This is a genomic window from Marinomonas sp., assembly GCF_965225885.1.
Lineage (GTDB): Bacteria > Pseudomonadota > Gammaproteobacteria > Pseudomonadales > Marinomonadaceae > Marinomonas.
The window spans coordinates 865,070-922,740 of record NZ_OZ245329.1; the positions used below are offsets into that span (position 1 = coordinate 865,070).

Annotated in this window: 54 protein-coding genes and 1 pseudogene (2 of these 55 running past the window's edge); 23 read left to right on the forward strand and 32 right to left on the reverse strand. The window is 43.7% G+C overall.

The window, feature by feature from the left end:
- The 5 genes from ACO05V_RS03870 to ACO05V_RS03890 all read left to right on the forward strand — a co-directional run.
- Positions 1–105 carry the 3' portion of a response regulator gene (locus ACO05V_RS03870; RefSeq protein ID WP_421847696.1) on the forward strand. 636 nt of this gene lie to the left of the window's left edge, so only the last 105 of its 741 coding nucleotides appear in the window; its start codon lies off the left edge, out of view; its stop codon occupies positions 103–105.
- A complete protein-coding gene (locus ACO05V_RS03875) occupies positions 90–947 on the forward strand; it encodes a substrate-binding periplasmic protein (protein WP_421847698.1) in 858 nt (285 codons plus the stop codon). The genes ACO05V_RS03870 and ACO05V_RS03875 overlap by 16 nt, the downstream gene beginning before the upstream one ends.
- A 2-nt stretch (positions 948–949) precedes the next feature.
- On the forward strand, positions 950–3,295 hold the full coding sequence (locus ACO05V_RS03880) for an ATP-binding protein (protein WP_421847700.1): 2,346 nt from the start codon (positions 950–952) through the stop codon (positions 3,293–3,295).
- Positions 3,296–3,786: 491 nt separating this feature from the next.
- Positions 3,787–4,182, forward strand: a complete 396-nt coding sequence (locus ACO05V_RS03885; RefSeq protein WP_421856864.1) for a carbohydrate porin — start codon at positions 3,787–3,789, stop codon at positions 4,180–4,182.
- Positions 4,166–4,636, forward strand: coding sequence for a hypothetical protein (locus ACO05V_RS03890; protein ID WP_421847702.1), 471 nt, complete (start codon positions 4,166–4,168; stop codon positions 4,634–4,636). Before ACO05V_RS03885 ends, ACO05V_RS03890 begins: the two co-directional genes overlap by 17 nt.
- Before the next feature lie 274 nt (positions 4,637–4,910).
- On the opposite strand, the gene ACO05V_RS03895 is transcribed toward ACO05V_RS03890, so the two are convergent.
- From ACO05V_RS03895 to gss, 3 genes are all read right to left on the reverse strand, one after another.
- Complete coding sequence (locus ACO05V_RS03895) at positions 4,911–7,313, reverse strand: glycoside hydrolase family 3 C-terminal domain-containing protein (RefSeq protein ID WP_421847705.1); 2,403 nt, start codon at positions 7,311–7,313, stop codon at positions 4,911–4,913.
- Between the two features lie 13 nt (positions 7,314–7,326).
- Positions 7,327–7,980, reverse strand: a complete 654-nt coding sequence (locus ACO05V_RS03900) for a TetR/AcrR family transcriptional regulator (protein WP_421847707.1) — start codon at positions 7,978–7,980, stop codon at positions 7,327–7,329.
- Positions 7,981–8,128: 148 nt separating this feature from the next.
- Complete coding sequence (gene gss, locus ACO05V_RS03905; RefSeq protein ID WP_421847709.1) at positions 8,129–10,006, reverse strand: bifunctional glutathionylspermidine amidase/synthase; 1,878 nt, start codon at positions 10,004–10,006, stop codon at positions 8,129–8,131.
- Between the two features lie 254 nt (positions 10,007–10,260).
- Between gss and ACO05V_RS03910 the strand changes: the two genes are divergently transcribed.
- Together ACO05V_RS03910 and ACO05V_RS03915 are read left to right on the forward strand one after the other, a co-directional pair.
- On the forward strand, positions 10,261–11,337 hold the full coding sequence (locus ACO05V_RS03910) for an alkene reductase (RefSeq protein WP_421847711.1): 1,077 nt from the start codon (positions 10,261–10,263) through the stop codon (positions 11,335–11,337).
- A 178-nt stretch (positions 11,338–11,515) separates the two neighbouring features.
- Positions 11,516–12,673 (forward strand): methionine aminotransferase, encoded by a 1,158-nt coding sequence (locus ACO05V_RS03915; protein WP_421847713.1) that lies wholly within the window; start codon positions 11,516–11,518, stop codon positions 12,671–12,673.
- Between the two features lie 90 nt (positions 12,674–12,763).
- Here the strand turns inward: ACO05V_RS03915 and ACO05V_RS03920 are convergent, their stop codons facing one another.
- The 3 genes from ACO05V_RS03920 to ACO05V_RS03930 all read right to left on the reverse strand — a co-directional run bounded on the left by ACO05V_RS03920 (position 12,764) and on the right by ACO05V_RS03930 (position 14,257).
- Entirely contained in the window at positions 12,764–13,171 is a 408-nt protein-coding gene (locus tag ACO05V_RS03920; protein WP_421847715.1) for a GFA family protein, read from the reverse strand.
- Positions 13,172–13,190: 19 nt separating this feature from the next.
- Entirely contained in the window at positions 13,191–13,466 is a 276-nt protein-coding gene (locus ACO05V_RS03925; RefSeq protein ID WP_111637212.1) for an Lrp/AsnC family transcriptional regulator, read from the reverse strand.
- Positions 13,467–13,705: 239 nt separating this feature from the next.
- Positions 13,706–14,257 (reverse strand): flavodoxin family protein, encoded by a 552-nt coding sequence (locus tag ACO05V_RS03930; RefSeq protein ID WP_421847717.1) that lies wholly within the window; start codon positions 14,255–14,257, stop codon positions 13,706–13,708.
- A 142-nt stretch (positions 14,258–14,399) separates the two neighbouring features.
- Here ACO05V_RS03930 and ACO05V_RS03935 point away from each other — a divergent pair.
- Positions 14,400–14,780, forward strand: a pseudogene (locus ACO05V_RS03935) (winged helix-turn-helix transcriptional regulator).
- A gap of 16 nt (positions 14,781–14,796) precedes the next feature.
- On the opposite strand, the gene ACO05V_RS03940 reads toward ACO05V_RS03935, so the two are convergent.
- Together ACO05V_RS03940 and ACO05V_RS03945 are read right to left on the reverse strand one after the other, a co-directional pair.
- Positions 14,797–16,137 (reverse strand): ATP-binding protein, encoded by a 1,341-nt coding sequence (locus tag ACO05V_RS03940; protein WP_421847719.1) that lies wholly within the window; start codon positions 16,135–16,137, stop codon positions 14,797–14,799.
- Entirely contained in the window at positions 16,124–16,792 is a 669-nt protein-coding gene (locus tag ACO05V_RS03945; protein ID WP_421847721.1) for a response regulator transcription factor, read from the reverse strand. The genes ACO05V_RS03940 and ACO05V_RS03945 overlap by 14 nt, the downstream gene beginning before the upstream one ends.
- Positions 16,793–17,019: 227 nt before the next feature.
- On the opposite strand from ACO05V_RS03945, the gene ACO05V_RS03950 reads away from it, so the two are divergent.
- The 3 genes from ACO05V_RS03950 (at position 17,020) to ACO05V_RS03960 (ending at position 21,293) form a co-directional block, all read left to right on the forward strand.
- Positions 17,020–17,493, forward strand: a complete 474-nt coding sequence (locus ACO05V_RS03950; RefSeq protein WP_421847723.1) for a DUF2271 domain-containing protein — start codon at positions 17,020–17,022, stop codon at positions 17,491–17,493.
- A gap of 18 nt (positions 17,494–17,511) precedes the next feature.
- Positions 17,512–19,734, forward strand: a complete 2,223-nt coding sequence (locus tag ACO05V_RS03955) for a PepSY domain-containing protein (RefSeq protein WP_421847725.1) — start codon at positions 17,512–17,514, stop codon at positions 19,732–19,734.
- Positions 19,735–20,003: 269 nt separating this feature from the next.
- Positions 20,004–21,293 (forward strand): sensor domain-containing phosphodiesterase, encoded by a 1,290-nt coding sequence (locus ACO05V_RS03960; protein WP_421847727.1) that lies wholly within the window; start codon positions 20,004–20,006, stop codon positions 21,291–21,293.
- Between the two features lie 125 nt (positions 21,294–21,418).
- Here ACO05V_RS03960 and ykgO read toward each other — a convergent pair whose 3' ends face one another.
- From ykgO to ACO05V_RS03995, 7 genes are all read right to left on the reverse strand, one after another.
- Positions 21,419–21,562 carry a type B 50S ribosomal protein L36 gene (ykgO, locus tag ACO05V_RS03965; RefSeq protein WP_421847729.1) on the reverse strand — a complete coding sequence of 48 codons (144 nt, stop codon included), beginning with the start codon at positions 21,560–21,562 and terminating at the stop codon, positions 21,419–21,421.
- A complete protein-coding gene (locus ACO05V_RS03970) occupies positions 21,562–21,825 on the reverse strand; it encodes a type B 50S ribosomal protein L31 (protein WP_421847731.1) in 264 nt (87 codons plus the stop codon). The genes ykgO and ACO05V_RS03970 overlap by 1 nt, the downstream gene beginning before the upstream one ends.
- Before the next feature lie 163 nt (positions 21,826–21,988).
- Positions 21,989–22,678, reverse strand: coding sequence for an aspartate/glutamate racemase family protein (locus ACO05V_RS03975; RefSeq protein ID WP_421847733.1), 690 nt, complete (start codon positions 22,676–22,678; stop codon positions 21,989–21,991).
- A complete protein-coding gene (locus tag ACO05V_RS03980) occupies positions 22,668–23,357 on the reverse strand; it encodes a 3-hydroxyacyl-CoA dehydrogenase NAD-binding domain-containing protein (protein ID WP_421847735.1) in 690 nt (229 codons plus the stop codon). The genes ACO05V_RS03975 and ACO05V_RS03980 overlap by 11 nt, the downstream gene beginning before the upstream one ends.
- Positions 23,287–23,610 (reverse strand): 3-hydroxyacyl-CoA dehydrogenase NAD-binding domain-containing protein, encoded by a 324-nt coding sequence (locus tag ACO05V_RS03985; RefSeq protein ID WP_421847737.1) that lies wholly within the window; start codon positions 23,608–23,610, stop codon positions 23,287–23,289. The genes ACO05V_RS03980 and ACO05V_RS03985 overlap by 71 nt, the downstream gene beginning before the upstream one ends.
- 162 nt (positions 23,611–23,772) lie before the next feature.
- Positions 23,773–25,776, reverse strand: coding sequence for an oleate hydratase (locus ACO05V_RS03990; protein WP_421847739.1), 2,004 nt, complete (start codon positions 25,774–25,776; stop codon positions 23,773–23,775).
- Positions 25,777–25,931: 155 nt separating this feature from the next.
- Positions 25,932–26,639 (reverse strand): DUF1223 domain-containing protein, encoded by a 708-nt coding sequence (locus ACO05V_RS03995; protein ID WP_421847741.1) that lies wholly within the window; start codon positions 26,637–26,639, stop codon positions 25,932–25,934.
- 320 nt (positions 26,640–26,959) lie between these two features.
- On the opposite strand from ACO05V_RS03995, the gene ACO05V_RS04000 reads away from it, so the two are divergent.
- Genes ACO05V_RS04000 through ACO05V_RS04010 form a run of 3 tightly spaced genes read left to right on the forward strand, consistent with a single transcriptional unit; the run spans position 26,960 to position 28,378 of the window.
- Positions 26,960–27,259, forward strand: a complete 300-nt coding sequence (locus tag ACO05V_RS04000; RefSeq protein WP_421847743.1) for an antibiotic biosynthesis monooxygenase family protein — start codon at positions 26,960–26,962, stop codon at positions 27,257–27,259.
- A 19-nt stretch (positions 27,260–27,278) separates the two neighbouring features.
- Positions 27,279–27,668, forward strand: a complete 390-nt coding sequence (locus ACO05V_RS04005) for an amino acid-binding protein (protein ID WP_421847745.1) — start codon at positions 27,279–27,281, stop codon at positions 27,666–27,668.
- Positions 27,650–28,378: an ArsR/SmtB family transcription factor gene (locus ACO05V_RS04010; protein ID WP_421847747.1), complete on the forward strand. Its 729-nt coding sequence runs from the start codon at positions 27,650–27,652 to the stop codon at positions 28,376–28,378. The genes ACO05V_RS04005 and ACO05V_RS04010 overlap by 19 nt, the downstream gene beginning before the upstream one ends.
- A gap of 89 nt (positions 28,379–28,467) precedes the next feature.
- On the opposite strand, the gene ACO05V_RS04015 is transcribed toward ACO05V_RS04010, so the two are convergent.
- Complete coding sequence (locus ACO05V_RS04015; protein WP_421847749.1) at positions 28,468–29,610, reverse strand: hypothetical protein; 1,143 nt, start codon at positions 29,608–29,610, stop codon at positions 28,468–28,470.
- A 279-nt stretch (positions 29,611–29,889) separates the two neighbouring features.
- Here ACO05V_RS04015 and ACO05V_RS04020 point away from each other — a divergent pair, with 279 nt between their 5' ends.
- Entirely contained in the window at positions 29,890–30,342 is a 453-nt protein-coding gene (locus ACO05V_RS04020) for a PA2169 family four-helix-bundle protein (protein WP_421847751.1), read from the forward strand.
- 260 nt (positions 30,343–30,602) lie between these two features.
- Positions 30,603–32,591: a BCCT family transporter gene (locus ACO05V_RS04025; protein WP_421847753.1), complete on the forward strand. Its 1,989-nt coding sequence runs from the start codon at positions 30,603–30,605 to the stop codon at positions 32,589–32,591.
- Positions 32,592–32,853: 262 nt separating this feature from the next.
- Here ACO05V_RS04025 and ACO05V_RS04030 read toward each other — a convergent pair whose 3' ends face one another.
- From ACO05V_RS04030 to ACO05V_RS04070, 9 genes are all read right to left on the reverse strand, one after another.
- Positions 32,854–33,501: a hypothetical protein gene (locus tag ACO05V_RS04030; RefSeq protein WP_421847755.1), complete on the reverse strand. Its 648-nt coding sequence runs from the start codon at positions 33,499–33,501 to the stop codon at positions 32,854–32,856.
- A gap of 109 nt (positions 33,502–33,610) precedes the next feature.
- Positions 33,611–34,189 carry a hypothetical protein gene (locus ACO05V_RS04035; protein ID WP_421847757.1) on the reverse strand — a complete coding sequence of 193 codons (579 nt, stop codon included), beginning with the start codon at positions 34,187–34,189 and terminating at the stop codon, positions 33,611–33,613.
- 45 nt (positions 34,190–34,234) lie between these two features.
- Positions 34,235–35,896 (reverse strand): diacylglycerol kinase family protein, encoded by a 1,662-nt coding sequence (locus ACO05V_RS04040; protein ID WP_421847759.1) that lies wholly within the window; start codon positions 35,894–35,896, stop codon positions 34,235–34,237.
- A gap of 136 nt (positions 35,897–36,032) precedes the next feature.
- Positions 36,033–37,961 (reverse strand): B12-binding domain-containing radical SAM protein, encoded by a 1,929-nt coding sequence (locus tag ACO05V_RS04045; protein WP_421847761.1) that lies wholly within the window; start codon positions 37,959–37,961, stop codon positions 36,033–36,035.
- Between the two features lie 95 nt (positions 37,962–38,056).
- A complete protein-coding gene (mtgA, locus tag ACO05V_RS04050; RefSeq protein WP_421847763.1) occupies positions 38,057–38,734 on the reverse strand; it encodes a monofunctional biosynthetic peptidoglycan transglycosylase in 678 nt (225 codons plus the stop codon).
- Positions 38,735–39,031, reverse strand: coding sequence for a helix-turn-helix transcriptional regulator (locus tag ACO05V_RS04055; protein ID WP_421847765.1), 297 nt, complete (start codon positions 39,029–39,031; stop codon positions 38,735–38,737). It abuts the gene before it with no gap.
- A complete protein-coding gene (locus tag ACO05V_RS04060) occupies positions 39,028–40,353 on the reverse strand; it encodes a type II toxin-antitoxin system HipA family toxin (protein WP_421847767.1) in 1,326 nt (441 codons plus the stop codon). Before ACO05V_RS04060 ends, ACO05V_RS04055 begins: the two co-directional genes overlap by 4 nt.
- A 158-nt stretch (positions 40,354–40,511) precedes the next feature.
- A complete protein-coding gene (locus tag ACO05V_RS04065) occupies positions 40,512–40,667 on the reverse strand; it encodes a DUF2256 domain-containing protein (protein ID WP_421847769.1) in 156 nt (51 codons plus the stop codon).
- Between the two features lie 55 nt (positions 40,668–40,722).
- Positions 40,723–41,319, reverse strand: a complete 597-nt coding sequence (locus ACO05V_RS04070) for a hypothetical protein (protein WP_421847771.1) — start codon at positions 41,317–41,319, stop codon at positions 40,723–40,725.
- A 269-nt stretch (positions 41,320–41,588) separates the two neighbouring features.
- Between ACO05V_RS04070 and ACO05V_RS04075 the strand changes: the two genes are divergently transcribed.
- A complete protein-coding gene (locus ACO05V_RS04075) occupies positions 41,589–42,476 on the forward strand; it encodes a DMT family transporter (RefSeq protein ID WP_421847773.1) in 888 nt (295 codons plus the stop codon).
- 272 nt (positions 42,477–42,748) lie between these two features.
- Entirely contained in the window at positions 42,749–43,105 is a 357-nt protein-coding gene (locus tag ACO05V_RS04080) for an NYN domain-containing protein (RefSeq protein ID WP_421847775.1), read from the forward strand.
- Positions 43,106–43,111: 6 nt separating this feature from the next.
- Here the strand turns inward: ACO05V_RS04080 and ACO05V_RS04085 are convergent, their stop codons facing one another.
- Positions 43,112–43,972, reverse strand: coding sequence for a DUF6624 domain-containing protein (locus ACO05V_RS04085; protein ID WP_421847777.1), 861 nt, complete (start codon positions 43,970–43,972; stop codon positions 43,112–43,114).
- A 487-nt stretch (positions 43,973–44,459) separates the two neighbouring features.
- Complete coding sequence (locus tag ACO05V_RS04090) at positions 44,460–45,959, reverse strand: Fic family protein (RefSeq protein ID WP_421847779.1); 1,500 nt, start codon at positions 45,957–45,959, stop codon at positions 44,460–44,462.
- Positions 45,960–46,232: 273 nt separating this feature from the next.
- Between ACO05V_RS04090 and ACO05V_RS04095 the strand changes: the two genes are divergently transcribed.
- Entirely contained in the window at positions 46,233–46,433 is a 201-nt protein-coding gene (locus ACO05V_RS04095) for a hypothetical protein (RefSeq protein ID WP_421847781.1), read from the forward strand.
- 308 nt (positions 46,434–46,741) lie between these two features.
- The gene (locus tag ACO05V_RS04100) at positions 46,742–47,854 is read left to right on the forward strand and encodes an ISAs1 family transposase (RefSeq protein ID WP_421847783.1); all 1,113 of its coding nucleotides are present in this window, start codon (positions 46,742–46,744) and stop codon (positions 47,852–47,854) included.
- A 182-nt stretch (positions 47,855–48,036) separates the two neighbouring features.
- Here the strand turns inward: ACO05V_RS04100 and ACO05V_RS04105 are convergent, their stop codons facing one another.
- The 5 genes from ACO05V_RS04105 to ACO05V_RS04125 all read right to left on the reverse strand — a co-directional run bounded on the left by ACO05V_RS04105 (position 48,037) and on the right by ACO05V_RS04125 (position 55,163).
- A complete protein-coding gene (locus tag ACO05V_RS04105) occupies positions 48,037–48,885 on the reverse strand; it encodes a Txe/YoeB family addiction module toxin (RefSeq protein ID WP_421847785.1) in 849 nt (282 codons plus the stop codon).
- Between the two features lie 12 nt (positions 48,886–48,897).
- Positions 48,898–50,013: an AAA family ATPase gene (locus ACO05V_RS04110; RefSeq protein WP_421847787.1), complete on the reverse strand. Its 1,116-nt coding sequence runs from the start codon at positions 50,011–50,013 to the stop codon at positions 48,898–48,900.
- On the reverse strand, positions 50,010–51,128 hold the full coding sequence (locus ACO05V_RS04115; protein WP_421847789.1) for a DUF262 domain-containing protein: 1,119 nt from the start codon (positions 51,126–51,128) through the stop codon (positions 50,010–50,012). Before ACO05V_RS04115 ends, ACO05V_RS04110 begins: the two co-directional genes overlap by 4 nt.
- Before the next feature lie 62 nt (positions 51,129–51,190).
- Positions 51,191–53,926 (reverse strand): DNA polymerase I, encoded by a 2,736-nt coding sequence (polA, locus tag ACO05V_RS04120; RefSeq protein WP_421856867.1) that lies wholly within the window; start codon positions 53,924–53,926, stop codon positions 51,191–51,193.
- A 139-nt stretch (positions 53,927–54,065) separates the two neighbouring features.
- Positions 54,066–55,163 (reverse strand): GGDEF domain-containing protein, encoded by a 1,098-nt coding sequence (locus ACO05V_RS04125; protein ID WP_421847791.1) that lies wholly within the window; start codon positions 55,161–55,163, stop codon positions 54,066–54,068.
- Between the two features lie 252 nt (positions 55,164–55,415).
- Here ACO05V_RS04125 and ACO05V_RS04130 point away from each other — a divergent pair, with 252 nt between their 5' ends.
- The 3 genes in view from ACO05V_RS04130 to ACO05V_RS04140 are tightly spaced (at most 57 nt apart) and all read left to right on the forward strand, a layout consistent with a single transcriptional unit that may run on beyond the window.
- Positions 55,416–56,378, forward strand: coding sequence for a homoserine kinase (locus ACO05V_RS04130; RefSeq protein ID WP_421847793.1), 963 nt, complete (start codon positions 55,416–55,418; stop codon positions 56,376–56,378).
- Positions 56,379–56,435: 57 nt separating this feature from the next.
- Positions 56,436–56,999: a DUF1007 family protein gene (locus ACO05V_RS04135; protein ID WP_421847795.1), complete on the forward strand. Its 564-nt coding sequence runs from the start codon at positions 56,436–56,438 to the stop codon at positions 56,997–56,999.
- Between the two features lie 40 nt (positions 57,000–57,039).
- Positions 57,040–57,671: the 5' portion of a LysE family translocator gene (locus tag ACO05V_RS04140; RefSeq protein ID WP_421847797.1), read on the forward strand. Its footprint extends 4 nt past the window's final position; the window shows 632 of its 636 coding nt (coding positions 1–632); it begins with the start codon at positions 57,040–57,042; the stop codon falls past the right edge of the window.

A 57,671-nucleotide genomic window follows, 5' to 3' on the forward strand; every position in this document is an offset into this window, starting at 1 on the left:
TTAAGTGAAGATCCTAGTTGCCCTCAAATGATTATTACCGTCCATGGCGTGGGCTACCTTCTTAGTGAAAATCCGCAAGTTGACTCCTTATGCGAGCCTTCATAAACCTCTTTATATGGCTGAGTGCTTTTAATGCTCTGCAAGCCTTTGCCGAGGCGACGGCTCCTGAAGTAGAACTCTCATCCTTAACTGTACGAGTGTGTGGTAATAGCGCTTATCCTCCCGCCTCTTGGGTGAACAGCAACGAAGAGGTAGATGGCGTCAATGTTGCCGTTATTAAAATGTTGCTGGAGCCGCTTGGTGTCACCGTTGATATTCGGCAAAATAGCAATTGGCGTCGTTGCTTAAAAGAAGTCGAACTGGGCAACGTGGACATGCTCTCAGGCTTTAAAACAGACCGCCGCGAGCAGTTTCTTACCTTCTTAGACACGCCTATTATCCGCGAGCAGTTTCTTACCTTCTTAGACACGCCTATTATCCGCGAAAGCATCTACTTGTATTATCCCATTAAGCATCCCTTGGAGTTTAAAGATTGGCGCTCATTGGCTGGCTTGCGAGTTGGGGTATTAATGGGTGACAGCTTTGGCAATGAGGTGGACGCCGCGTTGCGTGAATATCCCAGCTTGGAGTTTGTATCAAATCAGGATCAAAACTTATTAAAACTCGCGGATAACCGCTTGGATGTGGTGCCAATGGGAAAGCTTTCAGGGCAACTTGATCTTAATCGACTGGGCTTGGAAGGAAAAATAGGTAAAACCGCATCGGATGTGAGCGACTTCTGGTATCTCGGTGTTTCCAAAAAATCGCCACTAATAAAATGGCTACCGCTGTTAAATCAACGTTTGCATGTTCTCTTGAAAGATCCTAAAACCAGATCTGACTTGGTAAAACAATATCAACAGGTTTACAACGACGACATGGGATTAAAAATGGAGTTAGAGAACTAATCATGGCTCGTTTAATAAAATTTCCCTTAATTTCGTGTTTGCTCAGTTACAAACAAATGCATCCGTTGGCTTATCGGATTTTTATTAAGCTGCTTTCCTTGAGTCTATTATTGGCTCTCATTTCTACTAGCATTCAAGTGTTTAATGAATATCGACGCGAGCGAGTGTCGATGCAGCAGCAGACAGATTACATCACTTCATCGCACATTGAAGGCGTGCGCAAAGGCTTGTGGGATCTGGACAGTGAGCAGTTGGAATTACAGTTAAAAGGCATCATGAATTTTTCTAACGTGAACGCCGTGACTTTGCATTCCGCCGACTGGCAAGACGATATTGTAGTAGGAGACAAAAACTCAATTAAAAATAATGAAAATGGTATTACCTTGCCGATCTATTATGTTGACCGAGATGGTAATCGAACAGATCGCATGCTGGGCGAGTTAACCGTTTATCATGATATGGCCGCAATACAGAAAAAGTTGCTCCGCTCAGCGTTCGAAATCGCGCTTTTTCAAAGTCTGTTAGTGTTAATTAATGGGGTGTTGTTACTGTTGATTGTGCATTTTATGGTCACTCGACACCTTGAATATATGGCCCACTACACGCGTTCTATTGGTGCGGGTAACCTGAAGCAAAAGCTTGTGCTTCCACATAAAACACAACGCTCGGAAAGTGATGAGATTGATTCGGTCGTGAACGCTATGAACGACATGCGCGAAGCTATTTTGGCTGATATTAAACAAAAAGATGTCATCGAGGCGGAGCTGCGTTATCACCGAGATCAATTGCAAGAGCAAGTGAGCCGTCGGACTCGGCGTTTACAAGATGCTAAAGAGAGCGCCGAAAAGGCCAATTTAGCCAAAAGTCAGTTTTTGGCGACAATGAGTCATGAAATCAAAACACCGCTAAATGGTATTTTGGGCATGGTTGAATTACTGCAGAGTCAGCCACATTTGCCGCAAAATGCAGACAAGCTCGCGGCGATTTATCAATCCGGTGAAGCGCTTTTGGAAATTTTGAATGGCCTGTTGGATTATGCTCGGCTTGAAGAAGGTATGTTCAGCCCAGAAATCCAGCCTTTTTCGATTAGTCAGCTCGTCAACTCCACCAGTTTATTATTTGTGGCCCAAGCCCAACAACAAAACACTCAGCTTAAGGTAACGATCAGTGATCAACTGCCTGATCGTTACCAAGGTGCAGCAGGAGCATTGCGTCAGATACTCTCTAACCTCGTGTCGAATGCCATCAAGTTCACTCGTGATGGTTCTGTGACGATTTCCGTCATGCCTTCTAATGAAAAACCAGAACTATCTGGTGGTGTCTTAATTGACGTGGAAGACACTGGCATGGGCATTCCAGATAGTTATCTTGGTCATATTTTTGAACGTTTTAGTCAAGCCGATGACAGTGTGACTCGCCGATTTGGTGGAACAGGTTTAGGTTTGGCTATTACGGCACAGTTGGTGCGTTTGCTGGAAGGGGAAATCGGCGTTGAAAGTGAGGAAGGGTGTGGCAGTGTGTTTTGGTTTTATGTACCACTTCTGCCGATAGATGAAACTTTAATGACGCCAGAAGAAACAGCAGCGCCGACTCCGAGGCTAGAGCCAATGTCGATTTTATTGGTGGAAGATACGCCGATAAACCAAGCAGTCACAACCGAATTGCTAGAGCAAGATGGGCATCAAGTAACGCTGGCGGTGGATGGGCAAGAAGCGCTACATAAAGCCAGCGAACAGCATTTTGATTTGATTTTAATGGATATCCACTTGCCATCTTTGAGCGGCTTAGACGTGGCCGATCAGATTCGCAATGGCGGCCAAGTAAACGCTCAAACGCCCATCGTTGCACTCACTGCCAATGTTTTACCCAGTAATGTGAAGCAGTGCCATGATATTGGCATTCGTGCGGTTATTCCCAAGCCGTTTAAACGAGAGCTACTTTATCAGGTCATGGGGGAGCAGTTAAATCATGGTCGCCAAGTGATCATGGAGCAGCAAACCAGTAATGGCTTATTGAATACGAGTTTAATTTATTCTCACTTAACCGCGTTGGGTAAACAGCGATTACAGAAGCTTGTGTCTCTGTTTGCATCAGCCATAGAGCGGGGATTAGATGAGTTAACGGAGATGAATACACAGAAAGATTTGTACGAACTGGCAGACATTGCTCATCGCTTGGCGGGAGATGCTGATGCGGTTGGCGCTCAGATATTAGCGGCTGCGTTTCGAGAGCTAGAAAACCATTGTAATGCCAATCATGACATTAATTTGTGTGCGGAAATAACAGCATTAAAGCCTCTCTACGAAGAGACACTGGCGCGGCTGACCGAAACAGTGGCAAGTTATTAAAGCGTCTTCCTGTTCGGGAAAGTCCATTACGCCGAAAATTTTTCCTCAGATTGTGAGTGATGGCTAAAACCTATAAAAGCAAAATTTCATAACCGTGTTATAAAAAAGCATAAAACCGAATGTTAAGTTTTATTAAGTGTTTTCTTGCTTTTTTCATGCATATTGAGTCTATTTTAAGTCTATATTTGTATTTATTTTTTTAATAAAAAACAAACGCTTAGGTTTTATATACATAAAAGGTAAGGAAATTAAGTAAAAAATAAGAAAGATTCTTGTTGTTGTCTTGTTGTAATAAAGTAACCAAAATGTATTATTAAGTACGAAAACACACGTTTTTCTTAAGCTCTATTTATTATAAAAACAACATTCAGGTCTGAAAATTATGAAAAAAAACTATTCTACATACTGCTATTGTTGGAAGTCTTCTATCTATCAGTGCAGTTCAAGCCGCTCCTGCCTTTGACGCGAACTTCGAGTTAAATACCGATGCTATCTCTAAATCTGTAGGCGACTCTACTTATAAGCAAGATGGTCGTGTCGAGCTAAATGTTAACGGTAAGCACACATCTGGTGATAACTTCTTCGCAGGTAAAGGGACTCTTCTTATAAAAACTAATGGCAAGGCTGCCGTTGACGATGCGTTTATCCAGTTGGGTAACAGCGCTTGGGATCTTCAAGCGGGTCGTTTTGAAGGCGTGAACTTATTCCCTAAAGGTAAGGATACAGTAATTGAGAATGTAGGCGGTGTCGATGTTTATGAAGCGAACCTTGTTCGTGGTCGCGCTGATGATAATGCTGGTCAATTTGCTTTGCACTTCAATGCTAGTGAAAGCGTTAAATTCGAACTTGACACTATTTATGGCAGTGTAGATGGTGACGATAGCTAAAGCTATTTCTGGCTTCCGTCCTTCTGTCACCTTTGCTGCTGGTAGCGCTTCTATTACAGCTGGTTTTGAAAGTGTTAACTATGACCAAACTGCAACGACTAAGGTTAAGCAAACTGGTTATGCACTCGCTGCGAACTTTGACGTTGCTGCCGCAAATGTGAACCTTGCAGCTGCCTTCAAAAAAGATGATGAAACCGATTACAAAGTAACGTCTGTTACTGCAAACATGACATACGGTAACTTTGGTTTGGGTGTTATTTCATCAACTAATGATAAGAAAACAGGTGATGATCCATCATTGCTAACTACTTATGTGGCTTACACTATGCCAGTGATGGATATTGAGAATGCAACTGTAACATTTGCAGGTTCATATTCTAAAGCCAAAAACTTAGCTGCAGGCGACAATGATAAAGTCACTGCGGCACGTGTTCGCTTTAACTATGGTTTCTAATAAATAGTTATAAAAAGAGTAATGTCGTTAGTTAACCCCTTTTCTGGCGACATTGCTTTTTAAACTATTGATAGATAAAACATGGTTGAAAACAAGAGCGATATCGTTAGTTACTCCCTTTTCTGGCGGTATTGTTCTTAACTTGCCTCTCTTCCTTTCCGATTTTAATTTTTTCTATTTCTTCAATTAAAGCCTTAAGGCTTTTTTGTTTAGATGGTTCCATATGAATAAAAACAGTAGAAACACCAAGGTATTTCTACTGCCTGCATAGGTTTTACATTTTTATGTCGTTATTCATAGAATTGATCAATAACAGAATATCTTCTTCACAATACTGCTGACTATTGAACACAGGTAAATTGCGCAACGGCATATCCGCCACCATGGATTCTGCCATCAGACGATCTGCCTCTGCTGCAGAATCGTTTTGATCTCCTCCCATCATCTTGGTAAATATTGACAGCATGCTCTCGAAAAGAGGCTTGCCTAATGGCTCTTTGGCAATGTCGCCCAAGGTTGAATTCACCGTGTAAGGTGTAATTGGTGTCGGTGTTGGGATGTCGTAACCCAATAAAGCTCTAAAAGCTGCGTCGTTGAAGTCGCGTTTAGCTGGATCAAAATACGTAGCCAAAGCGGAATTTGGTTGCTCGGCTACGATGCCTGTTTCTAAGGCGATAGTGACTGTATCTCGTATGTCTGCCACAGAAGAGCCAATATGAATCTGATATTCATCGCTTTCAGCCACCCAAGAGGATTGCGCTTCATCCCAATAGGCAAAAGCACGATAGTCCAGTTCAAAGGTGATTTCTTTGCTTTCACCGGGTTCTAAAAAGACTTTCTTAAACGCTTTTAATTCTTTCGCTGGGCGCGGTTGAGAAGGTGACTTTTGCCCTACGTAACACTGCACCACTTCCGCGCCTGCTTTATCTCCAGTGTTGGTAATAGTGATTTGTAGCTTGATGGAATCGCTTTCATTAAATTGCGCTTTATCGCCGCTGAGTAATTTCAAATGATAATAGGTGAAATTGGTGTACGACAAGCCATGACCAAATGGGAAAAGCGTCTCAGTGCTGGTGGTATCAAAATAGCGATAGCCAACCCAAATTGCTTCACGATACTGCACTTGCTTAGTGGAGCCTGGGAAATACGGCTGACTGGGGACATCGTCTAAACTCGCAGGGAAGGTTTCGGCTAATTTACCGCTTGGGTTTACCTCACCAGAAAGGACTTTGGCGATAGCAGAAGCGCCTGCTTGGCCGCCTAAATAGGCTTCCAGTATGGCGGCGGTTTTATCTACGAAAGGTAATAGTACGGGCGCGCCATTTTGTAAAACAACCACGGTTTTGCTGAGCTGTTCGCCAAGTGCATCAATAAGATCAAGTTGAACTTGTGGCAGATTTAAGTGCTGTCTATCAAAGCCTTCGGACTCATATTTTGGCGTCAGACCTGCAAACAAAAAGACCACATCGGCTTGTTTTGCGAGTTCAACCGCCTTGGCGATTTCAGCACTATCTTCCGCATCATTTAGGTGATAGCCCGCAGTGTAAGTAACGTTATCAGCACCAAATTGTTGTTTGATTTGATTAAGAGGCTGTTCCAATTTGAATGGATTAATCTTAGAGCTGCCAGCACCTTGGTAACGAGTGCTGTTGGCTAAAGCACCAATGACGGCGATTTTCTTTCCTGTGGTAACAGGTAATAAGCCATCATTTTTCAACAATACGCAGGTTTCTTCTGCGATTCTGGCTGCGAGTTCATGATGAGCATTTAAGTCGGCGTGAACCGCATCGGCTTCTAAAGATGCTTGGGATTTCAGAATCAGTTCCAATACGCGAGCGACGGACTTGTCTAACGCCTCAATCGTAAGTTGGCCGTTCTCGACAGCTGTAATGATCTTCTTGGTATTCATGTCACCAGAGCTTGGCATTTCAAGATGCTGGCCGTTTTTAACGCCTTCAACACGGTCGTTATTTGCGCCCCAATCGGTAACAATAATGCCTTCAAAGCCCCATTCTTTCACGAGAATATCGTCTAGCAGTTGTTTGTGCTCTGCGGCGTAGGTGCCATTAACCTTGTTGTAAGAACACATGACCGTCCAAGGTTGGGTTTGCTTAACCGCTCTCTCGAAAGCCGGTAGGTAAATCTCGCGTAGGGTTCTTTGATCGACAACCGCATCGACTGTCATTCGGCAGTGTTCGTGATTGTTCACTGCGAAATGTTTTAAGCTTGTACCCACGCCTTGGCTTTGTACGCCTTTGATCCAAGCCGCTGACATATCACCAGCAAGTAATGGGTCTTCGGAAAAGTATTCGAAGTTACGACCACCTAGTGGATTGCGCTTAATATTGGTACCCGGGCCGAGTAAAACAGACACATCTTCGGCGCGGCATTCTTTGCCCAGCGCCACACCCATTTCTTCAATGAGTTTGGTATTCCAAGAGGAGGCAAGTCCTGAAGCTGTTGGAAAACAAGTGGCTTTTACCGCAGCATTTAGACCAACGTGATCGCCTTCGCCTGCTTGTTTGCGTAAACCATGAGGTCCGTCTGTCACCATGATGGAAGGTAAATTTAAACGCTCAATGCCGTGAAGATTCCAAAAGTCCCTGCCAGTACAGAGCATGGCTTTTTCTTCTAGAGTTAGTTCGGCTAAGAGTTGTTTTATTTTTGTATTATTCATCGTTTCATCCTTTCTAGAGTTGTGGGGACGGTTTCATACCATCGAGTAGTAATTGAATTAACACAGGAGTGAGTCGTGGAATCGCCTCGCTTTCAATTTCCATTAAGGCGTCACGGCGTAACAGCATACGACGGAAAAATATGGGAACGGCATTGAATAATGTCACCGCCAAATAAGCGGCAGGAACATCGTTACGAATGCTGCCTTCGGCTTGGCCTAGCGCGACAATGTTAGTGAGGGATTGGCTAACTGTGTCTGGTAATAATTGTGTCAGTTTGTCTCGGAATTCGGTTGGTATGCGCGATCCAGCATAGTAACCATCAAATTCGGCAATGAAGCGATCATCGCTTTCGTATTGAATGTCCGAATAGGCCTGCATTAACACGCCAAGGCCTTCGCGAATACTAGAATAATGTCGAGCTTTGATTTTCTCTATGATGCCTTCATAAACCTCAATCTTGCGCTTAATGACGACTACAAGAATAGAAAACCCTAAATCGTACTTGTCTTGGTAGTAGCGATATAAGGTATTACGGCTCATGCCTGTGGCCGCCGCAATGTCTTTCATTTGAGTATCAGCAAAGCCATTTTCGATAAAAAGTGCTTCGGCAATGTTGATGATTTTTCCCCGGGTTGCTTCGGTTTGGTGAATCATTCGTTCAGACATAATAAATGTTACACGTGTTATATTTTCTATGTAATCTAAGAGTTGATGGTTTTATAGTCAATAGTTAAATGTCAAAAAAAAGCCTTTGCTTCATCGTCTGAGGCAAAGGCTTTGATATAACTGCAAGTGAATTCAATGGTTTGGCGTGTTATTCAATCACTCGTAAGGTCATGAGGTCACTGTCTTTAGTGATGACCAAGCTTGGGTCAACGCGCAAACAACTGCCAGCGTAATGTCCGGCTACTGAGAAAGTACAGACTTGTGAACGATAGCTCTCAATGTCCGGTAGTTTCCATAAAGCTTGAAAGATTTGATCTTGATGAGAAAAACGTCCAGCGGTTTCTTCCATTAAGGCGTCTTCGCCATCGTACAGGCTGATGTTAAAACCACAGCGACCAGCGATAGGTTTGCTCACGTAACCGTTATTTTTTAGCGCGTCGCTTAATTCAAAGGACGATTCCAACAAGTACGGATGATCGGGAAAAAGCATCCATAAAACCGGTAAAATCGCCTTATTACTAGGAATAAGCGTCCAAAGTGGCTCATAGACCATCACGTCTTTACGCAATAAAACATCGACTAAACGTGGCGCTTCACTGCGAGGTACATCGGTTTGGTAATTGCGAAGACGTTGTTCGTCGTCATCGCATTCCGCACGGATTTGATCCAATGCGGTTTCCCATGCCCAGGTTTTCCATACCCAACGAATTTTAACGCCGTCAGCATCGACAACGTCACCGTCTTTATCCCAACTTAGGCTGCTGACACCTTTGATCACTTTGCAATCTAGTCCGGCTTTTTCCATGGTGCGTTTCATAAAAAGCGCGTGATAGTTTTCTTCTAGATCCGTGTCTTGCATGATGTGAATCACACCTTTCACATCACTGTTTTTCCAGGCTTCGATCAATTCATCGACCAATTCTGTCGCTGAACCTTCGCCTTCTGTCGCGCCATAATGTTTGGCCCATTTCTCCTGAATAATGCCCGCTTCCATGTAGCAAGAAGCCGAGTCGCAGTTGTATTCATAGACCTTGATGCCCTGAGCGGAAAGGCTGAAATCAAAGCGACCAGTGATCATCTGATTACGGCGGTTGTCCCAAGATTGATGAATTTTAGGCCATAAAGCAGAGGGAATGTTAAAGCTGGACAGCAATTCTTCGTTTTGTAACACATAGTCGGTGGCGTGCATAAACAAGGCGTGTAATTCGTTGGTGGCGCGTTTTAACTCACGTTCGGCGGTTTCCGTCATCACCATGTATTTGTAGTCGTCTTCCGGTCGGCTGGCGAGTTTGTGTCCGCCCATCATATCGACAAAGGCTTCTTCAGCTGGATTCGCTACATTTAACCAAGCACGAGAAGCTTGGCCTTTGTTGGCTACATGGCGTATTTGTAAATCAAATAACGCTGGATCTTCAGGCGCAATATTTTCAGCATGTAGATCATCGTCAGTTTGTATTACCCAGCCCATAACCGAAGCATCGCCATAAGAACAACGTAACCAATAGCCGCCGTCTTCGCTAATACGAGCATCGAGCACTCGAGAGTAATCCTGCCCATCAGGCCAGACTTGATGTCCAACGTTTTGCTCAACCAAGTACAAACGATCTGGCAAGACTTTGGTTACAATCGCCACATGGCCAGTGACTTCAAACTCACCGCCTTCGTTCCAAATGAGCAAGGCACCGACTTCAGGATGACGTAACGAGCCATTGCGAAATGATTTTAGCGGCAAGCGGCTTTCGTCGACAATTAAGCGCGCTGAGGTAAGGCGAAAAATATCGTAAGCCATGGCGACATCATCAAAGATATAACCTTTGTTGAAATACAACCAACGCCGAGCAAACTCCACGCATTGCCATTTGTACCCCATGAAAATACCGTCCACATAGCTACGATAAGCATGACGGTTAGGCAGTTCATTATCATCGGCGGAATCGTAATCGGAAGAATAAACTGGCACATTGCCCGGCGCAACGCCTAACAAGGTGCCAAAAGGAGCCATTGGCCTGCTGGAATCAGATGTCATTACAGTGGTTTCCCTCACACAGAACGTGTTTTAGCGGGTAAAAGAAAGGCGACATAACCATCGTCTGGTGCTCGCAATATAGTCCTTGAAAAGTTGCTCTGCAAGTACTCATCGCGCTTATTTTTTGAGCTACTATTTAATGCATCTGGAACTATCATTCAGGAAAAAAAGTGCACGAGATTGTTTTTTCAAATAACTGCCATATGTAGAGTTTATCCTTGATTTCAAGATTGAAACTTATTCTGGAGTTCATCATGACAAACACAGCAACAAACCTTTTTAGCCCTGTTAAATTAGGCGATCTAGAACTGCCAAACCGTTTTATTATGGCGCCTTTGACCCGCACTCGTGCGCCAGGTCATCTGCCGAATGCTTTGATGGCCGAATATTATTCACAACGTGCTAGCGGCGGTCTTTTGATTACTGAATGCACCATGGTTAAAGAAGGCACCTCTGCGTTCGGTGACGATCCAGGTATTTACTCTCAAGAGCAAATTGAAGGCTGGAAGCTAACAACAAACGCAGTTCATGAAAAAGGAGGCCGTATTTTTATGCAAATTTGGCACGCCGGCCGTGCTTGTCATCCGTTATTAAATGGTGGCAAAGAAGCGGTTTCTGCCAGCGCGATTGCTATCGATGGTGAAACTCATACGCCAGAAGGCAAGCAAGCTTACACTGTGCCACGTGCATTAACAGTTGATGAAATCAAAGAGATTGTCGGTGATTTCCGCCAAGCGGCGATCAATGCAAAAGAAGCCGGTTTTGATGGCGTCGAAATTCACGGTGCAAATGGTTATTTGATTGATCAATTTTTGCGTGAAAGCGCTAATCAACGTACTGACGAATACGGCGGTTCTTTGGAAAATCGCTCTCGTTTCTTGATGGAAATACTCGAAGCGGTAACGGAAGTCATGGGCAGCGGCCGTGTTGGTTTGCGTTTATCGCCACTGAATAGCTTTAATAGCATGAAAGAAGGCGATGCCGCCGCTTGGACTCGCTACCTTTGTGAGCAGCTTAACCGCTTTGATCTGGCGTACCTGCATTTGATGCGTACGGATTTCTTCGGCACTCATGATGTGGAACCAGTGAAAATCGCTCGCGAAGCATACAAGGGTCATCTTATGGTGAACATGGGGTATACGGCGGAAGAAGCGAACGAAGCGATTTCCGGTGGTCAAGCTGACAGCGTGGCTTTCGGTAAAGCCTTTATCGCAAACCCAGATTTAGTAGAACGCGTGAAAGCCGATGCCGAACTGAATGAGCCTAACCCAAATACTTTCTACTCAGCAGGCAAAGAAGGTTACACAGACTATCCTTTTATGACTGCGTAAAAAATACCGTCATAGCTTGTATGAAAAACGCCAAGGCTTTTTGCCTTGGCGTTTTTGTTTTTGAGCTATTCATATGGCGCGTTTTTGTTGCGATACGATTATTGGTTAAAGATGATTGACGTCTTATGGGGAAGTCTTTTAACTTAGCTGAATTTCTTTTCTTTTAAGGTCGATTATCGTGACTATTGTTTCCGCACTTATGTCCAAGCTGCCGTCTGTCGGCACAACTATTTTTACCAGAATGTCGGCGTTAGCCGCTGAAAAAGGCGCGATCAATTTATCGCAAGGCTTTCCCGATTTTCCGCCTGATGCTCGATTATTAGAGCGCGCATCACAGGCAATTTTAATCGGTAATAATCAATACTCGCCCATGACTGGCTTGCCGATGTTAAGAGACGCCATTGCCAGTTTGATCGAACGTCATTATGGCCGAAAAGTCAGCGCTCTGGATGAGATTACGGTGACGAGCGGTGCGTCTGAAGCCATTTTTGATGCGATTGCGGCGTTAGTACATAACGGCGATGAAGTGATTTTGTTTGATCCCGCTTATGATTTATATGAGCCAGCGGTGACCTTAGCCGGTGGTATTTGTCGTCGAGTGACATTAACGGCACCGGATTTTCGTCCAGATTGGCAGGCGTTTGCTGATTTGCTGACTGACAAAACGCGCTTGGTCTTAATGAACACGCCACACAATCCAACGGGAAGCTGTTGGTTAGCGGAAGACTTAGAATTTCTGTGGCAAGCTATTTCGACTCGTGACATTTACGTATTGTCCGACGAAGTGTATGAATTTATTCATTTTGGCGACTCCGCAGTCAGTGTTCACAAACATGCCGAGCTTTCACAGCGCAGCTTGGTGGTGTCTTCTTTTGGTAAAAGCTTTCATCTAACAGGTTGGAAAGTTGGCTACATTGTGGCGCCAAAAGAGTTAACCGTGGAACTGCGAAAGGTGCATCAATTTGTCTCTTTTTGTACCGCCACGCCTTTGCAGCAAGCCTTGGCGGAGCACCTTATTGCGTTGCCCGAAGCGAGTGCTGGCTTGGCGGCATTCTATCAACAAAAACGCGATGTACTGAGAAACGCACTGGCTAACAGCCGTTTTACCTTACTGCCATGCGAAGGCACGTATTTTCAATTATTGGATTACAGCGCGATCAGTGATTTGGACGATGTGGGGTTTTGTGAATGGCTTATTGATCAAGTTGGCGTGGCCGCGATTCCTATCAGTGTGTTTTATCAGCGGCCGCCAAAGGATCAGCGCATTATTCGCCTATGTTTTGCCAAAGAAGAAAGTACATTGCTTGAGGCCGCTCGCCGTTTAAGTGAGCTTTAACTCAATAAAAAAGCCAACGGCGATGTTCTGACATCTCATTGGCTTTTTTAATAGTTAGGCTATTCGTTATCTATCTTTGCTATCAAGCTTCTAGCTTGGCAAGGTCTCGAAAGCGGGAACATCGCCTAAGTGCTCATCCCAATTGCCTTTGCTGCCAGTAAAAATATGTGCTTGCGGTGTGATATCGACGTCAGTGTCTAAGCTGCCAGCAGGGACAACGACTAAACCACGAGATTTTGCATCGGTCGGTACATTTGAGCCACACACAGAGCAAAAAGTGCGAGCAAAATTAGTGTCTTCTAATCGATAAAAGCTGAGTTTGTCTTCGCCACTCAACCAAGTAAGCGTCGCGCCCGGCGCGAATAAATTGGCACAATGAGCGCTGCCAGAGGTTTTTCTGCAACGGCTACAATGGCAAAGAAAGAACTTTTGAAACTCGCCTTCCAGTTCAAATTTAACCGCGCCACATAGCCAAGATCCAGAATGAAGGTGACTCATAATCTAATACTCCTAAAGGTTAAACACCTACGGAAAACATGCCTTCTAAATCATGTTTGGAATAAGCTTGAAACGCCAACATGGTTTCTGTTTTCAAAATATAATCGATTTGAGCAAGGTGTTGTGTCACCAATTCAGATAGTTGGTCATTGGTCTGCACACGAGCAATAGCGGCGATATCATATGAACCACTCACTGAATACACTTCAGACAAACCTTCAATGGAAGCGAGTTTTTCAGCGACTTGGTTGATGTGTTTTTTCTCAACAGACAGCATGATAATAGCAGTGACCATGAGTATTTCCTCTTTGGATTGTTAGTGTGCGCTGGAGTTCGAATAAGACAGCGGTTCAGAAAATTATGCGTCAGCGTATAGTCGAAGAATTAAAGCACCTTAAGCTGTCATTTACAAAGAAACAAAGCAGCAACTTATGTGGATAAATTGGACAGTCTGGAGAGGTGAGAGTGCTGCTTATAAAAAGCAAAAAACGGCATGGAAAGCCATGCCGTTTGAAAAATCAAAACAATACTTAATTAATTGAAGCGACCTACGATATTTGCAATGCGTTCGCCGTAAAGACGAGCAGTTTCTAAATCGCCTTCAGGGATTGCGTCGTCACCAGCATCAGATGGAGATTGAACCAAAACACCAACAGAGCCACCTAGATTATTTACGTCGCTACGAGTAGCTGCAAGCGCATTAGCTGGTGGAAGTCCCAAACTTACCCAGATGCCACCATGTTGAGAAGCTAGTGTTTGTAGGTAAATAAGAGTGACTTGTTTGTCACCGTTTAAACTTGCGCTGTTGGTAAAACCACCAAAGACTTTGTCTTTCCAAGCATGAGTAAACCAAGCCTTAGAGGTCGCATCAGCGAATTTTTTGAACTGCCAAGGTGCGCCGCCCATGTAAGTTGGAGCACCAAAAATGATCGCGTCTGCAGCGTTCAAAGTATCCCAATCCGCATCAGTGATGTCGCCATTTTCATCAATTTGAACGCTTTCTGCGTTAGCACCTTTCGCAACATACTCTGCAACGCGTTTGGTATGTCCGTATCCAGAGAAGAAAACCACTACTGTCTTTTTCATTACTCACTCCAGTGTTATGTAGATAAATACTATGTAAAAAGTCGAGCACTCGACTCATATAAGCGCAATTGATAGTATATTTTGGAAACCAACTAAACAAGAAGTAACCTTTTAGTGACTAGGTTACTTAAGAGAAACTACCATGCAGAACAAGACAGATTTGTTAGCGTACAGCATTTATTCTAAAAATTGCCCAGCCAGAGCTTTTTTTGATCGTCTTGCCGATCATTGGACCTTGTTAATTATTGGTTTACTGAGAAAGGAAGCTTTTCGTTTTAATCAGATTAAACGAGAAGTCGAAGGCATTTCGCAAAAAGTCTTGTAGCAAAAACTCAAACAACTAGAACGAGATGGGCTGCTTACGAGAACTGCTTTTGCGACGGTGCCAGTTACTGTTGAATATCAGTTAACCAGCTTAGGCCATGACTTCGCCCAAACCATAGAGCAATTTGCCCAGTGGGCAGAGCAAAATATTGGACAAGTAAAGCATGCACAACAAGCCTACGATGTCGTCAACGGCTAAAGGTAAACCACGGATATTACAGCTTGTTGTTCGTGCTTGGGTGTAGGTTTAATTCAACTTCAAAGCCAGCCGCTTTTCCTGTTGCCGGAGATCTAAGATGCAAGACGATTCCTGCGCCTTTGGTGATGGCATCAACAATGGCGAGCCCCAAACCTGAGCCTGACGCATTAGTATTGGCTCGTACAAATCGATTACGCAATGTGACAAGGTCTTGTGGCGCAATAATATCGCAGTCATTCACTACTCGCAGCGTGCCGTCTTCCAATAAGCTGACTTCTACTGGTTGATTGCCTTGTCCATGTTTGAGCGCATTTTCAATCAAATTGCGCGCCAGAATGGCAAAAGCATCCGGGTCTAACAAAGATTTAACGTCACCTTTTGGTAGAATTAAATTAATGCGCTCTGGTGTTTGGCGAACAAAATCGCCTGCGATCATTTTCAATATTGGAACAAGGTCCTTCGGTATTTGTGATAACGCGCCGCCGCCTTCTGCCTTGGCCAGTTCCAGTAATTTCTCAGACTGCTTTGATAGACTTTGTAATGACGCTTCGACGTCGGTAATTTGTTGTTTCATTTGTTCATCTTGGACATGGCGTTTGAGGCGCTGTACCTTGGCTAGAGCGGTTGCCAACGGCGTACGCAACTCGTGGGCACTGTTGGCGGTAAAGCTGCGTTCTGCTTCCAGAGTGCGTCGTAGGCGCTCTAGCAAACGATTGACGGCCACCGCAATGGGTTTGAACTCTTTTGGAAGTTTTGCCATTTCCACAGGAGATAGATTTCCCGAGCCGCGTTCTTCGATAGCATGTTGAAAGACCACCACTTTTCTTAATGAGAGTCGAATGACCCACCAAATCCCCAATAAACTAATGGGCGCTAAAAATACCAAAGGTAAAAGTAGTGCAATGCCGGCTTCCATGAGGTCTTCTTCTCGGTGATCGAGTGGTTCTGCGACTTCTATGTAAACACGATTATCCAATGCCGATCTAGTGTAAATGCGATGGGTCGCGGTAGTTGAAAAGCCCAATTGCAAGGTATCACCAAATATTTCTGGATCCGCATCATGGGATCTTAACAGCACATTGCCTTGCTGATCACGAACCACGTAGGTGAGGTATTCGTCGTCGTTTTCCAACGTTGGAATACTAAGACGGTTGATGTTTTTTTGTTGGGTAAAAGTATCAGAAATTACCAAGGGTAAAATATGTTGAGCCGATTTTTTGAGCGCTTTATCAAAGGATTCGTTCATTTCCTTTTGTACGACTAAGCCGGAACTGATAGCACCCAATAACCAAAGTAACGAAACGCCTAACGTCAGACCGATGCTCAAACTTTTTTTTAAGCTGCTATTCGTGCTCATAAGTCTCCAAACGATAACCCATGTTTCTTACTGTGATAATGGCTTCTCGGCCCAGCTTTTTGCGTAATCGACTGATGTAGACTTCAATGGTGTTGCTCTCGATTTCGGCACCGAATTGGTACAAGCGATCTTCAAGTTGTGAGCGAGACAAGAGCGCCCCCGGACGTTGTACAAAACCTTCAAATAGTGCCCATTCACGGGCGGTCAATTCCACGGCTTGCCCATTTACTTTGATGCGATGTTCACCCAGATCTATTTCTAAATGGCCGATTTTGACCAGCGGATTTGGATCGCCACGATAACGTCGGGCAACAGCGCCGACACGAGCAGACAATTCGGAAAGATCAAATGGCTTGATTAAATAGTCGTCGGCTCCGGCGTTTAGTCCTTCAATTCGGTCAGATACTTGATCCCGAGCGGTAAGAATAATCACCGGCGTTGAATCTCCTGATGCTCTAAGACGTTTTAAAAAATCAAAGCCATTGCCATCCGGCAACATGAGGTCGAGCAGAATCAAATTGTAGCTGGTGGCTTGCACGCTGGCTTGTGCAAAACTCAGGCTCTGTACCCAATCTACGGCGTGACCGTCATCACTGATCTGATCCCGAACGGCTTCTCCTAATCCTGTCGTATCTTCTACCAAGAGCACCCGCATGTTCACCTCTGTCGTTGTAGAGTGATGTATTTAATCAATGACAAACGCCATCTTAGCTCATTGACCTGACATTAGCCTGAATCGCTGGTAGTAAAAAGTCTATATCGGTTTTTTAGGGATATTCGTTTTTGCTAAGAACTTTCGTCTTGATAAAAAATATCGGCGTTCAGTTCAGAGTCAGGTAAGGGTTATAGAGTGTTGTTATCAGATTTAAAAAGGAAACCACGATGAAACACATTCTATTGGTATTAAGCATTCTTTCAGGCTTGGCGCTGTCCATGTCAGCACAGGCTCGTGACGTCACGTTTATAACACAACTTGCTCGTTACAGCGGCAGCGGCGCTTATTTCGCTATTTATATTTTGGACAAAAATGGTAAGTACCAACAAACCATCTGGGTCGCTGGCAAAAAGAGTAAGTATTACTCAGATTTACGGGGTTGGTCTCGTGCCAGTGGCAAAAAGCCGGCGGAGTATGATGGCAAAACTGGAGCGAGTGTCACCAGCGGCAGATCGTTAACCATTACACAAAATATTCCAGATAACTTAATCGATTCTGGCTATCAGATCGTGATCGATACGGCAGTAGAAGATGCCAGACGCAACAAAGCAGATGTGTCGACGCCGTTTACCACGGCCGGCTCTGGCAAGGCTGTGGTTGGATCTGGCTACGTCATGTCATTTACCTACGATTTTAAATAAGCAGGCGGAGTGAAGGTTATGTTACGCAAGTTGCACGGATTACCTAGTTTGGCGGTGGTGTTGTTTGTTATGACGCTGGCTTGTACTGGCGCGGTATTGTCTTTGATGCCGACGTTGCATCGAGCGGCGGCGGTGGTTCCTGCTGTAGGCGAGGTAAGCGTTGCAACGCTAGCGCAACATGTGAAGGCGCATTTTCCACAAGCAGAACGCATCGAGCGAGATCTTTCCGGCGAGGTCATTGTTCATTATCAACAAAACGACGCATCTCGTGCCGATTTAGTGAATCCGTTAACAGGCAAAAGCATCGCGCCGTATCAGCCTTCCGCTGTTATGGTTTGGGTAAAAGATTTGCATCGTTCTTTTTTATTGGGTGACACCGGCCGAATTATGGCTGGTGTGACCGCTGGCTTTATGGTGTTGATCTGTCTTTCTGGAACCTTTTTATTAGTACGCCGCATTGGTGGTTGGAAAGCCTTAGTCAAACCTTTTAAAGGCAAGGGCGGTAAACGTATTCATTCGGAGTTAGCGCGCTTCGCGGTACTTGGCTTGCTGCTTTCTTCTTTAACTGGCGCCTATATGTCGACAATGCGTTTTGGTGTTTTTACCGATCATACTTATGTTGATGTGACGTTTCCTGATGCTGTCTCTGGTGGTCAACCGGCTCCCGTTGCGTCGTTATCTGCGTTAACAAAAATCGACCTTACTGACATGCGAGAGTTGATATTCCCTGTTCCAGACGATAGCGAAGACGCTTATTCCGTTACGACACGTCATGGCGCTGGTTTTGTTGATCAATCAACTGGACAATGGCTTTCTTTTGAGTCTTTGCCTGAAAGCGGTGCGCTGCAACAGTGGGTGACGAAATTACACACTGGCGAAGGTTTGTGGTGGTTAGGGCTTATTCTAGGTGCCTCAGCGTTGACTGTGCCTGTGTTGTCTTATACTGGCACCAAGTCTTGGTGGTTGCGTCGTCGTTCGGCCATAGCTCAAGCTAATAACCAGATCCACAAAGTGGAAATTGATCAAGCGGATACCATTATTCTGGTTGGATCTGAAGGCAATACTACGTGGGGATTTGCCCGAGATCTGCAAGCCAATCTCAGTAAAGCGGGTTGTAAAGTGTATTGCGCTGAGATGAATGCATTGGCTGAACATTACCCACAAGCTAAGCGACTGTTTATTTTAACCTCGACTTATGGCAATGGCGATGCGCCGTCTTCTGCCCATCAGTTTTTGGCGAAACTGGCCACTTTTCAGACGGGTCAAACGCTGCAATTTGCCGTATTAGGTTTTGGCGATCAGCAGTTTCCACAATTTTGTCAGTATGCGTTGAATGTGGACTCAGCTCTGCAAAACAAAGACATAGCTCGCCTGCATTCGGTCGGTTTGATCAATCGTGGTTCCACCGCGCAATTCCGTGAATGGGGCAATCGAATTACCGAGGCGACTGGCATTCCATTGACGTTAACTCATAATCTCCAGCCGACTCCGACCGTCAAACTGACGCTGATAGATCGTGAAGATTATGGAATAGAAGGCTTGGCGGCCACGAGTATTTTTCGTTTTCGCGCTGCGGGCACGGATTCGTTGCCCCTTTTTGAAGCGGGCGATTTACTGGGAGTTGTTCCGCCGGGAGACGAGGTAGCGCGTTTTTATTCCTTAGCATCGTCCACAACCGATGGTGTGTTGGAAATTTGCGTACGCAAACAGTTACATGGCGTTTGCTCTGGTTATTTGCATGGTTTAAAACTCGGAGACGGCATTGAAGGTTTTATCCGTCAAAATCCTGAGTTTCGCCCTGCGGTCGGTAGTCATCCGGTGATTCTAATTGGCGCAGGTGCTGGAATCGGACCCTTGGCGGGCTTTATTCGTAAAAATACTCAGCGCAATCCGATGTTCCTTTACTGGGGCGGACGCAGTGAAGAAGCGGATTTTCTTTATCAGCCAGATCTTGGTCGTTACCTTGACGATAATCGTTTGACGGGATTACAAACGGCTTTCTCGCAGGCAAAAGATCAAGTCTCAGGTCAAATAACTGAAAAAAATTATGTGCAAGACAAGCTATTACAAGATCAAAACGCGGTGCGACAAATGTTAGAGCAAGGTGCGCAGATTCTGGTCTGCGGTGGCCGAGACATGTCCGCTGGCGTCACTCAGGCGATGAACGACATTCTTAAACCATTGCAAATTAATGTCGATGCATTAAAAGCTCAAGGTCGATATTTGGAGGACGTTTATTAGCCATTATCGGGTGAAGCTTTTCCTTGTGGTCTCCCCATCTCAATTTTCAAAAAATTACAAAATATCGGACTGAGCGGCGTTTCTGGACTGATTTGCTTACTTAAGCCTGCAATTGCTTACAGAAATAAATAAAGAAAAAACCTCTGACTCAAATAGTTACGCAAGTGCATCGAAATTGCCGATAAAAAGTAGCACTTCCTTTGATAGACTTTATTGATGTTCAGGTATGAGAATGCCGGATTTAAAACATGGTGTCTCAGAGGTGACAAATGAGTGATATGAAAGTGCTAAAAATACAGTCTGATGTTGATTTATTGTCAGCGATTTTTAGTATGCAAGATGAAGGGCGCATCGAAGAAGACTTACTGACTGCGTCGCTCAACCAAGATTTAGACAATTTGGTTCAAACCATCCGTCAGTACCTAGGAATGGATGTTGCTTTTTTATCTCGATTTCATCATGACCAGCGAGAAATGTTGCATCTAGATAAGAACGACAGATGCGGTACGATTTTAAAAAAAGGCCATACAGACCACAGCAACGCCACATATTGTCGAATGATTGCTGATGAAAAACTGCCTAATATCATTCCAGATACGTCAAAAAATAGCATCACTAAAAACTTAGCGATGACAAAGATGTTGGACATCGGCAGTTATATTGGTGTGCCGATTTACCTTTCCGATAATAAAATTTACGGCACATTATGTTGTTTCAGTGCGCAAGCCAATGATGACTTATCGAGTAAAGACTTATCAATTTTGATCTTATTTGCGAAGTTTGCCGCACGTAACATAGAAAAAGATCTGCAAGCTAGCAAAATACAGCAGGCCGCAAGAGACGATATTTTCGACATCATCAATAACAAACAACTCACTATTTTTTTTCAACCGATTTATGACTTTAAAAGAAAGTGCATTAAAGGTTTTGAATGCTTGGCGCGCTTTCAAACCGAGCCATATCGTTCGCCTGATTATTGGTTTAATCAAGCGAATGTTTCTGGTGTTGGCGAAGCCTTGGAATTGTTTGCTATTGAAGAAGCACTCAGTCTGTTGCCCGATATTCCTGAGCGATATTACATAACACTCAATGTTTCTCCTAAGCATCTTGCTTCGCCTTATCTACAATCCATGTTAGATAAAGCGCCTTTGCATCGCATCATTTTAGAAGTGACTGAGCGAGAGGCTATTTCAGATTACAACGTATTTCGAAGCGCGATTGAACCGTTTCGAAAACGCGGTATGCGACTTGCCGTCGATGATGCTGGAGCGGGTTTTGCAAGTTTCCAGCATATATTGGAACTACAAGCGGACATCATTAAATTAGACCGAAGCTTGATCGCTAATATCAATTCAGATCATCGAAAAAGAGCCTTGGTCGCTGCATTAATTGGCTTCGCCAAGGAAACCAAAAGCAATGTACTTGGCGAAGGCGTAGAAACTTTGGCCGAGCTAGAAGTACTGCAAGAGCTAGGCGCTCAAAAAATACAAGGATACTTCTTCTGCCATCCGTTGCCGCTGAATGAGGTATTGGATTTTTGCAATAAGCAGTCAGTTTAAAGAGGTAGCAATAAAAAGCGATTGATTGTCGTTTGATTCTTTCTATTGCTACAGGGCTTGAGCTTATTTTTGGGTGGGTTAAATCTTTAGGCTGTTTATGAAAAACATCAACCTCATCTTTGAGTTTATTTTTTCTTTCCACCTCGGCCTTGAACGGCCTTAAAGCGAGGGTTGGATTTGCAAATGACAAAAACACGTCCGCGGCGCTTTACCACTTGGCAGTCCTTGTGACGTAATTTCGCACTTTTTAATGATGAAAGAACCTGCATTATTTATTTCCTTTCGCTGAACGTGTGCCATAGCGACGTCTGAAGTTTTGTACTCGCCCTTCTAGTTGAGATTCTCTTTGCTTGCCCGTATAGAAAGGATGGGAGGCTGAAGATATTTCAATGGTTCTATATGGGTAAGTTTTACCGTCTTGCCAATCAATAGTTTGATTGGTTTCTAATGTTGAACCAATTAAAAAATATTGATCGGCGCTGGTGTCATGAAAAACTACGGTGCGATAGTTCGGATGAATGTTATTTCGCATTGATTGTGCTCCTATTTAGGCAATGTTATAACGTAACATAAATGATAATAGTTATCATTTATGTGTATTGCAAGTCATAGCAATAAGAGCAGGCGAGTGTTGTTTAAGTTTGTCGTAGAGAAAAGTGTAATACGCCCAAAAGTGGGCGCATCAAATCAGAAGACTATTTCAGCAAAGCTCGTATGGCTTTGACGGCGCTTTCCGGCGTGGTTAATACCGGAATGTCCAATCGCTCTCGAATACCGGGAGCCGCTTTGGCTAGGGAAAACTGTCCTAACACCAGAACGTCAATATTTTTTAGCTGAGAGCTGGCTTCTGCAGCAAGTCGGTTGTGGGTGTCAGCGTCACCGCTTTTTAGCGCCGCAAGGGCACCTTCAACCAAAATTGGCTCAATGCTAATGACCTTACCTTGCTCTTTCGCCATAGTTTCTAGTTCGGCTTTTAGAGCCGGCAAAGAAGGGCCAAAAGTGACCATCAGGCCAATGCGTTCGCCCATTTGAATGGCTTCTGCAAAAGCGGATTCATTTGGACGTAAAACGGGCATGTTTAACTGAGTTTTGACCGCATCAATGGCAGGGCCAAATGCTGAACAGGTGAACAAGATGGCGTCAGTTTTATCGGCTTTGCCTGTGGTGCGTGCGGCGTAATCTGCCAGTTCGCTAAAGCGTTGCATCATGTCGTTATCGAGTTTACCTGTCTCGGCTAAATCAATGGCCAGAGAAGTGTCGAGCAAGTCGAAACAAAAAGCGTCAGGCCACTCTTTCGCGAATGTTTCTCTGGCGGGAAGCACGGATTCTTCCAAGGCATGGATTAAAGCAATGCGTGGTTTCGTGGTTAAATGATTAGTGCTCATTGGTTGTCCCCCGAGCTTTGAGCATGGCAATTAAAATGGCATCTCGTTCTATTTCTAGCTCATTGATAGAGCGCCCTGCGGCTTCCTCGGTAATGCCTGTAATCAATTTATCACACACTTCAGGAGAAAGCGTTGGCGTTCCTAATGTTTCCCAGCGGCGAGCTTGGCTTGGGCCGAGGTGTTCTAAATAATGACGAATGCCACCTTGTCCGCCTCCTAAGTGATACACCATGTGGCTACCAACCGCCGACCAACGTAAGCCAGGTCCATTAACCAGTGCGGCGTCTACGGCGCTCACATCGGCAATGCCTTCCGCGACAATATTCACCGCTTCGCGCCACAACGCAGAAGACAAACGATTGGCAATATGACCCACCGCATCTTTGTTCATGCGTACAGGCACTCGGTCTAATTGACGGTAAAAAGCGTCCGCTTTGTTAAGAATCTCTGTGTCGATACCGAACAGTTCGACCAGTGGAATCAAGTGTGGTGGATTAAAAGGATGTGCCGTAATTAATCGCTTAGGGTTCTTCATGTCAGGCGATAAGTCTGACCAAGTTAATGCCGATGTACTGGAAGCGATAATAGCCCAATCTGGCGAATTTTCTTCAATTTCGGCGTAGATGTCGCGTTTTAACGGGATTTTCTCGGGGGGCGTTCTCTTGGATGAAATCCGCATTGGCGACAGCGCTGGCTAATGTTTCATGAATCGTTAGTTTTGCCGTGATGGCTTGTGCGTCGAGCATCGGTTTGCCTAGCACTTGACTCAGTTGTTCAAGCGGGCGTTGCAGGCGGTCTGCGTAGTAGGCTCTGACGCCAGGATCTGGATCCCAGGCATGAATATGAAAACCATGAGCAAGAAATAACGCGCCCCAGCTTTCTCCAATTAGGCCGCAGCCCAGAATACAGGTGTTTTTTATTGTTTTGGACATGGTATTCCCCAAGGTTGATTCTAACTTTATGCTGCAAAAAACGTACAGACAAGGATTAAGAATAATGTAGAGGGATACAAGTAAAGCACCAATACCCCAATTTGGGTGTATTGGTGCTGAGGTTTTTATGTTTTCCTTTTTAAGCGAAGTAACTCGTTGTTTCTATAGTTTTTTATTGCTGGATAGGCTGTCTCGCAATGTTTTAACCCAGTCACCGAATTTATGCATTACTGTGCTGCCTTTGCCGAGTAGCTCGTGCATTTCTTCTTCAAATCGAGATTGCTTGCTTTCTTCTGGCTCCGGTAGAGGTGGCAAAATATGCGCAAAGTAAGTTTTGTCGAGCAAGCGATGCAACAGACGTTCACCCATAAAAGGTTTGCCGCTGTTGAGTGCTCGGGCGCCTTTGATCAGGTTACGAATATCGTATTGAGTCGGGCTAATATCTGGTACTTGTTTAGGAATGTTTAGCAGTTTATAAACACCAATGCGAGCCGTACGAATGGACGCTTCCATGGTAAAGATAATGTCGTTACGAGTCTCTACAAACTGTCCAATCAAGCCTAAGTTTGTGCAGCCTTCTGGCACAGCATGAGGGCGATCACCCGCGGCGCGCGTCATAAATTGAGCGGTAATGTAAGGCATAAGCGCGAGGCGGATTTTGGTATTGGCAACAATCACATCGAGTTGATCTTCAATACCAAGGTGATAACAAAGTTCGGTGAGGATTTCTTTACCAGTACATTGCGCCATGGTTTTGTGGATGCGATTGCCTTGTTTATCCATCAATAAACCGTACACCCAAAGAACCAAGGTGTCGTCTGGTTGGTCTGGGAAGTGTGGCTGACGATTACAGGTGACACTCAACAGCCAGTTGGAATCGGTAATCGTGATGATTCCGCCCGTGACAGAACGACCAGAATACGGATCGTTCACGGACAAAGTTTTCAGCTTGTCGATAAGAGGAGAAGGTTTACAAGTCAGCGTGGCCGATTCCCAGATGGATTTATCCACATTGCCGTAGAATTTTTCTGGTTTGCCGAATACTGGCGATTTTTTTGCCAGATTTTTCCATAAGGTCCAGCCGCTTTTTTCGCCCGGATCGTGCTTGTCGCAAGCCAGCTCTGGAACGCTGTCCATATCGCCATAAGCGGTGTGTTCTGTCATTGATCCGGTTAGTGTAAAGACTAAATCGCCGAGTCCGACATGAATGTGTTTGGGTTCTTCTTTGCCTTCTCTGATGACAACTGCGCGAATACCAGTGACGGTTTTTTTATCGCCAGAGAAGTTGATATCAAGGTCTTCTACCCGGGTGCCAAATTGAAAGGTCACACCTTTCTTGCGTAGCATATCGGCGAGCGGTTTAATGAAAGTATCGTATTGATTATACTTAGGAAAAACCAGCGCCGACATATCGCCAAAGCCATCGATGGAATCTAGAAAACGATGCAAATACAGCTTGGTTTCCAACAAGCTGTGGCAATTTTTGAAGGCAAACATGGAGCGGAAAAGGAACCAAAAGTTTGTTTTTAAGAAACCTTCACTGAAGTAATCTTCAATACTGATATCGTCTAGTTCTTCCTTACGTTTTAGCATCAAACGAATCAGTTCCCATTGCTGGGATTTACTCAAGCCAAAATCTTTTGCATCCAACAATTCGCCGCATTTGTGCATTAAGCGAGCTTCGGAGTAATTGGGATCGTTGTCATTGATAAGGCGATATTCATCTAGAATGGAATAGCCTTCTGGCAGCTCGACCGCTGGCACATCTTGAAACAAATCCCACAGCGTGTCGTAGTTCCAATTCATCTCACGGCCACCGCGAATAATGTAACCCTCTTCGGGGTTGCCTGCGCCGTCCATAGAGCCACCTTCCACGTCCATTTCTTCCAAAATAATAATGTTTTCAGCTGGCATGTGCGCATCACGAAGCAGATAAAAAGCCGCGGCAAGGCCGCCGATACCTCCGCCTACAATCCACGCTTTACGGTTTTCAATTCCAGGTGTCGGCAAGGTGTTATGACGAGCATAAGGCGCAATAAAATCGTATGGAGGTAAAGTATTTAACGGCTGATGATGCCAGTAATCGTGAGTGCCATCGGGTTCATGCTCGAATCCCTCTGGGGCCGTTGTAGAGATAGTAAACTTCGAAATATCCTTATGACTCATGACATAGTCTCCTTTTTTGGATGCATTAGACGAAATGCTATGAGGTCATAGTGGCACAGATGAAGAGAGTGGGAATTGCGTTAAGTCAAACGAATGGGTTCTAGTCGAGAAACCGAACGACTAGAACCCTAAATGTGGTCAGCGAAAAGTTATATTTACAACAAATAGCCGCCGACAGATTGCAGCACGCGTTGTGACCCTTTGGGAGAGATCCAGATAACAAGAGCGGTTTGTTTTTGGCCGACATTTGGGCGTTCTGGCATGGCAATATGCCATTGAGATTGTCCAGGGATTTGAAAATGATTGAGCGCGACAAAGTCATGTTTTAGAGTGCGGTTATTATTTTCCCCCGCGCTCACTTTGCTCTCTAAGCCCATTCCTAAATACGCGACATGAAGAATGGTATCTTCTTTCTTGAGCCCTGAAAATGAGACGTTTAGCAGATCTTTATCTAATGTGGCAGTAAGTTCACCTGCCTTCACAGAGGACGGTTCAATGATACGATCACCGTGAAACCATTGCTGCCATTCTTCACTATTAACAACAAACTCTGGTGTATACATTTGACTGATGCGGCCCTCTACCGCGTATTGACGCTGGCGTTGGGTAAATTCTGCCGTGGCGAATCTATCCTTCCAGCCAATGTAATCCCAGTAATCCACATGAAAAGCGACGGGAATATAGTCTTTAAAGAGTTTTGGATCACTTTTTAGTGACGTTAGCCAATGGTCGGCAGGTGGGCAACTACTGCATCCTTCTGAAGAGAAAAGCTCTACCAGTTCCGTACGCGTTGATCCGCTCTGAAAGGTCTGAGCATGACTAATGAAAGGAATGATAAACAACAAAATGAGCAGGTGACGCATGATATTTTCTCGACAAGTAAATTGTGGTGGTGTTGATTGGAGCGCTCATAAAATAAATAGTTCCATTGATCTAAGTCCTGAGTCGTTAGCTACCTTGGAGATGTTAGTGATATAAGCGTTAAACCGTTTTCAGTATCTAACTGTCACTAATGAACCAAAAGAATCACCAGCACGAAGACGATAAAAATCCCCCCGTACTGCCCTCGACCCATTTCATGTGTCGCTCAAGTCCCTTTAATAATACTTCGGTCATGGACGAAGTAACCTTTTTCAAAGTCGATATAGTTTTACCTTCTGTTTAATTTTTGATGGGAAAGCTAATGATTGCTGTAATCTTTGAAGCAAATGCAATTGCAGAAAAACAAGCTCGCTACTTTCAACTAGCAGAAGAGCTCAAACCGTTGTTGGCTGATATTGAAGGTTTTATTTCTATAGAACGCTTTCAGAGCTTAGCCAATCCTGAAAAATTCATGTCGCTGTCTTGGTGGGAAAATGAGGGTTCGATCCGCCGTTGGAAGGAAAATAGTATGCATAGGTTGGCTCAAGCAGAGGGGCAAGCGTCTATTTTTTCTTCTTATCGAATACGTATAGCGCAAGTAACCAAAGATTATTCATTATAAACCTAAGGGAGATTTATCGATGTTTGATATTCATGTTATTTTAAAAAATGTGCCTGGCGAGTTAGCGACTTTAGGTAAGACTCTGGGTCAAAATGGTGTTGGTTTAGAGGGCGGTGGTGTTTTTACTGTTAATGATCAAAGTCATGCTCACTTTCTTGTCGAAGAGGGGGAGAAAGCCAAAGAAGTGTTAGAGCTAGAAGGACTAGAAGTAGAAGGTGTGTATACCCCTTTGATAAGAAGGTTAAACCAAGATCGCCCAGGAGAGCTTGGGGAAATTGCTGCAATATTGGCTGAAAACGGTATTAATATCATTACTCAATATAGCGATCATGCAAATCGTTTGATTCTTGTTACGGATCATGTGAGTTTGGCAGAGAAGGTGACTCATCAATGGCAAGTCGTCCCTTAATAAAATCTACACAAAGTATAGAAAATGATAGTGATAGTGATGGTGAGCTTGAAAATTCTATAGCAGCCTTAGCTACCGTCATGTCAGATGTTTCTAGGGTAAAAATACTGTGTGCTTTAATGGATGGTCGTGCATGGACAGCGACAGAGCTTAGCGTTGTTGCTGATATTGCATCATCTACAACAAGTGCGCATTTATCACGCCTCTTAAAAGAAGGTTTTATTGTCTGTGTCGCGCAAGGGCGACACCGTTATTACAGGCTTAGCGGGCCTGAAACAGCCGAACTGATTGAGATGTTAATGGGAGTCTCTTGGAAACAAGTCAAACAGTTTGAAAGTAAAACGCCTATAGCATTAAGAAAAGCGAGAACTTGTTACGACCACTTAGCTGGTGAAATCGCCGTAGATATCTACGAATTTATGCTCATCAATAAGTGGATTGATATTGAAGGACAAAACTTAACCGTTCAAGGTAAACGGGAGTTTGAGCAGCTCGGCATCATATTGGACGAAAAAATCACACGGAAAAAGTGCTGCGCTTGTTTAGATTGGAGTGAAAGGAAGTACCATCTAGGAGGTTATGCAGGCGCGGCGCTTTTTACTTACTTTGAACGTAAAGGCTGGGTTAGTCGAGTAAACGGCTTTAGAGAAGTACTAGTGAGCAGCCATGGGGAACAAGCGTTCAAGGCATTGTTCAACATCGAGGTATAAAAAGTAACTTAAACAATGGCTCAACCAAGACGATGTGTCTGTCTACATCGTCTTGGTTGAATGTTGTTCGTTAGCGATCTTTTATCATTTTAGAAAGGGACGTGAAACTGGCTTTCATAGCGTTCCTCAAGATAGGGTTTTAACTTGGCTATGCTAGTAACGTAGGTGATAAACTCTTTTAATGATAGGGTGTCTTGTTGTAATTCTTGGATATGATCGTTAATAGCTTTTTGCGATGCCTTTGCAGTTTTACAATGAAAGCGAGAGTATATGGCGGCGGCAATCGGGCCTGCTTTGAAAAGAATGTCGTCTTTTTGGTCTCGTAATTGTTCAAACTGACGTTGCAGTACCTTGGTGGCATTATCTAAATCGACATCACCGAGAGAAAGTAACGGGCTCTCGCCAACATGCTCTGCATACATGGTGAAAATCGTGCCAATGTCACCATTATCACGGGCGTCTGTTAACTGACTTACTAACTTGTTTTTTGCTTTACGACGATCTTCATCTTGCTCTAAATCTGGGTGTAACTGACGTAAGATTTTACGGAAAAGTTTATTCAATGCGCCCGTTTTCATGAGTTTATCGAGTTCTTTTTCCTCATGCTGTTGCCTATCATGTTCGGCTTTTTGTTTACGAAAAAACTCATTAAAAGTATCTTCTGTTGTGTTTTTTCCATCGTCGGCTTCATTCTGGAGAAACTCTGCAAATAAAGACTCAAACATGTCTTCCATAAAGGGTTCGTCGTCTTCTAAATCATCATAACCTTCTAGATCATCGTCTTCTAAATCATCTTCATCTTCTATGCCTAGCTCGTCTTCCTGCCAGATTTGTTCGACCTCTTCTGCAATCTCTGGGTTTATACTTACAATGGCTTCTCTGCATAGCATGCCAAGATTGTCTAGATCTAAATGACTGGTAAAAGGCGATGAACGAAGAAATTGATAATGTTCCATAAACCATTCTATTAACGTTTCACGCTGCCAATTACTGAGAGATTTACGCTGGTAAAACACTAAAAATTGTTCGCAAACAGCATACAGTACGGAAGCATAATCCTGCTCAGGAGCTTGCAATTGCTCCATGGTTGATTCTGTGAAATGGGTCATTTGTTCTTGTAGCTGTTGATTTTTTTTGCGCTGATTAATGATCCGTTGCCACGCCTTATTAAAACGACTTTCAGGTGTGTCTTGTTGGTCTTTTTTCGTGGTTTTGGAAGTGGTGACTTTCATTGAATTAGGCCCAGATAAAATGATAAATCCCGATGCTAACATAAGTTAAAAGCAGGCAAAATTGCTTTAATGCCGTACGTCATCGGCTTTTAGTTTGTTCACGACATAATTATGATACCTAAGTTAAATGCTATTAGATTTTATACTTTGCAGTAAATATGCAGCCTAAGTGCATCTCCTGAAATGCGGTTGTTTTTAATCCGGCCATCACTAAGTATGTATGTAAGAACACGAAATAAAAGAAACGCTAACTAGGAGCTACTTAGCTTAGGAGGAAAGATGCAAAACCAAACTGCACATGCCCACCACATTACAGACATTATTAAAGTCATGAACGGCGGTATTGAATTCTACCAAGAAGCGAAAACCAAATTAGACGACACGACTTATAATGCTTTTTTTGAGCGCATGATAGGTGCTAAATCAGAAGCCGTTGCAGAGCTTCAGCCATTCGCGGTTGATCAGCAAGGCGAAGTAGAAACAGATACAGATAACATGGTGAAAGCGCGTCAGTCTTATACTAAGTTAATATCAAAAATCACCAGCGAACCAGCCACCTTTACTTATGTCGACCAGCTAGAAGAAGTGGAAGATAAAGTACTCGAAGAACTTGATCTCGCACTAGAAAGGAACCAAACACAAGACTGCGAAGTCACGCTGCGTCGCGTTAAAGTCAGAATGAAAGAGTGCCATGACGAAATGAAAGCACTGCAAGTAGCGGCTCAGCATTAATCAGTTGCACTTTAAGTGAGTAAGGTCTTATTTTGTTGATTGGCGCCAATTATTCAAAGCAAGATTAAGGTAAAAACTAACAAACATAGACGTTAAATACAGCTTTAATTCAAAAGCCAGCATTGACAGATTAGGGGTCAATGCTGGCTTTTTTGTGCCTATTTAACAGGCATATTTATCGCACCTAATGTTTAGACGTCTAATCATTTATTGCTTTTATTGTCAGCTTTTGTCAGAGTATACATAGAGGAGGAGCCTTTATGACCAATTCACAAAAGACGGCAACGGGTGCAATTTTGCTACCTGTATTTATTCCAACCGTTATCGTTACCCTGTTTCTTATCGTCGGAACCCTAAGTAATCCAGAGTTTGCAGGAGAAGTGTTTCAAAGCGCGCTAGCTTGGGTGACCCAGACTTTTGGCTGGTTTTATATGCTGGCCACTGCGATTTTCCTCGTATTTCTTGTTTGTATCGGATTCAGTAGCTGGGGCAATATTCGCTTAGGGCCGGACCACGGAGATCCGGAATACAGTTTTCCTGCTTGGTTTGCGATGCTCTTTTCCGCAGGCTACGGGATTGCCTTATTGTTTTTTGGTGTGGCTGAGCCTGTCTTACACTTTTCTCAACCGCCTAATGCCACCGCAGAAACCATTGGTGCGGCCCGTGAGGCCATGCAAATTGCCTACTTCCATTGGGGCTTACATATTTGGGGTATTTACGGCCTGATGGGGTTGGTGTTGGCCTATTTTGCGTTTCGTCATGGTTTGCCCTTGGCGGTGCGTTCGGCGCTTTATCCTCTAATTGGTGATCGTATCTATGGTCCTATTGGTCATATTGTCGATGTGTTTGCCATTCTCGGTACCTTGTTTGGTTTGGCGACCACACTTGGTTTATCGGTAACACAAATCAATGCTGGCTTACATTACCTTTGGGAAGACATACCGATTAATACCACGGTGCAAATCACCGCTATTGGTTTAATCACACTCGCTGCGATTGGCTCTGTGGTTGCGGGTATGGATAAAGGTGTGAAAAACCTGTCGATTTTGAATATGGGCTTGGCTGTATTTATCATGGTCATCGTGTTTTTTGTTGGCCCAAGTATTCATATTCTTGATGCCTTCGTACAAAACACTGGCTCTTATCTGAGTAACATCGTAGAGCGTACGTTTAATTTGCAAGCTTATACACAAAGTGACTGGATCGGTAATTGGACCTTGTTTATCTTCGCATGGACCATCGCTTGGGCACCATTTGTGGGTTTATTTATTGCTAAAATTAGCCGTGGTCGAACTATTCGTCAGTTTATATTTGGCGTGCTTGCGGTTCCGACCTTATTTACCTTCCTATGGTTCGCTATCTTTGGCGATACTGCGCTGTATTTGATTATGGAGCAGGGTAAAGATGTCTTGATTGGCGAAGTACAGGCTGATCATTCGGTGGCACTATTTCAGTTCTATGATTTGTTACCTTGGTCTACTTTTTTATCGGTGATCACTGTCTTTTTGATTATCACCTTCTTTGTTACCTCATCGGATTCGGGTTCCTTAGTGGTCGATTCGTTGGCGTCTGGCGGTGCATTAGAAACGCCAGTTTGGCAGCGAGTCTTTTGGGCGTCTCTTGAAGGTATTATTGCTGCTACCTTATTGCTGGCTGGTGGGTTAGGTGCCTTGCAGACTATGAGTATTCTGGCGGCATTGCCTTTTGCCATCATTATGTTGGTCGCGGCGCTTGGTTTGTGGCGAGCCTTGGTTATCGAAGGGCATCGTGGTGCCGCAGTGGAAGCCGCAGCGACACCGGGACGAGCCTTTAGTAATGAAGGCAGCTGGCGTAAACGTTTAAGCACTCTGTTTAAATTCCCTGGTGAAGCCAAGGTGACACACTTTATTAAAGATGTGGTGGAACCGGCGATGGAAGAAGTACAAAAAGAGCTAGCAACTCATGGGTGGAAAGCCAATATCACCCGAGAGGAAAATGGCGTGACGTTCCAGCTAGAGCGTGACGAAAAATTGGACTTCTATTACCAAGTCGTGGCGACAGAGCATGAAATACCAGAGGCGCACAGTGAGAACTCCAAATACGATACGCATTGGCAAGCGGATGTGTATATTCGCAATGGTGCTCTGGGTTATGAACTCTATGGCTGCAGCCAAGATGAAGTCATTCGAGATTTGATTGACCAGCTAGAACAGTACTTCAACTTCGTTGATGCCGCTCCTGGGCAATTGCCTTGGAATACGGTTTCATAGACATAGATTCAGTAAAAAAGAGCTAGCTAAAAAAGCCAGCATTGACTCAACAAGAGTGAATGCTGGCTTTTTATTACAGCACCTTAAGTTTCGCAAGCTGAATGTATGATTAATTACCGAGGCTTAGTAGACTTATTCGCACCTTCCCTAGACAGTTGCCTTTGAGTAGGACGGTGTTTGATGAAGCATAACTAAAAAATTGGCTCCCATTTTTCTAACTCATGAGTGACCGCTCATTGATGACCAATCGCTTTGTAATGCTTTACTTCACAAATCTCAGGATACCGTCAACATCCATAATAGCGGGTTCTGGTCTTTTTAATATTGGAGTGGCGTTATAAACATCTAATTGTGAGAGCGTCGACTTATCTACAATGTTTCTTAGGTAAGGAAACCTTTTAACCAGCTGTTTTATGTTGCTTTTAAAAGTGTCTATTTTCTCGCCGAAGTTGCCATAAATGTAAATGAGAGTGTCGTTATCGAATTTTTTGGTCTCTTCATTAAATTGAATCTCACTTTTAGACAGTTCATTCATAAAGTTTTTGGTTGAAAGATAAAATAAATGTAATTCCATATTAAATTCAAGAAACGGATGCATTCTGAGTAGTAGTTCTTGATTAGATCTTCCCATGATTTTTTCGAAATTTTTTTCACCACTGTATTCTACTAGTTGGTTTATTTCTTGGTTGGTGGCTTGAGTGGTGTAGAAAATATACAGCATATCGTTATTAATATTATCTTTTATACTAAGAGGAAAATTAGCTAGTTTTATTTTGACTTTTTTTTCTAGCGTTCTTAGTGATAACTTGAAGTGGTTTTTATTTTGGGGGTCATCTAAGAAATAGTTAAGAGATTTGATTCTGGACCTGCCTGAAGGCAATAAAGTGTCTGGTTCTAAATAGAGCGTCATGTCATTGACATCGTTGGTTAAAATATGAAATGGACTAATAGACGCCTCGATTTCTGATTTCTTTAGATCGTACCGCTTTATTGTATTATCTATCTTGTTATAAGCCGCTTCACGAGATTGTATTATCTATCTTGTTATAAGCCGCTTCACGAGATTTTATTATCTGATCTGTTTTCTCTCTTTCTTCTTCTCTAAGAATCTCTATATTGTAATAAACCGTTATATCTCTTCCTCTGGGGCCGTCATATGTTTTAGCCGTATAGCCTAATGATTTGATAAAGGGTTCTGCGATTATAGCAAGCACTATAGATAAGAGTAATCCAATTAGTGCAAGGTTATCGAATGCTTTCTTGTTTTCGGTAAGACTATCTTCTTTGATTTCAGTAATAGTTGTTTTTTCGTTTGCTGTACGACGGTTTTTCCTGATTAAGAGGATTTCTGTCATAATCAAATCGAGCATTGTTATTAAAAGTAATGGCTGAAGAATAATGAAAAGAGAGCCTAAGCCAGAAAAAGATCGCAAACTGAAAAGATAAAAAAGCCCTGCTAAATCAAATAAAGGTAAGCCAAATATCCAAATGTAATAAGTGAAAATTCTCCTAAGGGTGATTTTTTCCACAATAGGTTTTCTTACTTTAGGTTTGCGCTCTTTACTTCTTAAATGCCTTTGTTTCCTTCGACTTTTCATTTAATTCCATATTGTAATTATCAATTTTTAATGTTTATTGGCTGCCTAGTGAGCAATCACCGACTCCGGCACGATCACACTTAAGGATTTAGGTCTGACGACGACTTCTAGTTTGTTTGCTTCGCGTTCTTCACCATCTACCACATAACAACCAACTTGGCTGATATCTACTGTGACGCGCTGTGCTGAACGATGGAAGATGCCATTGTTGCCTTCAGGACTATTGTTGTCTTCTGGTAAATCACTGTCTTCATTTCTGTCACCCATGCCGAGCATGGCTAACTCCGCCAAGTTTAATATCTGCATGCGCTCTGGATCCAACCAAGTTAAATCCAGCTCGCCGTCCATAATATTAGGCACACCTTTGCCTTGTGCTAATAAAGTGGTGATAGGTGCGGCATTCGCAATGGTCAAGCTTGGTGTCTTGATGGTAAACGGCTCCTCATCGTTGAGCTGCACAGTAAACTCATGGACGTCGTTTTGACCTATGGCTTCCCATAAGCCTTTCAAGTAAGCGAGCTGACCACTGGTGTTCTTTTTACTGCGGTCGGCTTTTTCAATCATTTGTTGTTCAAAGCCAACACCAGCCAGTAATAGCATTAATTCGCCATTACAGGTTGCGGTGTCTATTCGCTGCTCGCAGCCGTCGATCAGATTCAAGCAAATCGTTTCTAATGGGGCGATTTTCGACATGGTGCCGCACAATACATGACTTAACGCATTGGCGGTACCAAATGGAATAATACCCAGCTTAATATTGGTGCCCACCATTGCGGCAGCAACCTCAGTTACCGTGCCGTCGCCGCCACAGGCAATAATCATATCTGGCGAAGCTTTGACAGCCTCTTTGGCTAGATCAGTACCGTTTATTTCTGGTGTGGTGGTTTTTACCGTGACATCAAAATAGGCGGATAAGTAACGCAAGATCAGGTCTTGCTGTTCTTCCCATTGGCGCGTGCCAGACACAGGATTGGCGATTAACCAAGCTGAGTTATGAACGACTAACAACTTATTATCCAAGGCGCGTTTCAAATACTTAAACTGGCGCTTATTTAAACGAGCTGTTTGGCGGATTTCACGGATTTTATCCATTATCTCACTGGGTGATGATTTAGGATTCTGGCTTAGTAAATACGCCGCCATCATAAACACCGAGCGGCCACGACCTAAGGCACAATGCACAACCACCGAGCGTCCCGTTTTACGATGTGTATGAATCCAATTTAGCGCGCGATGTATTTGCGTATCGGAAGGAACGGAATGATCAAGAATCGGAACGTTTAAATAATCCACATCGGCTTGATGAGCCACCCAATTTAAAGAGCTGAACTCGGCTGTCACATCTAAAACGGCACTGATATTCTCGCTTTTAATCGCATGAATATCGGAAGGAAATAAACGTCTCGCAAGGTATAAACCGTCGTCTATTTTTTGTAACGCTGGAACAGAATCTGTGCTTCTCGCCCAGCTGTTATAAAGTTGCGTACTCCACAAAAACGGCATAAATACCCAGCGAATATAAACGGGTACCGTACCATCGGAGCGTTTACGAAAAATGGTGGGTTTATTAAGAAGGTAGGCAAGACTGACAGTAAAAAAAGACAGGGCAAACCATGCCCAAGCTAGCTGAAAGTAGACATTGCTGGTCATAACAACCAACAAAACCAAAACAGCAGAGACCAATAAATAATAGTTTGGTTTAAACAATACAACTCTCCTAGAGTTCAGCCATAGCCTAAACAGATTAACACACCCCCTTTTTAAATAAAGGCAGGAAAAAGTGATGATGCAGTAAAAGATGAGGACAAATAAGCGTTTTCTCTTATGAGTTCAATAGCTATGTTTAGCTACTAACAATCAAATCGTTCAAGGCTTTTGAAATCAAATCTTTTTTCACTAAGGTGCGTTTAACCGGTTTATCAAACCAAAAGTCCATTGGCTGATCAAAGCCGATACCGTGCATGTAGTTGTAGAGCGCTTTACGCAGTTCGTCGCCCAACATGTCATGATCTGTGCCTGTCGGATCGGTGAAATCCACGTCGTTTTCGGCGAATAAAATGTTTGGGCGTTCAGCGAGCGTGATGCCGTATTTTTCCGGGTTAATACCAATTGGGCTGTGTGCCGTGGCCGCAAATCTGTGCCAGAAGGCAGATTGAAAACAGCTTTGCGCCATCATCTGACGCACCATTTCCAGCGCATCAATGGTTTCTTGCTCGGTTTGTGTTGGGAAGCCATACATCAAATAAGAATGCACCAGAATATCTGCATCACTGAAGGCTTTAGTCACGCGAGCCACTTGCTCGACGCTCACGCCTTTTTTCATTAGTTTTAGCAATCGGTCGGATGCCACTTCAAGACCGCCGCTGACGGCGATACAACCAGAATCCGCCAATAACTGACAGCGCTCTGGTGTGAAGGTTTTTTCAAAACGAATATTGCCCCACCAACTGATCACTACGCCCCGTTCGATTAGGCGTCGTGCTAAGGCAAACAAGGCTTTTGGTGGTGCGGCTTCATCGACAAAATGGAAACCCGTCTGGCCAGTTTCTGCGATCAATTCTTCAATACGATCTACCAGAATATCGGCACCTGCCGCATCGTAGCGGTCGATATAATCGAGTGTCACATCGCAAAAGCTACATTTGCGCCAGTAACAACCATGGGCAATGGTCAGCTTGTTCCAGCGGCCATCGCTCCAGATGCGGTGCATAGGGTTGAGCATTTCACACAAGGACAAGTATTCCGTTAAAGGCAAACCATCATAAATCGGCGTGCCTACATCGGTTTGGGGAATATCGTGCAGCTCGGCGTTTTCATTGTAGTGAACGTATGACTCGCCATTATCGTCTTCTGCGAGAAAGTAAGTGCGCACTAACTCATCTATCTCACGCTTGCCGTCAAAGAATTCCAGCAAGGTCATAAAAGGGCGCTCGCCATCGTCTAGACAGATAAAGTCGACAAACTCAAACACACGCGGATCTTTTAGCGCACGCAGCTCGGTATTAATAAAACCACCACCCAGCACGATTGGTAGATCAGGATTAATGGCTTTACAGGTTTGCGCAATACGCAGAGCCCCAAGCATATTGCCGGGGAAAGGCACAGTTAGCGCCACCACGCTGGGTTGGGTTTCTTCCAGATATTGCTCGACCAATTGCTCTAGGATTTCAGAGCTAAAACTCGGCTCGCCCATCAGCGTGTTGTAGAGATCGTCAAAGCTTGGGTTCGCCGCCGCCAAACGTTCGCCATAACGACTGACTTCAAAATATGGGTCAACGCCTTGCGTGATGACCGCAGACAAATCATTGATAAACAGGGTCGCTAAATACTTGGCTTTGTCTTGCACACCAAGCTGACCAAAAGCGGTTTTTAGAATATCACCTGACACAGCTTCCATCTGTTCGATGGCATCAAACGCAGGGCCTTCAGGTAAGAAACGACGAGAAGTAATACGCAGGGCAAGGCTGGAATCTTTACCTTGTAAAAAACGAATCACAGGTTCAACGCAAAGGCGATAACGATCGAACTCCGCCAAAAAGGTAAAGATGGCATCAGGCAATTCGTCGTCTTCAAATGACTCGAAGTTCTCTTCCACATGCTGACGGATAATATCCAACGCGGGCGCCGTCATCATTTCAAGAAAAAGCTCAATGGCAGGGTCGCGCTGCACCGCCTCATAGCCCCGAGAGCGCAAAAAACCAGTCAAATACGCCGTCGCTGGATACGGCGTATTCAGTTGCGTCATGGGTGGGGTCATCAGAAGAATGGTCATAGCTTGCCTTTAAGTAAAACCTAATCGGAATAAGGCGGATTCTAGCATTTAAAGAAGAGTAGAACCCTTAAAAAATAGTGTGCTAATAGCGTTTTCTATTCCAGAATAGGCTTTAAATAGTCAGGACCAAGTTGCTGCATTTGCCTTTCAACCCAGTTCACTCTTTGACGAAGGTAATAGGTTAAAGCGTTCGGATTTCGAGTGCGTGGGCTTGGCAGCATTATCGCCAATCGTGCGGCTTGGTTCATGGTGAGTTTGCTGGCGGATCGGCCAAAATAATGCTGGCTCGCGGCTTCGACACCGTAAATGCCTTTGCCAAATTCCGCTATGTTTAAATACACTTCGAGAATGCGTTTCTTACCCCAAAGTGCTTCAAGTCCTACAGCCAAACCCGCTTCTAGACCTTTGCGAACAAAGCTACGACCTGACCAAAGAAAAAGGTTCTTCGCGGTTTGTTGGGTAATCGTACTCGCACCACGAAGACCGTCGCCATCGTCGTGTTGGCTTAGCGCCTTACTGATGGCGGCAAAATCGACACCGAAGTGTTCAGGAAAGCGCTGATCTTCGGAACCAACCACTGCCAGCGGCATGTAAGGCGGCAGCTTATCAATGCTGATCCAGTTTTGAGTCACCGGATAAGGGCTTTGCAACATAAACGCTGTTGTCGGTGGCGGTACAAAGCGAAATACTAATAAAACGACAACGAGAAACAGCAAAAAACGCCATACAACAAACCAAATCCTGCCGAAAATACCTTGTTTACGCTTTGCCATTCATTGTCTCTTAATATGCTTCGCTACATGAGGGTGAATTGGCGTTAGTCCAGATTTCATTCCTAATGGCTTGAATACCTTGTCGATAATGCTTTGTACTTGGCTGCCTTTGTCTTGCTCGATATCCGTTAATGTGCGACGACTGACTCCAACTAACTCAGCATAACGAGTTTGGGAAAAACCAAGTACCTCTTTGCGAAGACGTTTTAACATTTGCCCTTGGGTGATTTCACCTAAAAGATGTTTTTGTAAAAGTGCTACGAGTAAAGCTTGGCGTTGTTCAGCTGTCATGCTCATAAAAGTCCCCAACGTGTTAGTTTTGCTTCTAACCATTTAACTTGAATAACCTCTAAGATACGTTCAGGTACACCTCTCGCTTCTAAACGTTGCCGCAAGCCAACAAGTTTGCTTGCGGTTTGTTTTAACGCTGACAAAGATGTTTCACACGGGCATAAATTGCCAAGCTCTTCAGTAATGGCTTGCCAACGGTACTCTCCGCCTTCTTCAAATGGTGATCCCCATTTCGTGGTTCTGGTGACGCCTTCAGGATCTACTTTCATTGGCGCAAAGTCATAAATAGGTGATAACCAGATATCGTTAGGTTTTTTAAGAAGAGCGGTATTACGACCATGGTTATCAGAGTTGCCGAAAGCGATATTGAGCAAATCGCGGCTTAGCCATTCGCATACAAAACGTGCAGTATCAAACTCTTTTGATCGTCTTTGCAGCAAAGCACACACACAGTGTATTACATCAAAATGATTAAGGTAGCTTCCAGCAGGTTTGTTTAGCACAGAAAAAATAGATTCCAAACCGTAGCGATCCCAATAGTGTTCATTCCAATGAGTATCAAATCTAGGCAACCAAAGAGAAGGGTATCGGCTACCCTCAAGCAGCTTCATTTTATCTGTGCTGATCGTATTAAATCCCATGGCTGTCAGTTCATGATAAAAGTGGTATTCCGCTCGCAAAATATCACAGTCATCTTGTGTTTTTCGGCCACGGGGGAACTTCACTAGATAATGGGCATCAGCAATATCGTGTTGCTCTTGAAAGGTATCAATCCAAATTTTCTCTTGCTCTGAGCAACGTAATAACAGTTTCGGTGCTTCGCCACCGGCTCCCGTCGCGCCACCACTAATAGCTCCCATTTCTTGAGCATATTCCAGAAAGCTGGAGTCACGTTCGACCACATCATCTAAACTAAATTTGCGAAGATGAAGAGTAGAACCAGATGGCAAGCTAGGGAGAGACTCTTTCACTCTCAAATTACCAACTGGTGCGATAGTACCTTTTTCTAACAAGGCAGAATCTTGCTCGCCGACAGACAGAGATTGAAGTTCCCAGAAGTCGATTAAATAACGGCGAGCAGCGCCAGCGGGAACAATGTCCTCTAAAAAACCAAACCAACGATCGGCTTCATGCTCAATCATAATCTGCACTGGTAGCGCCAAGCTGCAAGCATGCTCATCATTGCGATCTAAGCACTCGACGGAATATTCAAACTCATACCCAAGACGGCTTGAGCTAGCAGCCCCTTTCTCAGGGCTGGCTAGCTTCAATGTAGCGATATCATGCCACTGTTGTTGAATTAGAGCTTGGAGAGTGAGCGTTTTCATAGAATACCTATATGTGCATAATTTTGCTCATTATAGTCACTAAAAGTAGATTTTGAGAAACTTATTGCTCAAAAATATCTTGCATCGTGATTTATGAGCATAAATTTGCTCATTTTTGCTTTGGTTTTTAGTCGAGGTATCCGTTTTCTCAAGGAAATCTAAGTTTCACGCATTGATTTATTCCCCTGGCGTTTGCAGCGTTCAGAGCAGTATTTCACCTGCGGCCAATCCCGTTCCCATTTCTTACGCCATGCAAATGGACGCTGGCAGACGGGACAAATTTTTTCGGGTAAATGCGGTTTTTTATGAGTCATAGCTGTATATACGTAAACAACTATGACTTAGGATCAACGGATATGACCGATCAGATTAGGAGGCTTGATGAGACAGCACACCGCGACGTAGCTGCAGGATAACGAGCAAAACCAAAGCTCCTACTGCCAAGCAGAATGGAAACAGTACCGTGGTAACCGAGTAGGCTTCGAGCGCCGCAACGGAACACACATTACGTAAGATTATAAGAATAAAGAAAACACGGCTTTCTTCAAAGGGACGATGGTAAGCTTTGCGGAAGGTTGGTCCAAAACCTACCATATCGACTGTGGTCAGAATCACGACAGTCCACAAGGGATCGTTAGTCATGTACCACAGCGGCAACGACGTTAAAGCAACGAGCAAAAAGCCCCAATCTAACTTGGTGATAGTGGCATCGCCACGCTTTATATACGCCAAGAAAGCAATGAGAATCGTAATAACCCCTGATAACCCAATAGGCCATGCGCCCATACCGCCCTCGGCTTCCAGTTGAGCAAAGAAAATGATGGTGGTGGTTATGCCCCAAATTACCCACGAAAACACGTGAGGTTTTACTTGGCCGCGTAAGATCAGTGCAATGTAAGGCACAAAGCCAATGATAGCTAAAAGAATGGCGATGCCACTAAAAGTAAGCTTGATATTAAAATCCATCTGCCTGCCTAGCTCCAACCGTCATAGTAAAACTTATTCTACCGACTTCATTATTAAACAGACGGACAAAACACGTCAGATTTGCACTGAAACAGGTCGTTTAAGGTAAATCGGTTAGATGTAAATAGTACTCGATAGAGTACGCATAGCAACCCAGTCCGATGTAGCGTTGGGAATGAAGCCGACGCCTAGATATTCAATGTTATTAAGATGCTCTACAATCCGAACACTACCAATTATTAAACGAACGATGAAAGGCGAATAACCAAATGAGTCCATTGGAAATGGAAGCGCAGCGCATCTTAGTGGGAAAAGGTGTGCTGTTATGTTTAGCGGCGATGTTGGTATTCGCGTCACAAGATGCCGTGACGAAAATCCTCGTGCAGGATATGTCCGTGGCGCAAGTGGTATTAGTGCGCTATTGGGTATTTGCCTTGTTTGCCATCGTTTGGGTGTCACGCACCAGCACCATTCGCCATGCATTACGCTCGGTTCGTCCTAAGTTACAAGTATTGCGCTCCTTATTATCCATCGCTGAGATTGCGATTTTTAATCTAGCTCTGCGTCACCTTGGCTTGGCAGAATCCCATTCGTTGATGGCGGCGTTCCCATTGATGGCGATTGCCTTGGCGGCACCCATTCTAGGGGAACGGGTAAGCATGAAATCGTGGTTAGCGGTTTGTGTCGGCTTTGCCGGAACGCTCGTTATCCTTCGGCCTGGGCTGGACGTTTTTAAACCTGAGTCATTGATACCATTAACTGCAGCCCTGTGCTTTGCCTGTTACCACATCGTGACTCGTCAGGTGAGTTCAGCGGGTGATGGTTTTCATACCAACATACTCTATATGGCGTTGATCGGCTTAGTGTGTGCAACCCTCTTTGGTGTGACGGCATGGCGTGAACCGAGCACACAGGAATGGTTTTTATTGGCCGTGATCTCTATTATGAGTGTCGCCGCGCAGCTTTTGCTAGTAAAAGCCCTAGAGTATGCGCCAGCCTCGGTATTACAACCGTTCAACTACAGCTTACTGGTGTTTGCTACCATTATTGGTTTTTTAGTATTTAGCGAACTACCAGACAGATGGACCATTCTAGGAGCGGGCATCGTCATTGCCAGTGGACTGTACGTCATCTACTTACAGCGTACTCGCGAATAGTTTTGATCTGATCCTTAACTCTTAATAATATAGATATAGCAATGTAAACTTTACTTGGCTATATTATGAGCACAACTTATCCTTCTTCCACGCGTGGCGACATACAGACCCCTGGAGTTGGACGAATAAGCCGGCCTCGTGCCGGTTTTTTCACATCTGGGCCTTGGAAGGTGCAAATAAACAATGGATATGGACAGTCCTTACCTCTCTTCTTTTTCCTTTGGTATTCGACTCACCAGTCATCATGACCTCCAAGTAATTGGACTGAAAATATGAAAACGAGAGTTTACATCGATGGTTACAACTTCTACTTTGGTTGCTTAAAAGGTACGCCATATAAATGGTTGGATCCTGTTTCTCTTATTGAAACCTTACTGGTACGTTCTGGCGCTCCCGAATCCATTCTAGATGAACTGGCAGTTAAGTTTTTTACCGCTGAAATAACTGAACGCGCAGCATCGGATAGCAGCTCTTTGAAGGATCAACGAGCTTATCATCTTGCGTTGTATAATCACCGCCAAGGTAGATTGCAGACCATAAAGGCCAACTACTCAGTTGATAAAACCAAATTGCCGAAGAGTTGCAGTCAGATAGAAAGTTATCTGACTGCAATGGCGCGCATAGGCTAATGGCTGCTACGCAGCAATATAGCCGCCTTCTAATGCCCATTTGCGTATTAGTGCCTGCCACTCATCTTTGGTGTATTGATAAGCTTTACGCTGACGAATCATATCAGCCCATTCTTCATTGGCTTTGTTTAAATTCATCAAACCGACTTGCGCGCGTCTCTTGTTTAGGTTCTTTGGGTCAACGACATTGTCGCTGTATTCCACCCGTTCACTGTGCTCATTGAAGTCATTGAATGCGCCAAAGATGGATGGTTGATAAGAGAGCGTTAACCAACGATCAATCGAGACTGCGTAATACCCTCCATAGCACTCGCCTAAAGGCAAAGCCTCACGCATTAATTCAGCACTTCGATATTGAAATTGGCTGTTCTTCAAGCAGTTAATGCCTAACCAGTAACACGCCTCCATCCCTTCTCGTCCTACGATTTGAGGGCCGACCCATCCGTATTTGTCATAGATCGCTTCGAGCATCTCGACGGACTCTTCATTAAAATCATTTAAGCGGTCGAACCAGCCAGCTTTTTTAGGTGAATAACGGCGCATCATAGCGATACGCATAGCATTGCGTCGAGTTAACTGCTCAGCTAGAGCTGGGTCATAGTCGGCACTTGGTTGAGTGGATTTTTGAATGAATAATTTCAAGCGGCGCCAACTGGCAAAGCCATACTGTCGAGCAGTGACTCTTTGTGCATCTAAAATAGAGAAGGGTTGCAATAAGACTTGCTCAGGTTGCAAATTTTGAAAAGAAGTATCGAAATGACTGATCAGCTCAACGACACTTGGATCGCCTGCGCGATGTTTGGACCGCAAAGCACGTGCGGCACGATGTAGATATTCAATGCTGGGATTATTTGGCAAGATTTTCATTTAAGCTCTCCTACATAGGTTGCACTTAACTCGCGAAAGCACAGAAAGCTAAAATGTCGTATAGAAGGGTGGAGCATTACAGGTAAGGTTAACCTTTTTCCGCGAGTCGGATGCGCCCTGAAGCACTGTGTGTGATTCTAAAAACTTCCAGTACGGGTTGCAAGGAAAATAGATTTTTTTAAAGTGCGTAAAGTGGGGCTGATGAAAATAACGCATGACCTCTATATCCAATTGAGTCGCCAGCAAAAAGGTCGCGCTAAACGATACCAAGCATTATTCAAAGTTCAGGTATCAGATAAGGAACTAGGTGGAGTACGCACAGCCACCCAGTCCGATATGGTACTGGGGAATGACATATTTAAAGAAGGGATTGAAATGCTAATAGGCAGGCGAGTGACGCCAAGGAAACGCGGTAGGAAGCCAAGTCAGAAAGCCTAATCTTCATCCGACCTCAATTTTTGCACAATTGCTCCGTCGTGAATTTTGATCATGGCGTATTATCTAAATCTTCTTCTCTAAATAATATTTCTGAGTAGGCTTGTTCTAAAGCGTCGAAGGCGTCAGTGGGCACTTCATACTGAAACTGATCTCTACGCTTTTTAGAAATGGTACCATTCTGCTCTAGGCAAAAGACTACCAACTTTGAAAGTGTTCTGTCATTAATATCGTACAGCTTATTGATATGGCGTTTTAGAGCGTCGTATTGGTTGAGATACGCCACTTCCTGCTTGATATAGTGTTCCATGGCTTCGTCACAGGCTTCCGCCATCAGCTCGGCACAGGCTGTGCCATCCCAATAGCGATAGATAGATTCATGACCTTTGAATTCAAAGGCCAAGTTTTCGACATCAAGGTAATCCACTTGCCAGAACGGACGAGTCTCGGATGAGTAGGCACTTAGTGCTTCTAGATAGTCTCGCTCTCGGTTATACAGCACCGCTGACACGGGGAGTAACAGGCCGTTCGCAAGTTGCCTGCTGCGACATAGTACGTGATGAAACATAAAGCGTGATAAGCGTCCATTCCCATCCATAAAAGGATGTAAGAATACAAAGCCAAATGAGATAACCGCTCCAAGCACAATAGGATCTACTTGCCCTGGTAACTGGTTGGTCAGTTGCTCCCACTCTTCCATCAGTTCACGGCATAGATTCGGTGAGGGCGGTACGTACGTGACGCCGATAGAGCCAGGACCATTGCTTAAGTAGTTCTGCTCATTGCGATAGGACACGGCCCATTCATAGGGGTTGTTGATCGTGGCCTTCTGCAATTCTGCTAAATAGTCTTCATCGATTGCACGGGGAATATGTGCTTGTCTCAATAGGTTGGTATACCGCTGGATTTTATTGGTATCGGGCTGCTCTTTCTCGATAGCGAAGGAATCTTTGGTTTCACTGAGATACACCCAAGATAAAGCTCGGTTGAGCATGGCGTTATCTAACCCATCAGTAAACTCTTTGGCTTTTTGCAAAGTGTTTTTGGTCAATGCCTTTTCAAGACGCTCAGTTCGCTTCACTATGATGCTGTAGTCTAAGGAGCCGATTACATTGATATGGACGCGCCAGCGTTTATTCGTCTGATTATCTGCGGTGATAAAACGCTTTGGATCTAATAAAGGGATATAGTTACCACGTGTTAGTTCAGTGGTGCGTGGTAATGATTGCTGATGAAAGTGTTCCCAAAGTAGGCAGGCAATACGGATATATTTGCCCATAGGCGAAGATTCATAGACAGCCAAAAGCTCGCTTTCGTCCACCTGAAGCAGAGCTTGGGAGAGTATTTGTAAATTAAGGTCTTCGTATTTCAGTGCAAAAAGAATGTGATCGAGTATCTTATCCGAAGGCTTTAATGAGGCAGGCGTTGCTAATGTATTGTCAATTAGCTGTACCTTAGTTACTGGCATAATACGGGCAGATACTTGCAATGGCAGCGCTTTGATATCTGTGCGCTCCAGTAAGTATGCGTAACCTACGGATGTATCTGTCATATTCAGCCCAAAAAATTTTTACAAAACTAAGATTTTAGTTATATCTGCTTCATTCGCTAAGATAATAGTTACATTCTAGGCATTGTTCCTTGGTGTTGGATATACCTAACTGCAATTTAATCTAAGAAAATGTTTACGGAGCTAAGATTTTTGTTACAAATCGTCATTTCTTTAAGAAAATATTTACAGGCTGTGTAAGTAAGCGTTTCTATATGGTTTATCTTGAGTATGATTTGTTATCTGGGCTTTTTAAAAATAGGCACCTAATGCGCCTTGTCCCAGTTGTCTCTAATTCCCGCTTCTACAAGCAAAGGCACATCGAACATCCCAGAAGAAGAACTCGGACGGATTCAGTCCGCTACGCATTCAGATATGGCACTGGGAAACGAACGCTTCAAAGAGGAGATCGAGAAGCTAACGGGTAGGCGAGTGATGCCAAGAAAGCGCGGTAGAAAACCGAGCCAGATTGATTAAATTTTCATCTGCCCCAATTGTTCCTTTAGCGAACTACCAGACAGATGGACCATTGTAGGAGCGGGCATTGTCATTGCCAGCGGACTTTACGAGATCTACTTACAGCGTGCTCGCGAATAGTTTTTGACCTGATCCTGAACCGAATCCTTAAAGCCCGACATTGCAGTGGGGAATGGCAGATTTAAAGAAGAGATTGAGAAGCTAACGGGTAGGCGAGTCAGGGCAAACGCATGAACGCTTTTTGATCAGTTGATGCAGCATTTGCATTCAATCCGTGTTTGATTAATGATCGTGCCTTTTCGAAGCCGATGACCTTATTAGAACGTATGATGCAGCTAAATGACCCACGCCAACAAGCAAAATGTACCCATGATTTAGGGGAAGTCGTCTTTATGACGACCTGTGCAATACTTTGTGGTGCGGATGATTGGAAGTCTATTCAGCTCTTTGCTGATACTCGAAAGGACTGGTTTAAACAGTATCTTCGATTACCTGGTGGCATTCCATCGCATGATACCTTTAACCGTTTATTTTCTTTGTTGGATCCGGCCTGTTATCGAGAAATGTTTTGTGGCTGGGTTCAAGATATGTTGATGGATACCCCATTATCGGGTGTCGTCGCGATTGATGGAAAGACGGTGCGGGCGTCGCGCTCGAACAAGCACCAAGCAATTCACATGGTGAACGCTTGGGCCTCGCAGGCAGGCGTGTCTCTTGGTCAATACAAAGTTGATAAAAAATCCAATGAAATCACAGCTATTCCTAAGCTACTAGACCAACTAACTATCAAAGGTTGTTTGGTCACAATGGATGCCATGGGGTGCCAGAAAGACATTGTCTCCAAGGTCATTGAAAGAGAGTCCGATTATTTGGTTACCGTAAAAAGTAACCAGAAAACGTTACATAAAGAGTTGGTTACCTACTTCGACCATTACTGGGCAAACCATATACAAGACACGCTAAGTGATCAATTTTTTGAGCAACAAAACGAAACCCATGGTCGCAAGGAGCATCGTCGATGCTGGGTCACGATGGATTTATCTTCCCTGTCTATTGCAGCAGAATGGCAAGCTAAAACCGTCGCCGCGATACAATCAGATCGAGTTTCTAATGAAAAAGGCCGAAGCCATATTCGTTATTTTATTTCCAGTAAAGCGATGACGGCGGAAGAAGTGCTAAAGGCTACTCGTGAGCATTGGGGGGTCGAAAATCAGCTTCATTGGGTGTTGGATGTCTCTTTTGGGGAAGATCAGTGCCGAGCTAGACAGGGTTATGCTGCAGAAAACCTAGCCACCACCCGACAAATCGCTTTAAATTTATTAAAGCAGGAAACAAGTTTGAAACTGGGTATCAAAAACAAGCGCAAAGCCTGCGGCTGGGATGATAAGTATCTGTTTAAAGTGATGGGACTGGTTAAATAATATTCATGCGTTTGCCCTGGTAGGCGAGTGACGCCAAGTAAACGCGGTAGGAAACCAAGTCAGAGAGCTTAATTTTCATCTCACCCTAATTGTCCCATCTAGCGTTTCAGTGCATCGTATTGGCTCAGGTAGGCCTAAAGGTAGGGGTTATTAAGCTATCTGCCCCACTATTTTAAAAAAACTTACTGCTCATAATGGCCTTTACAAGAATAAATTTCTACAGTTTCGTTATCAACTTGTTTATATACAATTCTATCTTCCTTATTAACGCGTCTCGACATACAGCCTGATTTATCCTCTTTTAACTTTTCTGGCTTACCTATTCCAAGTTCAGGAGAACTTTGTATCGAGCAGAATAGCTCATAAAGCCGATTAATATTGTTAGTATTCTCCTCATGTAAAGAATTTATATCTAATTTCGATTTTTGAAAGAAAACTAGTGAGAATTTAGAGTTCTGCGATGTTAATTTTGATAGTAAATCATCAACATTTCTGAAAGTGGGCCTTTGGATGAAGTTAAGTCTTGAAGAATGTTCTTCTTTCGAGATGTTTTGAATTATAACTATCGATTCTTCATCAATGATATGGATTTTATTAAGCTCAATACTTTCATTCTCCCAGTGTTCTGAAGTTAAAAAGCTTATACAAAAAGTTCCCCAGATATCTGCGCAAGCTAGCCCTGTATTGCATGGATTATCATCGATAAAATATTCAGAGTTCAGCTCAAGTTCTTCCTGTTGTTTGGTCTCATCATCACGAATAAGAGGTGACTCAAACTTAGTTATAGTGTTTGTGATTAAGCTTTTCAACCTCCTGGAAAAGTCAATGTCCCCTTGCCCAAGTATCTGGTTTAGATTTTTTGACTCTGTGAATGATTCAAGCTCTCTGAAGTCAAAGCTAGCTCTTATGGTGTTTATGTTTTTAACTTTTAAACTATTAATTACTTTAATAAAGCTAAGCACCTGCTCTTTGTAGTTGTAGTCGCAAAGAGGCAGAGATAAGTCGTTTAGTATACAAAAATCTACTTCCATGTTTACCTCATATTACCAAAGTAATCTATCTAATTGATTATCCCATTCATCAAAAAAGCCACTTGGCCATTGATCAACTGATCCATCTTTGTTTATTTTTATTTCTGTTTTTTTTGCTTTGAATTTTTCAAGGTCTTTTTGGAAAAAATAAATTTTAGATTTTTCATTGGAAATGGTGCTGTCTTTTGTTTCAGCTCTTATACTATTTAAAATGTGGTCGCTATGGGTCTCTATTATAAGTTGAGTTCCTTGATTGGCGGCTAAACAGAAAAGCTTTGCTAGCTTAGCTTGAGCTTTAGGGTGTAGCTGTGCTTCGGGGTTTTCGATTATTATTACATCATTTCTCTTTGCAGTTAGAATTGATGTGATAATAGGTAGCACATGTGTTAAACCAAACCCAACATTCTGAGGGGTTAATTCATTCGATTGTGTTTGACTATAAGAATATTTAAACCTGAGAATTGCTTGATTTACATCGGGAAGAATTCTTGAGTTTATTTCAATATTCTCACTTATTTCTGACAGCCAGTTTGAAACGTTTTCTAGTAATAAATTAGTAATGCTCTTAGGGTGTTTTAAGGAAATATTTGGTATTTCAGAATGTTTTTTTTCAGCTAATAAATGAGCTGTGAATTCGCCATTTATACCTATATTATTTTTGTTTATATCTTCTTCTGATAAGTTATACGCATTTTCAGGAGTTATTCTATTGGAACTAATATATTTTAGTGGGTTTTTGAATTGGAAAAGTTTGATGCTACCATTTGGTATATTTGAGCTTACAGACCACTCTTTACTATTATTTATATTTGATATAGAGATGTCATGATCTTTAAATTTTAATGATATTGAAATTATGTCGTCTTTAGCTTCAGTATAAAGTAACTCCTTAATTGAGCCTAGCTTTATATAAGGACCATTTAAAGACATGTATGTCATGCCCTTGTTTAGCTCGGATAACAATATTGATCTTAAAATATTATCCTCATTCTGCTTTAAAAGAAGTATAGACTGAATTATAGAAGATTTCCCTACACTGTTTCCTCCACAGAGTAAGTTTAATTTAGAGAGTTTTATACTATCATCTTCAAAACATTTGAAGTTTTTTAAGGTAATTGAGTCGATCATTTTACAACCTCTTCTATTAATTTTTCCATTTCATCGAATCTATCAAATACTGCCCTTTTTGAGCCAGTTCCCTGATATATCCCTTGGCTGAAAGGAGATGAGTCATCACTGATAAGGTTGATTAGCATTTCTTTAAACTGAGATTTTCTTTCTATTAGCTTATTTTTTTTATTACAGTTGCTTAAGCATACAGTTAGTACATCAAAGAAACTTCTATTTAAAGACTTCTTTACGTCTAATGCAATAGACCTACTGAATTTATGGCCTTCACCTAAGAGTTCTTCAGAGAGAATGAGTGAATCAATAAATTGATTTTTTAAATTCTCAAGTTCCTCATTTATTGTTTCGAATTTGTCTATTTCTTCAATTGCCCTATCTAAAAAAGTCGCCAAACTTTTGAAGGAATTCTCGATTGGAAGTATTTTGAAAGCAAAAAATCTTAATGCTAGCTCTCTGTCCAACATACGATCAGTTTTGAGGTTGACTATTTTTTTGAATTCATCTGTTTCACATACATCTTTTAAAAACTGAACTGAAATTCCTTTTTGGTTTAATGCCTGACGAATTTCTTGGGAATTAAGTTTAAGTCCACCAGTATTAATTCTATTGAAAATAGAATATCTAACTTCTTTTGGTGTCTGAGGTTCGATCTGATAGGTTACTATTTGAGTTTCTTCAATGACTCTTTGCATAGGCCTCGGTAAACTGTCAAATGTTGTACCATTGAAGTTGATCAGAAACTCTAAGTTTGTCAGCTTTAATTTTTTTTCTACAGCAAATCTTTTGATAGTAGATAGTCTTTGAAGTCCATCTACTACTTGCCATTTATCTGGGTTAGATACATCAAAGTAAAAAATTGGCAAAGGCATTTTTAATAAGATAGACTCAATCAGCCTACTCATTTGAGTATTTGTCCATAAGTCACCTTTTCTTTGAAAGTTAGGTTGCAAGTCAATTTCTTCGTATTGCAAACGATTAACTAAGGATGATAAGGCAATAGTTTGAGTGCTTACTTTGATGTCTTTAGTGGAAAAAGGACTGTTTATTTCTTCAGAAAAAGCATCATCATCTATATCTTCGCTTTCATTTTCGTCAAAGTCTAAATTTAAATTCATAATTAATCCCTGTTTAAAATATAAGTACAGTTACAGTCTGCAGCCTAAATTTAAAGATGCACTCAATGCGCCTCGTCCCAGTTATCCCCAACCCCCGCTTCAACCAATAAAGGCACGTCGATTTTGCTGCTGTTTTGCATTATGTCGACGATTTTTGCTTGGGCTTTTTCTAGGTCTTTTTCAGCGACTTCGAAGATGAGTTCATCGTGTACTTGCATGATCATTTTTACGTCTAGGTCGGTGTCTGCTAGCCAGTCGTGCATTTTGATCATGGCGCGTTTGATGATGTCGGCGGCGGAGCCTTGCATCGGGGCGTTGATCGCGGTGCGTTCGGCGGCTTGGCGCATCATGGCGTTTTTCGCTTTGATGTCTGGTAGGTACAAGCGGCGGCCGTAGATGGTTTCCACGTAGCCTTTTTCTTTTGCGCCTTCGCGGGTGTTTTCCATGTATTGTTGCACGCCTGGGTAACGTTCGAAGTAGCGTTTGATGTATTTGCCTGCTTCTGGGCGACCAATGCCAAGTTGTTTCGCTAAACCAAAGGCGGACATGCCGTAGATCAAGCCGAAGTTGATGGCTTTGGCGCGGCGGCGTTGCTCTGTAGTGACTTCTTCTAAGCTAACTTCGAAGACTTCCGCTGCGGTGGCTTTATGCACGTCGGCGTCTTTAGTAAACGCGTCTAATAAGCCTGGATCTTGGGACAGGTGCGCCATGATGCGTAATTCGACTTGCGAGTAATCGGCGGCGACCAGTTTGTAGCCTTTAGGTGCGATAAAAGCTTGGCGAATACGACGACCTTCAGCAGAGCGAATCGGGATGTTCTGCAAGTTTGGATCAGTCGACGACAAACGACCTGTCGCGGTAATGGCTTGGTGGTAAGAGGTATGAATGCGGCTGGTTTTTTGGATCATTTCTGGCAGTTTGTCTGTGTAAGTGGATTTCAACTTAGACAGGCTGCGGTGTTCCATGATCAAGCGTGGCAGTTCGTAGTCTTGCGCCAGTTCTTGCAAGATAGGTTCAGCGGTGGATGGTTGGCCTTTTGGCGTTTTTTTGATAACTGGCAAGCCTTGTTTTTCGAACAAGATAACTTGTAGCTGTTTCGGCGAGCTTAGGTTGAAGCTTTCGCCCGCTTCTTCGTGGGCTTTGATTTCCAGTTCTTGCAGTTTGCCAGCGATTTCGCTGCTTTGGATATGCAGAAGTTCTGGGTCGATCAAGGCACCGGTTTGTTCCATTTTCGCCAATACCGGAATTAGTGGGCATTCAATGTCTTTAAAAATGCTGACCAATTCTGGTGTGGTTTCGATTTTTGGCCAAATCGCTTGGTGCAAACGCAAGGTGATGTCGGCGTCTTCTGCGGCATAAAACGCCGCGACCTCTAAATCGATTTGGTTAAAGGTTTTTTGCTTGGCGCCTTTGCCTGCAATGTCTTCAAAGCTCACATTGGTGTGGCCGAGGAACTTGCTGGCAAGGGTGTCCATGTCGTGACGTGAACTCACGGAGTTGTAGACGTAAGATTCCAACATGGTGTCGTAAGCGATGCCGCGCAAGGTGATGTCGTAGTTGTTTAGCACGTTGGCGTCGTATTTTAGGTGTTGGCCGACTTTCGCTTGGCTGTCGTCTTCAAGCCAAGGTTTCAGTTGTTCTAGCACCCAAGCGCGGTCTAGCTGTTCTGGCGCGCCTTCGTAATCGTGCGCCACGGGAACGTAAGCCGCTTCGCCCACTTCTACCGAGAAGGACAAACCAACCAGTTCCGCAGCCATGTAATTGAGGGACGTGGTTTCTGTGTCGAAGGCAACCAGTTCAGCGGCTTGGATTTTTTCCAGCCATTTGTTGAAGCTTGTTTTGTCTAAGATGGTTTCGTAGCTGGCTTCGATGTTGGATTTAACCGGTGTTTCCACTTGGCCGTCATTACCAACGGTATCGCTGGCGGTTTCTACGCTTGGCGCTTTGTCTAGGTCAGACAACCAAGTTTTGAATTCTAGCTTGGTGAACCATTCACGCAGCTTTTCTTTGTCGGCTTCGCCGTTTTTCAATTCTTGTGGTTCGAAAGGCAATTCTACGTCGCATTTGATGGTCGCCAAGGTATAAGACAGCTCGGCCATCTCTTTGTTGTCTTCCATTTTTTGCTTCATGGTTTTAGAACCACGGAAGCCTAAATCTGCGATCTCGTCTAAGCGCGTGTAGATGTCTTTGATGCTGCCCAAGCCTTGTAGCAAGGCAAGAGCGGTTTTTTCGCCCACGCCCGGTACGCCCGGGATGTTATCGACCTTGTCGCCCATGAGTGCGAGGTAATCGATGATGAGTTCTGGTGGAATGCCGAATTTGTCTTTCACGCCTTGGATGTCCATGACGGTGTTGTTCATGGTGTTCACAAGGGTGACTTTTTCGGTAACCAGCTGTGCCATATCTTTATCGCCAGTGGAAACCACTACGTCGCGACCCGCTTCGCCCACTTGTTTGGCAATGGTGCCGATGACGTCGTCGGCTTCTACACCATCGATGATAACAAGCGGCAAGCCCATGGCTTCCACCATGCGATGAATCGGTTCGATTTGTGGGCGTAGGTCGTCAGGCATCGGTGGACGGTGTGCTTTGTATTCGCTGTAGATCTCGTCGCGGAAGGTTTTACCCTTGGCGTCAAAAATGATCACCATAGGGGAGTCAGGGTAGGTTTTGATTAGGCTGCGGATCATGCTGATCACACCGCGCGTGGCATTGGTTGGGTGACCATCGCTGGTGTGCATCGGTGGAATCGCGTGGAATGCTCGGTAAAGGTAAGACGAACCGTCTACCAAGATCATCGGTGTTTGTGTTGTTGAATCCGTAGCCAAAATAGAACCTCTTTGTGAATCGGCAAATATGAGGTCTATTCTATGTGTTTGAGCGTGTTTTTACAGCCACAATAGCGGATAAGTTTTGAAAGCTTAATATGTGAATGCTCTAGCTTGCTTGCGAGTGGTGCTGAGTGAGGTTGTCACTGTACATAACAGATTGATCTCGGCCATTGTTTTTTGCGCTGTAGAGCGCTTTGTCTGCTTGGTCGACTAGTTCGAAAAAGTGCTCATGATGTGCAATGCTAGAAATGCCAACACTGACGGTTACTTTTCCGATTGTTTTGCAAGGCAACGCACCTAAGGCGTTTTGAAACATGGAACCAATGTAAGGCAAGGTGTTGTCTTTAGGGTTGACCAATAATACGGCAAATTCCTCACCTCCCCAGCGCGCGATGGTGTGTTTTTCAAAGTAAATAGATCGAAGACGAGAAGCAATTTCAACTAAAACGTTGTCGCCAGTGCCATGACCGTAGCGATCATTAATGTTTTTAAAATGATCTATATCGATAAGCAACACACTAATTCTATCATCATGATGGAGCTGTCCGAGCCAGCCTTGTAAGCCACGACGATTGTATAAATCCGTTAAAAAGTCTCGTCCTGCTTCTTCCTCTGTTCTTTTCAATAAAGACGCGACACGGTCTAGATGACGCAGGATTTTTCTTTGATAAGGCAAAATAGAGTAGAGCAATAGGCTGGTGGGTCCCAATAATGACAATAGTTCATGGCCTCGTAGCGAATGCAGCTCATCAGGATGAAGTATCAGATAATGAAAAATCGGCAAGCTTATAATGATCCAAACAATGAAAACCGTTTTTTTATAGCTCTTAGGTAACATAATCATACCAATGGCCACGGCGGCGATCATCACACCTGTTATGGGAGGGAACTCATCAATGAAGCGCCATTTTCCTAGCCACGCCATGATAAGGAAATAATAGGTGGAAGGAACCAAGGAGAACAATCCAACGAAGGCACAAAGTTTGATGGCAAGATTGGCGTGTTTTTGCGGGTTTTGGTGAAAATACCCCAGTAACAACAGCATGGTGATGACGTTAAGCCCAGGAGCAAGGATATCGACCATATGGCCGCGGGGAAAAAAAGCAAAGAACACCAGAAATAAAAAGCTGCTCAAACAGAAGGCAATGAGCACTCTGTATATGGTGGCTATTTTGATTTCATCTCGTGCGTTCTGGATTTTCATCACATTTACTTCAAAGGGTTCCGGCTACTATAAAGTTTTATAATAGTCGGTTTTACTCTCTTCTTCTGTTGTCTCTTCGTGAATATATGTCTTTTAAGTTATCTCGAGCGTAAAGGTAAAATAGTTGGCGAGATAAAATATGTACAGAATGGGCTGATTTACGCGAGTTAGAATTGACCTTTCGAAGCGAATTGTAGAGCATAGGCAATTAATTTTTTATTCCATCTCTTTTAGACAACAATAGGTAGAAACTTGGCTGTTTACACTTCCCTTTCGGACTCTGACATGCGCGCCTTAGTGGCCGATTATTATTTAGGTGAACTGGTTTCGTTCCAAGGTATTTCTGGTGGGGTAGAAAACACAAACTATTTTCTGAACACGACCACTGGAAAGTATGTGGTGACCTTGTTTGAAGAGTTTGATTTAGAGGAAGTGCCGTACTTTTTAGATGTTGTCGCGCATTTGAAACACAAAGGTTTTAATGTTCCTGCTGCATTGATCGACATTCATGGCGAGCGACTACGCGAAGTAAATGGCCGCCCCACTATTATTGTCGACTGTTTTCCCGGTAGCGAGCTAAAAGGCACGGATGAGACCTCTTGCCGATTGATGGGCGAAGCCTTGGCGAAGTTGCATATTGCCGGCGAAGATTTCCCTGTGCATCGTGACAGTCATCGTGGCGTTGCTTGGTGGCATAAAACCAGCCAAGCCATTGCCGATGAGTTAGAGCCAGAGCAAGCGCAATTATTGTTGTCGCAAATCTCTGAATTTGATGACTTCATTGCCGAATACCCAGACTTACCAAAAACCACCATTCACGGGGATTTGTTCTACAACAACACCTTGTTCGAAGGTAACAAACTGTCTGCCATTATCGACTTCTACAACGCTTGTCATTCTTGGGTGATGTACGATTTGGCCATTGTGGTGAATGATTGGTGTTCAGATATGAAAACAGGCGAATTGGATAAAGCCAAATATAAGGCGTTAATCAAAGCTTATTTACATGAACGTGAAGCGACACCAGAAGAAATACTTGCTTGGCCTTATATGTTGAAAATTGCCGCGTTACGTTTCTGGCTGTCTCGTTTGGAAGCATGGCACGGCGCGAAGCACGATCCCGAACGCTTGGCGCAACAGCATGATCCGCTTGAGTTTCAGCGCATCTTAGAAGCGCGAGTTCGTTATGCACCGAGTTTAGTCGAGTTTCAATAAAGCACGGTTAATTCAAAGTGCTGTTTTTTCAAAGGTGTTTTTAAAAGGTAACAATTGATGCGTTTTTTATTGTGTTTGTGCGTTACCGCTTTGTTTGCTGGATCAGCCATGGCGCATCCTCATGTTTGGGTGGATTCACAGTATCGAGTCAAGGTGGACCAAGCGAGTATTGACACGCTTGAAGCGACCTGGAGTTTGGATCTTTTTACTTCCACAAGCTTGATTGCCGAATACGATGTCGACGGCGATGGCGAGCTTAAAGGTCAAGAAAAGATTGACATGATCGAAGTGCTAAAGAGTTTTGATAAATACGGTTATTTTATCAAAATGAAGCAAGATGGTAAGGATATTGTTCCCAAAGCAGTGCATATCTTGGATGTTCGCATTCGTGATCAAATGCTATGGATTCGTTTGGGCATGGACTTGCCGACTCCGGTTAATCTTGAAACATCGACCTTGAGTTTGGCTTTTGGCGACGACGAATTGTATTTTGCCATGGAGCCGTTGGAAGAGGGCTTGGTGCGTTTATCTGGTGCGCTTGCTGAGACTTGTACTCCTGTAGAGCGTGAAGCGACAGAAACATCGGTAGCAGTTTGGGTGGATTTGACCTGTCGGTCTTAGTTTTATGTCGCTGATTGGCGTCTTTTTAAGGTAGAAGCATATGTTAGAACATTTCCAATGGTTGCCTTTCTTAGCCGCTATCACGGTACTGACGATGAGTCCGGGTGTGGATACGATTTTGGTTATGCGTAACGCGGCGTCTGGTGGCTGGCGTTTGGGTTTTTTGACAAGTTTGGGTATTTGCATGGGGTTGTTCGCCCATGCAACGGTGTCAGCATTAGGTTTGTCGGTGATTTTGCTTGGTTCCGCTGGTTTGTTCACCGCGTTTAAGTTGGTGGGTGCAGCGTATCTTGTGTATTTAGGTGTGCAAGCCATTCGCAGTGCGATGAAGCCGGTTGGCATGACCTTTAAAGATACAAAGAATCCTAAGACATTGACGGCGTGGGGTAGTTTTCGTCAAGGCATTTTGTCTAACGTATTGAATCCAAAACCGATTATTTTCTACATGGCGTTTCTGCCGCAGTTTATTGATCCAAGCCATTCTGCGTTGGCTCAATCCCTTTTTATGGCCTCACTTCACTTTATCATAGCGATGGTGTGGCAAACGTTTCTTGCGCTTATGGTTCATAAGGCGCGAGTTTGGCTGGCGCGACCAAAAGTGGCGTTCGTCTTAGATGGCTTAACTGGCGTATTGCTGTTGGGCTTTGGTGTAAAACTCGCATTGAGTCAACG

Coding starts and splice junctions, on each gene's coding strand:
- ACO05V_RS03875 (WP_421847698.1), top strand. CDS start 90: ATGCGAGCCTTCATAAACCTCTTTATATGGCTGAGTGCTTTTAATGCT.
- ACO05V_RS03880 (WP_421847700.1), top strand. CDS start 950: ATGGCTCGTTTAATAAAATTTCCCTTAATTTCGTGTTTGCTCAGTTAC.
- ACO05V_RS03890 (WP_421847702.1), top strand. CDS start 4,166: ATGGTGACGATAGCTAAAGCTATTTCTGGCTTCCGTCCTTCTGTCACC.
- ACO05V_RS03895 (WP_421847705.1), bottom strand. CDS start 7,313: ATGAATAATACAAAAATAAAACAACTCTTAGCCGAACTAACTCTAGAA.
- ACO05V_RS03900 (WP_421847707.1), bottom strand. CDS start 7,980: ATGTCTGAACGAATGATTCACCAAACCGAAGCAACCCGGGGAAAAATC.
- gss (WP_421847709.1), bottom strand. CDS start 10,006: ATGACATCTGATTCCAGCAGGCCAATGGCTCCTTTTGGCACCTTGTTA.
- ACO05V_RS03910 (WP_421847711.1), top strand. CDS start 10,261: ATGACAAACACAGCAACAAACCTTTTTAGCCCTGTTAAATTAGGCGAT.
- ACO05V_RS03920 (WP_421847715.1), bottom strand. CDS start 13,171: ATGAGTCACCTTCATTCTGGATCTTGGCTATGTGGCGCGGTTAAATTT.
- ACO05V_RS03925 (WP_111637212.1), bottom strand. CDS start 13,466: ATGGTCACTGCTATTATCATGCTGTCTGTTGAGAAAAAACACATCAAC.
- ACO05V_RS03930 (WP_421847717.1), bottom strand. CDS start 14,257: ATGAAAAAGACAGTAGTGGTTTTCTTCTCTGGATACGGACATACCAAA.
- ACO05V_RS03940 (WP_421847719.1), bottom strand. CDS start 16,137: ATGAGCACGAATAGCAGCTTAAAAAAAAGTTTGAGCATCGGTCTGACG.
- ACO05V_RS03945 (WP_421847721.1), bottom strand. CDS start 16,792: ATGCGGGTGCTCTTGGTAGAAGATACGACAGGATTAGGAGAAGCCGTT.
- ACO05V_RS03950 (WP_421847723.1), top strand. CDS start 17,020: ATGAAACACATTCTATTGGTATTAAGCATTCTTTCAGGCTTGGCGCTG.
- ACO05V_RS03955 (WP_421847725.1), top strand. CDS start 17,512: ATGTTACGCAAGTTGCACGGATTACCTAGTTTGGCGGTGGTGTTGTTT.
- ACO05V_RS03960 (WP_421847727.1), top strand. CDS start 20,004: ATGAGTGATATGAAAGTGCTAAAAATACAGTCTGATGTTGATTTATTG.
- ykgO (WP_421847729.1), bottom strand. CDS start 21,562: ATGCAGGTTCTTTCATCATTAAAAAGTGCGAAATTACGTCACAAGGAC.
- ACO05V_RS03970 (WP_421847731.1), bottom strand. CDS start 21,825: ATGCGAAATAACATTCATCCGAACTATCGCACCGTAGTTTTTCATGAC.
- ACO05V_RS03975 (WP_421847733.1), bottom strand. CDS start 22,678: ATGAGCACTAATCATTTAACCACGAAACCACGCATTGCTTTAATCCAT.
- ACO05V_RS03980 (WP_421847735.1), bottom strand. CDS start 23,357: ATGCGGATTTCATCCAAGAGAACGCCCCCCGAGAAAATCCCGTTAAAA.
- ACO05V_RS03985 (WP_421847737.1), bottom strand. CDS start 23,610: ATGTCCAAAACAATAAAAAACACCTGTATTCTGGGCTGCGGCCTAATT.
- ACO05V_RS03990 (WP_421847739.1), bottom strand. CDS start 25,776: ATGAGTCATAAGGATATTTCGAAGTTTACTATCTCTACAACGGCCCCA.
- ACO05V_RS03995 (WP_421847741.1), bottom strand. CDS start 26,639: ATGCGTCACCTGCTCATTTTGTTGTTTATCATTCCTTTCATTAGTCAT.
- ACO05V_RS04000 (WP_421847743.1), top strand. CDS start 26,960: ATGATTGCTGTAATCTTTGAAGCAAATGCAATTGCAGAAAAACAAGCT.
- ACO05V_RS04005 (WP_421847745.1), top strand. CDS start 27,279: ATGTTTGATATTCATGTTATTTTAAAAAATGTGCCTGGCGAGTTAGCG.
- ACO05V_RS04010 (WP_421847747.1), top strand. CDS start 27,650: ATGGCAAGTCGTCCCTTAATAAAATCTACACAAAGTATAGAAAATGAT.
- ACO05V_RS04015 (WP_421847749.1), bottom strand. CDS start 29,610: ATGAAAGTCACCACTTCCAAAACCACGAAAAAAGACCAACAAGACACA.
- ACO05V_RS04020 (WP_421847751.1), top strand. CDS start 29,890: ATGCAAAACCAAACTGCACATGCCCACCACATTACAGACATTATTAAA.
- ACO05V_RS04025 (WP_421847753.1), top strand. CDS start 30,603: ATGACCAATTCACAAAAGACGGCAACGGGTGCAATTTTGCTACCTGTA.
- ACO05V_RS04030 (WP_421847755.1), bottom strand. CDS start 33,501: ATGACGCTCTATTTAGAACCAGACACTTTATTGCCTTCAGGCAGGTCC.
- ACO05V_RS04035 (WP_421847757.1), bottom strand. CDS start 34,189: ATGAAAAGTCGAAGGAAACAAAGGCATTTAAGAAGTAAAGAGCGCAAA.
- ACO05V_RS04045 (WP_421847761.1), bottom strand. CDS start 37,961: ATGACCATTCTTCTGATGACCCCACCCATGACGCAACTGAATACGCCG.
- mtgA (WP_421847763.1), bottom strand. CDS start 38,734: ATGGCAAAGCGTAAACAAGGTATTTTCGGCAGGATTTGGTTTGTTGTA.
- ACO05V_RS04055 (WP_421847765.1), bottom strand. CDS start 39,031: ATGAGCATGACAGCTGAACAACGCCAAGCTTTACTCGTAGCACTTTTA.
- ACO05V_RS04060 (WP_421847767.1), bottom strand. CDS start 40,353: ATGAAAACGCTCACTCTCCAAGCTCTAATTCAACAACAGTGGCATGAT.
- ACO05V_RS04065 (WP_421847769.1), bottom strand. CDS start 40,667: ATGACTCATAAAAAACCGCATTTACCCGAAAAAATTTGTCCCGTCTGC.
- ACO05V_RS04070 (WP_421847771.1), bottom strand. CDS start 41,319: ATGGATTTTAATATCAAGCTTACTTTTAGTGGCATCGCCATTCTTTTA.
- ACO05V_RS04075 (WP_421847773.1), top strand. CDS start 41,589: ATGAGTCCATTGGAAATGGAAGCGCAGCGCATCTTAGTGGGAAAAGGT.
- ACO05V_RS04080 (WP_421847775.1), top strand. CDS start 42,749: ATGAAAACGAGAGTTTACATCGATGGTTACAACTTCTACTTTGGTTGC.
- ACO05V_RS04085 (WP_421847777.1), bottom strand. CDS start 43,972: ATGAAAATCTTGCCAAATAATCCCAGCATTGAATATCTACATCGTGCC.
- ACO05V_RS04090 (WP_421847779.1), bottom strand. CDS start 45,959: ATGACAGATACATCCGTAGGTTACGCATACTTACTGGAGCGCACAGAT.
- ACO05V_RS04100 (WP_421847783.1), top strand. CDS start 46,742: ATGACCTTATTAGAACGTATGATGCAGCTAAATGACCCACGCCAACAA.
- ACO05V_RS04105 (WP_421847785.1), bottom strand. CDS start 48,885: ATGGAAGTAGATTTTTGTATACTAAACGACTTATCTCTGCCTCTTTGC.
- ACO05V_RS04110 (WP_421847787.1), bottom strand. CDS start 50,013: ATGATCGACTCAATTACCTTAAAAAACTTCAAATGTTTTGAAGATGAT.
- ACO05V_RS04115 (WP_421847789.1), bottom strand. CDS start 51,128: ATGAATTTAAATTTAGACTTTGACGAAAATGAAAGCGAAGATATAGAT.
- polA (WP_421856867.1), bottom strand. CDS start 53,926: ATGATCTTGGTAGACGGTTCGTCTTACCTTTACCGAGCATTCCACGCG.
- ACO05V_RS04125 (WP_421847791.1), bottom strand. CDS start 55,163: ATGAAAATCCAGAACGCACGAGATGAAATCAAAATAGCCACCATATAC.
- ACO05V_RS04135 (WP_421847795.1), top strand. CDS start 56,436: ATGCGTTTTTTATTGTGTTTGTGCGTTACCGCTTTGTTTGCTGGATCA.